Source organism: Rhizobium oryzicola, from assembly GCF_030504645.1.
GTDB classification, from domain to species: domain Bacteria; phylum Pseudomonadota; class Alphaproteobacteria; order Rhizobiales; family Rhizobiaceae; genus Neorhizobium; species Neorhizobium oryzicola.
Genome location: NZ_JAUKWQ010000015.1, coordinates 56954 through 113322, shown reverse-complemented (window position 1 = coordinate 113322; position 56369 = coordinate 56954). Strand labels below are relative to the sequence as shown.

Below are 56369 nucleotides of genomic sequence, written 5' to 3'. Positions count from 1 at the left end.
AGATGAATTCGCTGCCATTATCGACGCGTATGGTCGCCGGATATCCGACTTGCCGGCAGATCCGTTCGAGCGTTTGAACCACGTCCTCGCCCTTGTAGCTGAAGCGAGCATCAATCGCCGGCGAGAAGCGAGAGAAGGTATCAACAACCGTCAGAACCCTGATCTTGCGACCCGTTGCCAGTTGGTCATGAACAAAGTCCATCGCCCAGACATGGTTGGAATGGGTCGGTTCCGTGCGATCAGCCCGTAGCTTTGCCTTGACCCGGCGCTTCGGAACCTTGTTGCGGAGCTGAAGGTCCATCTCCTTGTAAAGGCGATAGATTCACTTCGGGTTCACCGACCAGCCTTCACGCTTGATAAGGATATGCACACGCCTGTAGCCGTAGCGCACCCGCGTCTGGCAGATGTCCTTGATCTTCAGCTTCAGTTCGGCCTGCTCACCGCGCCTGGACTTGTAGACATAGAGTGACCGATCGACCTTCAACACCGAGCATGCACGCCGGATCGAAACCTTCCAGTCCGCCTTGATCGTGTCGACAAGCTTGCGCTTGCGGGCAGGCCTCAGAGTTTTTTTGACATCACATCCTGTAGCATGGCCTTGTCCCGCGGCAGGTCGGCAACAATCCGCTTCAGCTTGGCGTTCTCCTCCTCAAGCTGGCGGAGACGCTTCATCTCAGACGGCATCAAGCCCGCATACTTCTTGCGCCAATTGTAAAACGTGGCATCGGAAATTCCCGCCTTGCGGCAGACCTCACCGATCGGCGTTCCATCCTCTGCTTGCTTCAAAACAAACGCGATTTGCGCTTCCGAAAACTTGGATGCCTTCATCGAATTCTCCTCTTCTTCCCAAAAGGGATCATAAGTGGAAAATTCCAGTGCCGAATGGCTCAATTTATTGGGGGCACGTCACAGATACCGCGCGCAGTCGTCAAAGCTGTGACCATGATAGTCGCCGGAGTAGTAACTGTGGCGGCCGACGACGATGTTCGGGTTCGTGATCTGGCGATCAAGAGTCACGCCCTTGAAGGGGCTTTCAAAGAAATTGCCGATGAGATGTATCTCGAATCTATGCCGCACCGGCGGCGTTGTCCTCTTTGCGTGAAGGCAAACCAACAGGCGCCGGCAAGCCCGATGAGCTAGCCAACGCGAGGGCTTCTCGCGACCAAGCGCGGAAGCGGATTCAGATGGTACAGTCTGCTGACTTCATATTGCTAACATGCAACGGATGTCCGCTTCGATCCAAGTTGCTACCTAAGGAGCTTCGCTTTTAGCCGCATCGGTTAGACCACGCAGTTGGGTTTGAGCGCTGATATTGTCCTGAGGGCTTCTCGAATGCTGAGTTCCTTCTGTGCATCGTCGACAGCGAGCCCGTCTGCGGCGATCACATCGAGCCTCGATACGCCAATGAACGCAAATATCGAGCGAAGATAAGCCTCGGCGTGTTCATATGAAACCAAGGCATTTCCCTGTCGATAATGCCCACCGCGGGCCATAGCGAGAATGACGCGCTTGTCATGTGCCAAGCCTTCGGGACCATGCGACGTGTAGCGAAATGTGCGACCTGGGACAACGATCCGGTCGATCCACGCCTTTAGCTGGCTTGAAACGGATAGGTTATAGAGTGGAACGCCAATCACGATAACATCGGCATCGATGAACTCCTCCAGGGCCAGTTCTCCAAGCGTGACATCATCAATGACATCGGGAACACGAGCGAGATGGTTACCGATGAGATGCGGCAGGGGGCTGGTGACGAGATCGCGGTAGATGATTTCCATCGACGGTTCGAGCCCTTTGAGTCGCTCAACAGCGGCCTTGCTCAGCATGCGGCTAACGGATTGCTCACCGCGAATGCTGGAGTCGATGTGAAGCAGGTTCATCAGTTATCCTTTCTGGAAAAGTATTGTGTCTTCTGACGTCAAGAACCGCTGGCGGCTTCAGCCAGAATGTCTGCAACTGCATCACGACCAGCCCGATAAAGATGAGGCCGAGACCGGCAAGGCGGGACCATAAGACGGGTTGCTGCGGCAGGCCGACGAGGCCCCATCGGTCGATGATGATCGACGCCAGCATCTGCCCGGCGATGACCGCGATGATGAAGCCGGCCGCGCCGAGTTTTGGCGCAAGCATGAGCGCGCCGGTGATGTAGACGACGCCGACAATGCCGCCGATCCATATCCAGCGCGGCGCGTGGGCGAGGTTCGAGAGGGTAGGCAACTGCACCTTCGTCAAGAGCATGACGGGCAGGATGCAGGCCAGGCTGACGCAAAGGGATACGAGCGTGCCCCAAAGCGGATGACCAAGAGACCGTCCGAGAGCCGCGTTTGCTCCTGCCTGAAAGGGCACGACCGCACCGGTCACGACGGCAGCGAAGATAAGGAATATGGTATTGGTTTGCATGGCGAATAATTTCCGGTGCCCACCACGTGCACTATTTGGTGTGCTGATGGAAATTCCGATGTAGTATCTTCGCTATGCACGATGTGAATAATCTCCGAGGCGTCGACCTCAACCTTCTTGTGGTCCTTGATTGTTGATGATCACTCCGATTTAGATCACTTTTCCATTTCGGGGTGATCCGCCTGCGCTACGAGAAAATGTTGGCGATCAACACTTTAGTTTCAGTTGCGTGGTTCACCGCGGAATGAAAAAATGGGTCAAATCCAGCTGAAATTCAACAACGGAGGGACACAACGTCATCGAGGACTACAGCCATACCGGGCTGACGCTGCGACAGCATCCGGTCGCCTTTCTGCGAAAGGATCTCTCGGAGCGAAATATCATCACCTGTGCCGAGGCAATGAATGCTCGGGATAGCCAGTGGGTTTACACTGCCGGCCTCGTGCTAGTCCGACAGAATCCGGGATCAGCCAAGGGTGTCATGTTCATCACCATCGAGGACGAGACTGGACCGGCCAACGTCGTTGTCTGGCCGTCGCTATTCGAGAAGCGCAGGCGGCATCGTGCTGGGATCATCGATGATGGCGATCAACGGCCGCATCCAGCGGGAAGGGGAGGTCGTCCATCTCGTCGCCCAGCAACTCTTCGATCTCTCAGGCGATCTGGTTGGACTTGCCGATCGGGATACGGAGTTCAGGCTGCCAACCGGGCGAGGCGATGAGTTCGCGCATGGAGGTGGCGGGCCGGATTCGCGCGACATGTTCGTGCCCGACCTTCATATCGATACGCTGAAGGTGAAGAGCCGGAATTTTCACTAAAATGCTAGAGCCTAGTATGTTGGAAGAGCCGCTTAGGCCCTCGAGCTGAATTAATCTTCAAGCGTGGAAATTTGGGGTATGTCGGTGACAATTCCTTTCGGCGTTGCCTTCGGAAAAGGGTGAGTTGGAACTGGAAGCGAAGCGAGGCGCGCTTCTGTCTCCGGCGAGACGTGACAGCGCAGACCTGAGACTGGCCCGATGCCATACCGGGCAAAGTAAGGCCTAATAAGGTCGTACCCACGCTGGTCGCCTGACTGAAAGTGACGGAAAATCCAGTAGGCGATCAAATCCGCCATCTGAATCAGGCGCGACGCCTTGGAATCCAGAAACAGCGGGACTTCGGCAAAGTTGCGAAGTTGGCCGTTGGCATGCCCCACGTGCTTAAACACATGAGAGAGGGTTTGGATTTTCTCCTCATAGTTGCTCTTGTCGAGGATGACCAAGCCGCGCTGGGGGTTCTTTTTCTTATAAAGCGTCTTCAGATAGTCATCAAAACACGAAGCCACCTCTTCGAAGCTCCGAGCCAGAATATCGTTCGGAGAGAAGAGCTTCTTTTCGATGACGCAGGCGTAGACCTTCAACTGCAATTGCTTGTCTGCCAGGAGCGACAAGATATCGACGACGGCTTGAACTCTGTCGATGGGAGGCACACCTTTCCAAGTACCGTTGCCCGAGCGCATTGGGTTTCCATGGAACTCGATTTCTCGAGGATTGGTTGAGCTAAAGCGCGCCGCTATAGGATCTATCTGGGCTTCCAGCCAATGCGTTTGGCGCTCGAATATGCTGAACCCGGCAAGAACGAAAAAGTCCGAGCTTGGATCATGCGAATGACCAGACTCGTCGAGATATAGTAGATGCAACGAATCCCCCTGAAACGAAAAAGCGGACCGCATGCGGTCCGCTCCAATTCGGTAAGCCGAGTGAAACAATCGTTCAACGCACCGACGGATCAGCGCTCTCGACTATGAGCAATATATATCGGTTGCGTGTCGGCTTTTCAAGGGGCGGCTCCTTAGGGCTCGCAATCCCTAATGTCCGGCGTCCGCAGCTTCACGTCGTATATGATGTGACCCGCCTCCGGCGGTGTTGGGCATCAACTCTGACCTGATGACCGGAGCCAAAACAAGATAACATCAGGTGTCGAGGATCGCGACAATATCCGCATCAGCACGATCACTATTCATCTCAGCCGGATCTATCGAGGCGTGCCAATCCCGCTCTTGATGGATGGCTTCCTGGTCCAGCCCCGGATCTCCGTCGATCAACCCACTGACGGGGTCGGCTAGCAAGCTGCGGCCGCTTTGGCTCACGCCTTTGCGGTGATCGCGACCGGTTCCGGACACTGACGGGAGCCATCGAGCGGGAATGGCCCGCTCCAAAGATGGAGCCCTCAGATGATCACCGATCTTTCCCTTGCGCAGAACCACGCCTTCCAGCTCGCCCGCACCCTGATGGTTCCGGTCACGCTGTTCAGGTCCGGCGACGAGTTCGGCGTTCTGCCGAGCGACGAACTCGATGACGAAGACGATCTGGAGATCGTGCATGAATTCCATCCCTGGCCGGCTCATTGAGCCGGCATTTCCCCCGAGGTGCCGCTTGCGAGCGGCAGGCGGCAAGGGAAGCTTCGCCGCTACTGGCAGGTCGTCCGGAGCGGAATGCAAATCTGCAGATTGCCAGCCGCGCCCTTGCCCCCTTTGCTCTTCGCGGCCGCCGGAACCGGTCCCGCTAATTGCGGGAGAGATGAATCTGGAGAGAAGGGCGGCGCCAAGAGCGCCGGGAAAATAATGGAGAAACAGAAACTGGAAGACCTTCGGGACCGCGTCCCGTGCGCAGCTTTGCTGCAACGGGCCGGCTTTGCCATCGACGTCAAGGAAAGCACCCGCAACGCCTTGAAATACCGGCGCGGTGCAGAAATCGTCATCGTCATCCATGAGGGGCGGGGATGGTTCGATCCGCTGTCCGACGCGAAAGGCGATGTCTTCGGTCTTGCGGAGCATCTGGATGGCGTCACCTTCGTCGAGGCCCTCGACCGGGTGGCCGAGCTGATCGGCGTCATCGCCGGGAACCCTGTTTGGTCTGCTCCGGCCGGAAGTTCCGCTCACGACACTCCCGTCACGGAACGCTGGGCAAAACGACGTCACCCGTGGCGCGGATCCATGACCTGGCGCTACCTGCATACCGAGCGCTGCCTACCGGCAACGATCATCCGGGAAGCCATCCAAAGCAATTGTCTCCGGGAAGGCCCTCACGGCAGCATGTGGGCCGCGCATGTCAATGACGATAGTGTTGTTACTGGCTGGGAGGAGCGCGGTCGCGATTGGCGCGGCTTTTCGACAGGTGGTTCTAAAATTCTGTTTCGCCTTGGTTCCTCCGAAGCCCTGCGTCTTTGCGTCACCGAGGCGGCGATTGACGCTATGAGCCTTGCGGCATTTGAGGGCCTTCGCGAGGGCAGCGTCTATCTCAGTACCGGCGGTGGATGGTCGCCGGCGACGGACGCGGCGGTCCGCAGGTTGGCCGCACGTCCTGGTGCGGTTCTGGCCGCGGCGACCGACGCCAATAGCCAGGGCGAGATCTTTGCCGGCCGGCTTCGTGACATTGCCGAGGAGGTTGGCTGTGACTGGCTGCGGCTGAAGCCGCCGGCCGAGGACTGGAATGCCGCGCTGAAGGTGCGGGAAGAAGAAAAGAAGGAAAGGAGAACGAGGGCAGGAAGAGGAGGCCTGCCGCATGCCCGCCGGCCGCGTCAAGGGTGAAGCTTCGCCCGCTTGAGAGCGGCCCTTGACCCGTCCGGACGGAGAGGCGGCGTGAGGGGAGGGGTCAGGAAGGGCTGAAGAGACGATGGCGACCAAGAGGATCTGCTGCGCTTCGCCCCGACAAGGCAGAAGGAGCCAATCATGACCCTGTCCTCAATCCGCAAAGTCTACCAGGGCGTCGCCGATCGCCACCAGATGTTCCGCATGTTCGATCGGCATGCACGGCGTCCAAACCGCTTCGACGGTAACGCAAGCGCGCTCTATGCAGGCGAGTGGTTCGAAATCACCGAGCGTGAGCATGATTACATGTTCGAGATCCTGCCGCCGCTGTGGATCCGGGGCTCGATGTTCGCGATGCGCGAATTCCTGACCGGATCCGTCACATCGGTGTTCTTCGCGCTGCGGATCGACGGGAACATCCGTTGCTTCCATGGCTATTGCGATCTCTCCGATCGCGGGGCGGTGGAAGCCATGCGGCTGGCGATTATCGAGAGGGAGACGCGCCCTGTGAGGGCGATGACGCGAAACGAGCGGCCTGAGCACATCTGGAGCGCCACGGCGGACGCCTATCGCGGCCACTCCGATGAAACTGCCGCGCAGTATCTGCCGCGTCAACGTGTCATCGCTCTCTACACAGGGGCTGGATCTGCCAGGTTAAAGCTTCTCGACGACCTGACCGGCGACGAGATCGCCACCAAACTGCCCGTCCAACTGCGCCATCTTCCCGCCGCGGCGGTCGCAGCGTGAGGAGGCGCTTTCCATGCTTTCGTTTCCGATTGAATTCGTGCGGGCGGTGATTGCTCGCGGGCGCGCTGACGCCGAAGCCAATGGCGGCTTTCGCAATCCGCATTACGGTCTCCATCCCGGTCGTGACGAGCAGCCTGGCGTCTGGTTGGTCGGTGATCACGGTGTCTATCTGTGCTCGAACGGCAAACTGCCGGACGGCGAAAGGCCTCTCGTCGCTTACGCGCTCGAATGCGATCCCCGCATCAACGACGACTGGTTCGAGGTCAAGCTCATGACCTTCGGTGGCGACGATGGCGTCGAATTCATCGACGCCGCGCAGCTGGAGGCCATGATCGCCGCAACCCCCAACGCCCGGCATCTTGGCATCAGCTTCCAGCCAGACTCGATGGAGCTCTTCATTATCGAGTGGTCGTAACCTCCCGGCTCGCAGCGGGATCTTCAACATCAATCAGCGTCCGTTCGCCGCCCGGCGGAACGATGACGCGCGCTTTCACAAGGAGATTTTATCGTGAGCAACGATCCCTTCACGCTCGACATGTTTGGCAACACCGCACTCTCGTCTGGCCTTAGGCTCGGCGTCACCGCCTTCGGCAGCTTCTCGCCTGAAGCCGCAAACGACGACGATTCGGATCCCATGCCGCCGGCGCCAGCGCCTGCTCTGCCAATTACAGCTGCACCTGCCCGGCGCGCCGGCCTTCGGGCGAATTTCTATCTCGACGGCGACCGCGACTTGCCTTCGTCCTGGAAGGATCGCGCCCGCGCCAATGTCGCGGCCATCCTCGTTGCCGACGGTATTGCCAAGCAGGACCGGCCAGCGACACCAAAGGAGCAGGCGCAGCTGATCCGCTTTACCGGCTTTGGCGCCGGCGAGCTCGCCAACGGCATGTTCCGCCGTCCGGGCGAAGTCGATTTCCACCGAGGCTGGAACGATATTGCCTCGTCGCTCGAAACCGCGGTCTCCGAAGCCGACTATGCATCACTGGCTCGCTGCACCCAATATGCGCATTTCACGCCGGAATTCATCATCAGGGCAATTTGGGCTGGGGTCCAAAAACTGGGCTGGCGCGGCGGCCGGGTGCTGGAACCTGGCATCGGCACGGGGCTCTTCCCTGCCCTGATGCCAGAGCCCTATCGCGACGCCGCCTATGTGACAGGGATCGAGCTCGATCCGGTCACCGCTCGCATCGCCCACCTGCTTCAGCCGAAGGCGCGGATCATCAATGGCGACTTTGCCCGTACGGATCTGGCTCCGATATACGATCTCGCCATCGGCAATCCGCCCTTCTCTGATCGCACCGTCCGCTCGGACCGCGTTTACCGATCGCTTGGCCTTCGTTTGCACGACTATTTCATCGCCCGGTCGATTGACCTGCTTAAGCCCGGCGCGCTCGCCGCCTTCGTCACATCGCATGGCACCATGGACAAAGCCGATACCACGGCACGGGAGCATATTGCGAAATCCTCCGACCTGATCGCGGCAATCCGGCTGCCCCAAGGCAGCTTTCGCCGTGACGCCGGCACGGATGTCGTCGTCGACATCCTCTTCTTCCGCAAGCGGAAGCCCGGAGAGCCGGAGGGAAATCAGCTGTGGCTCGATGTCGATGAGATCAGAACGGCCGCCAACGACGAGGGCGCCATCAGGGTCAATCGCTGGTTTGGCCGGCATCCGGATTTCGTGCTCGGCACACACGCCCTGACCTCCGGCCCGTTCGGTGAGACCTACACATGCCGTCCCCGCGATGACGAGGATCTCGAAGCCGCTCTCGCAGCTGCAATCGATCTAATGCCCGCCGACGTCTACGACGGCGAGCCTACGCCCATCGATATGGATCTGGAAGACGAACTCGCTGAGATCGTCGATCTGCAGCCGAAGGACGGGCCTGTTCGCGAGGGCAGTTTCTTCGTCGACCGCGCCAAAGGTCTGATGCAGATGCTCTACGGATCGGCCGTGCCGGTCGTGGTCCGCAAGGGCCGCAAAGGAGATGGTATGTCGGAAAAGCATGTCCGGATCATTTCGAAGCTCATCCCGATCCGTGATGCCATACGTGAGGTGCTGAAGGCGCAGGAAACTGATCGGCCCTGGCGCGATCTGCAGGTGCGACTGCGCATCGCCTGGTCGAGCTTCGTGCGCGATTTCGGGCCGGTCAACCACACGACCGTTTCGATCCAGGAGGATGCGGAAACCGGCGAGGTGAAAGAGATCCATCGCCAGCCGAACCTTGCACCCTTCCGCGACGATCCGGATTGCTGGCTGGTGGCGTCGATCGAGGATTACGATCTGGAGACCGACACGGCGAAGCCCGGTCCGATTTTTTCCGAACGTGTGATTGCGCCGCCCGCGGCGCCGACGATCACATCGCCCGCAGATGCGCTCGCCGTCGTGCTGAATGAGCGTGGCCACGTCGATATCGACCATATCGCGGAGCTGCTCCACAGCGATCCCACCACCGTGCTCGACGAGCTCGGCGACGAGGTTTTCCGCGACCCAGCCGACGGATCCTGGCAGACGGCTGATGCCTATCTCTCCGGGGCGGTCCGCACCAAGCTCGCCGCTGCGCAGGCCGCGGCAGAGCTTGATCCGGCCTATGAGCGCAACGTGCGGGCGCTTCAGGATGTTCAGCCGGCCGATCTTCGCCCATCAGACATCACCGCTCGTCTCGGTGCCCCCTGGATCCCGGCTGCCGATGTCGTGGCGTTCGTCAAGGAGACGATGCAGGCCGACATCCGCATCCACCATATGCCGGAACTCGGATCGTGGACGGTCGAGGCCCGACAGCTTGGATATTCGGCAGCCGGCACATCCGAATGGGGAACGAGCCGTCGGCATGCCGGTGAGCTACTTGCCGATGCTTTGAACAGCCGGGTGCCGCAGATCTTCGACACCTTCAAGGATGCAGATGGCGAGCGTCGGGTGCTCAATGTCATCGATACCGAGGCCGCGCGCGACAAGCTGCAGAAGATCAAGCGGGCGTTTCAGGACTGGGTCTGGACCGATCCGGATCGCACCGATCGGCTGGCGCGCGATTACAACGATCGCTTCAACAATATCGCGCCGCGCAAATTCGACGGCTCCCATCTCAAACTTCCCGGCGCCTCAGGCGCCTTTGTTCTTTATGGGCATCAGAAACGCGGCATCTGGCGGATCATCGCCGACGGCTCGACCTATCTCGCCCACGCCGTCGGCGCCGGCAAGACGATGACGATGGCAGCAAGCATCATGGAACAGCGCCGGCTTGGTCTGATCGCCAAGGCGATGCTCGTTGTTCCCGGTCATTGCCTGGCGCAGGCCGCGCGCGAGTTCCTGGCGCTCTATCCCAATGCGCGTATTCTCGTCGCCGACGAGACCAATTTTACCAAGGACAAGCGCGCACGGTTCCTGTCGCGGGCCGCGACGGCGACCTGGGATGCGATCGTCATCACCCATTCGGCGTTTCGCTTCATCGCCGTCCCCTCTACCTTCGAGAGCCAAATGATCCAGGATGAACTTCAGCTCTACGAGGATTTGCTGGTTAAGGTCGATAGCGAGGACCGCGTCTCGCGCAAACGCCTCGAGCGGCTGAAGGAAGGATTGCAGGAGCGGCTGGAGGGTCTCGCCACCCGCAAGGACGATCTTCTGACGATTTCCGAAATGGGTGTCGACCAGATTGTCGTCGACGAGGCGCAGGAATTCCGAAAACTGTCCTTCGCCACCAATATGTCGACGTTGAAGGGTATCGATCCCCACGGTTCGCAGCGCGCCTGGGACCTCTACGTGAAGTCCCGGTATATCGATACGAAGAACCCCGGCAGGTCGCTGGTTCTCGCCTCTGGCACGCCGATCACCAATACGCTCGGCGAAATGTTCTCGATCCAGCGCCTGCTCGGTCACGAGGCACTTGCCGAGCGAGGACTGCACGAATTCGATGCCTGGGCCTCTTGCTTTGGCGATACGACGACCGAACTCGAAATCCAGCCATCCGGCAAATACAAGCCTGTCAGCCGCTTCGCATCCTTCGTCAATGTGCCCGAACTGATCGCCATGTTCCGGTCGTTCGCCGATGTCGTGATGCCCGACGATCTCCGGCAATATGTGAAGGTGCCCAACATCTCGACCGGGCGTCGGCAGATCCTGACGGCCAAGCCGACTGCTCTGTTCAAGACCTATCAGCAGATGCTCGATACCAGGATCAAGGCGATCGAACAGAGGGAGGGACCGGCCAAGCCCGGCGACGACATTCTACTCTCTGTCATCACCGATGGGCGCCATGCGGCGATCGATCTTCGCTTCGTCATGCCGGGGGCTGAGAATGAGGAAGACAACAAGCTCAATCTTCTGATCCGCAATGCCTACAGGATCTGGCAGGAAACCGGTGAAGCAATCTACCGTCGACGCGACGGCAAAGACTTCGATCTGCCGGGTGCGGCGCAGATGATCTTTTCCGATCTCGGCACGATCAATGTCGAGAAAACGCGCGACTTCTCGGCCTATCGCTTCATCCGCGACGAGTTGATCCGGCTTGGCGTGCCGGCATCGCAGATCGCCTTCATGCAGGATTACAAGAAGACCGAAGCCAAGCAGCGGCTGTTTGGCGATGTCCGTGCCGGCAAGGTGCGCTTCCTGATCGGTTCGTCGGAGACAATGGGCACCGGGGTCAATGCGCAACTTCGCCTGAAGGCCCTCCATCATCTCGACGTGCCATGGCTGCCGTCGCAGATCGAACAGCGCGAGGGTCGGATCGTGCGCCAAGGCAACCAGCATGACGAGGTCGATATCTTCGCCTATGCCACCGAAGGCTCGCTCGACGCGTCGATGTGGCAGAACAACGAGCGCAAGGCTCGGTTCATTGCCGCAGCCCTCTCCGGTGACACGTCGATCCGGCGATTGGAGGATGTCGGTGAAGGCGCTGCCAACCAGTTTGCGATGGCCAAGGCCATTGCGTCGGGCGACGAGCGGCTGATGCAGAAGGCTGGCCTTGAAGCCGACATTGCTCGGCTCGAACGCTTGCGGGCCGCCCACGAAGATGACCAGTATGCCGTCCGACGGCAGATGCGTGATGCGGAGCGCGAGATAGAGGTCTCAACCCGGCGTATCGGTGAGATCGGCAAGGACATTGCACAGCTTAAGCCGACAAGCGGAGATACCTTTACGATGGCGGTGCTCGGACGAGAATATACCGAGCGCAAGGAGGCGGGCCGCGCGTTGATGAAGGAGATCCTCACGCTTCTGCAATCGCAGAAGCAAGGCGAGTTGCATCTGGCCACGATCGGCGGCTTCGATCTCGTCTTCGAGGGAGAGCGCTTCGGTAAGGGCGATGCCTATCGGTACGAAACACTGCTCCAGCGCACCGGCGCCGATTACGAGATCGATCTGGCGATCACAGTTACGCCGCTCGGCGCCATCTCGAGGCTGGAACACGCACTCGGCGGCTTCGATGAGGAACAACACCAATATCGCCGGCGGCTTCAAGAGGCCGAGCGGCGATTGGTCTCCTACCGTTCCCGCGACGGAGGGGCTTTCGCCTTCGCAGACGACCTCAAGGAAAAGCGGCTGAAGCTGCGGGCAATCGAGGCCCAGCTGGCGGAGGATCTGGCCGACGAGACCAACGCAGCGGCTGCATAGCTGTGTTGCACAATAAATGTTTTCCAGCTGGTCAAAATTCGTGCATAAAGCCTTCAGCTGATGCACATGACGGTCACCTCCCAGTTCCGTCGCAGCAGCTGTTCCCCTCTGGAGGTTGTAGATCTCCACACTTCATGGGCCGCGGTTTTCCGCAGGCCCATTTTTTATTCTTCGTTCGTCTCGTACGATGATTCCGAAGGGTTTATGCCGGAGACGCTATTGCGCGGGTCCCGCCTCTCGGCAGATCGAAGCGCAATTATAGCAAGGTACCGTTCGCGCATGGTCCTCATATCGATTTCTCCCCCGATCCATTCCTCGAGCAAGGTTAGGAAGGCGGGGTTAGTGTCGATCGGCACGCCACGCGCTGTTGCCCGATCGATCGCCCGTTGCGCGATGGCTCTCCGGGTCTCGGGTGTTGTGCTCATCCTGTTTCGCCTGGCATTCCTGATGGGCGTCGAAGTCTATCAGTTGATGATCCAAATCGCGACTTGAAATTGCCCTTCGTCAATAATATCAGACCATCACTTCCCGATGAGACGATGTCCTGCTCGCTGCAATCGCCGCGGCGCTTGATATTGTCCCGGGATACAGAAGAAGGCGCTCCCCTTACGGGTCGAGCGCCTTTTTGTGTCCGATGCGAGCGCAATGCGGTACCTGCACCTTGATCGTGCCACCTTTGCGAATGAGATCTGCACTAAAAACTTCGTGGGAACACATGCCATTTTTTCTGGTGACGCAGACATCTCTGGTCGAAGCCCGAGACGAGCAGGAGGCCGCTCAAATCGGCGTCGACCGCCTCCGCTCCGGAGGACAGGTCAGCGTCGCGGTCAAATCGGATGAGACGACAATCACGCACGTCATTGTCGCCGCAGTGGTCGAACAGCCTCTGCCGGTCTCGCCATCCGAGGCCGCCGATCCACCTCCTGCTGCTGTTGCTACCGCCGAAGCCGGTCCTGCTGCACCGGAAAGCAGGACGCTGATCTTGAAGCGTATGCTCGCCGATGGTCTCGCCCTTCTGGGGCGCCGAACCTAGTCCCATCCTCAAGTTATGGCTGCCGCCAGCAGTCTCGTCTTCGAGCGTCAGCTCGAATTGAGAAGTAAGGGTTGAGAAAAGAGAAAAGCAGGAGGCAAGAACCGGTCGCAGATCGGTCCTCGTGCCGCCGCTATCGCTCAACCGCCGCCTGCGTCATCCCGGCTGCGTGTCCTTTGCAGGGCTGTTAGCCCCGCTCGTCCTGCGCAGCAGGGATGCTCGGCCGCGGTTGCAGCAGTCCGGCCGCTCAGCGGTCCGGGAGGCGTCTTCGAAGAAATGAAGACAGGAAGGGCTGGCAAGGTGCTGGTCCGGAACCCCCAGACAAGGACACATCCCATGCAGATCATGAAGGTTGACCCGCGCGCCCTCAAGGAAAACCCCGACCGGATGCGCCAGACAAAGTCGTCGCCGCAGGCCGATGCGTTGATGCTGGCGACAATCAAGGCCGTCGGCATCGTCCAGCCGCCGGTGGTCGCACCGGAAACGAATGGCGGAAATGGCTATATCATCGACGCCGGGCATCGCCGGGTTCGATTGGCCATCGCCGCTGGACTGGAAGAAATCGAAATCCTCGTCGTCGATGCGGCGAACGACAACGGCGCCATGCGATCCATGGTCGAAAACTCTGTTCGCGAAGCGCTCAACCCAGTGGATCAATGGCGCGGCATCGAACGGCTAGTCGCTCTCGGCTGGACCGAGGAAGCGATAGCTGTAGCCCTTGCTCTTCCCGTCCGTCAGATCCGCAAACTGCGCCTGCTCGCCAATGTCCTCCCGGCGATGCTCGAACAGATGGCGCTCGGCGACATGCCGTCAGAGCAGCAATTGCGGATCATCGCCGCCGCCGGCCAAGTCGACCAGAAGGAGGTCTGGAAGGCGCATAAGCCGAAGAAGGGCGACACGGCTCCGTGGTGGCAAATCGCAAACGCGCTCACCAAGAAGCGGATGTATGCAAGGGACGCAAGTTTCGGCGACGATCTGGCGCAGGCCTACGGGATCGAGTGGGTTGAAGACCTCTTCGCGCCGGCCGATCAGGACGGTCGCTACACGACGAATGTCGAGGGCTTCCTCGGCGCCCAGCACGAATGGATGATGAGCAACTTGCCGAAACGTGGGGCTATCGTCGAGGTCAATAGCTGGGGCCAGGCGGAACTGCCGAAGAAGGCCTCCCAGGTCTATGGCAAGCCGTCGAAGTCCGATCACACGGCGCTCTACCTCGATCGCGATGGCAAGGTGCAGACCGTGCATTATCGCATGCCCGAGGCGGCCAAGCCGAAGGGCGCTGCTGACGACGGATCCTCCGCTAGCAGCAATAGCGATGCGGTGGCCCCTCCGAAAATTCGGCCCGACGTGACCCAGAAGGGCCACGACATGATCGGCGATTTCCGCACCGACGCCCTACACGATGCGCTCGGCCGCGCGCCGATCGAGGATGACATGCTGTTGGCGCTGATGGTGCTGGCTTTCGCCGGACAGAACGTCCGGGTCGATTCCGGTGCAGACGGGACCTTCTACGCCGGCAAGCGCTTCTCGCGCCACGCCGTTACCCTGTTCGACGAGCATGGCAAGCTCGCCTTCGATCAGGACACACTTCGGGTCGCCGTTCGCTCAGTGCTGATCGACGTTCTGTCCTGCCGCCGGGGCATGTCGAATAGCGGCATGGTGGCCCGTATTGCAGGCGAGGCAATCGGCGCCGACGAATACCTGCCGAACATGGGTTCGGAAGATTTCCTCTTGTGCCTGTCGCGCCAGGAGTTGGAAGCGTCGTGCGCCGAGGCATCCGTGCAGCCACGGTCGAAGGTCCGAGAAACCCGTGCGGCGCTGGTCGAGCATTTCGCAACTAAGCATTTCGTCCATCCGGCCGGCCGCTTTGCGCCACCCGCCGACGAACTGCTCGACTGGATCCGCGCAGGTTCTGCCACTGCCACTGATACCATCGGCTCCGGTGGGCACGAGGATGACGACGGTCATGATGAAAACATCGGTGAGGAGCAGGAAGGCTACGCCGGCGACGAACGGGATCACGACGATCCGCAAGACGTCGATGGCGACTCCGAGGACGAGCATGATCAGGATTTCGACCGGAGGGCGGCCGCATGACCGCCGCCCTACAGTCGAACATGGCAGCACCCACCCCCGATCTTTCGGGGGTGGAGTTTGCCATCAGCGCGGACGGGTTGCCCGTCGCCCGCATCGATGACCTGGTCCTCGCTATGGTCACGGCGCCGAGCGGCTTTGCTTATCTCGCGAGTGCTGTCTCTGTCCGCCGGCCGCTCGCGGAGCTGACACGCAGCGACTTCATTGGACATGATGGCCGGGTGGCGGATGAGGCCGAGTTCCGGGCGCGTGTCGCTGAGACCGCCGGTCATAAACACGATCTGGCGAAGCTAAATCGCATACAGATCCGCATGTCGGCGAGCACACCCTGGGGCGCATCGCAGATGGCGGTCATCTATGCGGATGGTGTCATCGCCCATAGCACGGCGGGACACGGTGGGTTTCATCTCTCTGCCGATCGCAACGGCAAAGTCCATCCGCTGCTGCGGAAGGACACCCCATGGTACGAGGAGGATAGCGAATGGGCGATTGTGGCGCTCAGCTTCCCAGATCTGTTCACCGGCTATGAGCGGTCTATGGCCGAAAGGACAATCCGCAACACTTGGCCGGATGCCTGGGAGGCGACCCACGGTTGCGAGCTGGCCGAGGGCGAAAGCTGGACAACGGATCAACGGGCGTTCGATCAACTTCATGCGAAGGACTATATCGTCACGTCGGCAATCTTCTCCGATCAGAACCCCGGCATGACAGAGGTCGTGGCGGTCGCCGGGGGCCGCCGAAAGTTGGACAACGATGAGCGTCGCTTCCTGGTGCCGAGCGAAGAGTATGCACAGCGTGGCCGGTTCGGCTTCGTCATCGATCCCGCCCGTCATGCCGAATATCATGGGCCGTCTTCCTTCATCGGTTGGCGAGGCTGAGGAAGTGGGACATGATCGGCGTCCTCCTTTCAAAGCCGCTGGCGAAGGCAATCCGCGCCCGGCGCGAAACCCAGCGGCATCTCGACTGTCTGACACGGCAGATTGCCGCGCGCGCCGGACGGCAGGCGATCATGGCAAAGGTCCGGAGCCGGGCACGACGTCGGTCCGGTCACCGCCTCTATCATCAGGAGCTTGCCGATCGCCTGACTTTCGAACGGTGGCGCGAACTTGACGCGCTCATGTGGAGGCTGCGTGTTCAGGAGCAGATCATCGACGAATACAAGCGTAGCGATGATGCGCCTGGTTTGCCCATCGCGGGATAGGCGGACCACAGGAATGGGTTGCGGGGTGGCTTTGCACCACGATGCTGCTCAGAGCCTGCAAGGGTAGCGGGCTTGGCCATATCTCCCTCCGATCGCTTGTACCTGATATCGGACCCGTGCCGGACCGCCCTTCTTTCCGCTGCGGTCTGAACCGGCGGCCGGTCGTTTCAAGGCCGCTGTCGCGCCGCGTGGCGGCCGATCCAACCTCACTGCGCGAGGGCAGGCTCGCGGTCTGCTCAGGTCAAAACCTGCTGGCCCGCAAACCTGCCCTGCTTGCTCAGCCGGATCGGACCTGTGAAGCCGCCCGTCCTTTGCCGGTTCTTGTTCGTCCGCATCGAAGGGCAGACCGGCACGGGCCGGAACCGCTTCGGTTGAAACGGAAGGAACAGACATGGCCAAGCCCACCACCCCTAATCGCTCCAACGCCAGATCGGCGCAATCGCGCCGCGGCACCACACTCGAAATGGTCCGCCACTCCTGCCCCGATGCCGTCCAGGCGCTCAAAATCGCCGAAAGCTTCGGCACCACCGTCGTCGACAGCGATGGCATCCGCAGCCTGCATGAGCGGCTGATCGTCGAGACCGCCGACAGCCTCTCCGAAGGGTTGGGCGAAAGAGCTATGCAGATCCACCTGCAGCGCATCGTCGGGGCCTTCGTCGGATCGGCGCACGGCGCCGGGCAGTTCTACTCCCGCGCGGTCACCGAGGCGCGTGACGCGACAGCCAAGGCATCTAACGATGCCCGAGACGAGGATCTCGATGGTCCGGTCGGTTATGACAGCGCCGCCCAGCGTAAGCGGGAATTCGCGGCTGACATGGGTATCCAGTCCCATGCGCTCCGGATGGCAGCCGAGGGCGCGGTGGCCGCTTACGAGCAGGTCGTCGGTGAGAGCTGGAAGCCCTTCGACCGGCCGGTCGAAAACCCAGGTGCATCGCTCGACCGTAAAGCGGCCGAAGTTCAGATGGCTGCATTCGGATGACACACTCGGCGGGGTCGCACCCGCCTTCTCTTTCTAATCCTAGGCCGGCGCCTGCAGCGCCGGCTCTTTTTATGTCGAAAAGGAAAGCTGGCGACGCCCGATCGCGGCCGTCCCGCTCGGCGGTCCTGCAGGAGCCGGGTGCCCATGCAACGGCTTCGCCGTCCTCCGCGCTGTTGCGGCCTTCGGTGCGCGGGCACGCCATGTGCCCCTGACTTCGGACCTCCGTGACGGGTCGCGATAGGCGCGGTCCTTGAAAGGGAGAAAGAGAAGTCATGGCAAAGAAATCAGAGCTGGACCGTGCGGACATCTACACGCGGATCTGCCAGTCGATCCCAGCCTCTTCGACTGTTGCGACAAGGGCCTGAACAGCGTGCCGGTAGCCAGCGATCGTATTTTGAGAGTAGTTTGCACCGTGCAAACGCTCAAAAAAATCCTCAACAAGTGACAACGGCAGCTTTTGAGCTGAAGTATTTCGGATTTCGATCTTCATGTCGTGCTCCTTTGAAGGCACCCCTACATGGCACGTGATGGCCAAGGGGGCGGGAGCACCTTAGCAAATGGCTCTTACAATTGACGGTGATCAACGCTTGTCGCGAATCGCGCAACTGACTACAAATTAAGAAAGGCTAGACCCAAGCCTCCCCCCTCCTTTCGGGGAAGCATTTCAAATGCAGGGTGACCATATTTCATCGAACCATCTGTTCGAGCATCGCATTAGGAGGGGTTGCGGTTTGACTCGCAATGGAGGTCTTTGATGAAGCTTTCTGCGCCAATATTCCAGCTCAAGCGTCGGGCCAAGCTAATGGCTCGTAATGACAGTGTCCCTCTAAACGAGGCACTCGACCTGATCGCACGCGAAGAGGGATTTGCACAATGGAGCCTGCTTTCCGCAAGCATGGCTGCCGGCACATTGTCTAAAACAGTCCTGTCGCGGCTCACCAACGGCGATCTGCTTTTGATCGGAGGCCGACCGGGCCAGGGTAAGACCAAGCTGGGTCTTCAGCTTCTAATTGAAGCCGCTCGTGATGGCCGTAAAGCCTTACTGTTTACGTTAGAATTCACCGAGCAACAGGCGAGGAAACACCTTGGCTCTCTGGAGCCTTCGGGGGGCAACAGCGCAGAGGCCGTGCAGATTTTCACATCTGATCAGATCAGCGCCGAATACATTATCCAACAAACGTCTGGATTAGAACCCGGCGCAATTGCAGTTATCGACTTCTTGCAGCTGCTTGATCAGCAGCGCAGCAAGCCGGTCCTATCCGAACAACTTCAAAGTCTGGGGGACTTCGCAAAACGCACTGGCATTATCTTCGGTTTCATCTCCCAAATCGACAGGTCATTTGAACCGGACAGTAAACGCCTTCCTGATATCGCAGACGTTCGCTTGCCGAATTTTGTCGATCTAGGCCTCTTTTCCAAGGCGTGCTTCCTACACAATGGGGAGGCTCAACTTCAAGACGTTGCATGAGCGCTGGCCGCGACCATAGTGGTCGCGGCATTTCCTGCAAGGCTGAGGTTGAAGCAGGACCTATTATGCCGACTGCGATGCGCCGAGTGCCTATGTGTTCTCGGCACATCAGCCTCATGCGCGGCATAATCCAGATATCGGCATAAGACCCACTGGACGGCGGCAGAACATCGCGTAGGACGTGACCTCTCTCGTTACGCTAAGGACCGAACGGAGCGGGCGCGGGAAGAACTCATCGCCGAACTTGGCAGTTGCTTCCTCTGCGCGGATCTTGGCATCGCACCGGAGCTCGAGCCGCGGCCGGATCACGCTTCTTATCTGCAGTCGTGGCTCTCGGTGTTGGCCAACGACAAGCGAGCGATCTTTCAGGCGTCCGCCCATGCGCAACGCGCCGTGAGCTTCCTGCATTCGCTACAGCCGGCAACGGATGTGCAGGCTGCGGCCTGAGGTTCAAGCGCGGTCGTCACCACCGGTGGCGGCCGCGTGGTCCATATCACGCTGATCGCTAAGACCTTGCGCAATGTCAGCATCCAGACTTCCTCAGACCGACGGTTTTGCAGTGTCGAGTTTGGATTTGCGGGACGGTTTGCGTTCGACGATGAACGGCTTGGTCTGCTGATGCATTGATCCTCCAGGCAAAGATTCGCGAGGGCAACGATATCGCACCGGGCGCAGTCAGCAAGCGGGCCAATGTTAGCTGGAACTCTTGTCCCCTGATGAAGCAGACGATGAGACCGGTCCCGGTATGCGTGGCGCGGGATGGCCTTCGTACCCAAGGGGAGTGCGCCGGAACGCCATTGTCATATCCCTTCCCGCCAGAGTTTCCGGCAACCCATCTGCGGCTCGATGAGGCATGTCTGACCGGAGACCGGCTGCGCCTCGATCGTCTTACCGCAACGGCCACAACCACTTTTCTTACCCCTGCCGGCTGCGCCGCCATTCCTCTCCCACTAACAAAAGTGGCAGTTGCCGCCCTCCACTGTGTTCCGGCCTTATCAGGTGCGGTCCGATCGTCCCCGGTCTTTGCGACAGCCATCGAGACCGCGATGGGCGCGGCCCGAACACGAAAAGAGGAATACGACAATGGCAACCATCGGCACCTTCACCTCCACCGAAAACGGCTTCACCGGCTCCATTCGCACTCTCGCCCTCAACGTCAAGGCCCGCATCGCCCGGGTCGAGAATCCCTCCGACAAGGGCCCGCAGTTCCGCGTCTACGCCGGTAGCGTCGAGCTGGGCGCGGCCTGGCAGAAGACCTCCGAGCAGGGCCGCGACTACCTCTCGGTCAAACTCGATGATCCGAGCTTCCCCGCCCCGATCTACGCAACGCTCGCCGAGGTCGAGGGCGAGGACGGTCTCCAGCTCATCTGGTCCCGTCCGAACCGGGACTGACCGACATCACGAGGCTCCGCCATCGGCGGAGCTTTTCCTTTGACCGAAATGTCAAAGCCGGACCCGGCATCGAGCCGGGTCCGGCTTTTTTGGGTAGCCACGGAGAGGAGGAAGACCTGCTCAGTATCCGGTGATGATGCCGACGGGACTGCCGTCGTCAAGGATGAGCGGTACCCCCAATTTCGAATTGGCAGCGAAGCCACCAACACGAAATCGGCTCCCCCACTCCCCGGCGCTGCCGGTCGCTTCAGCGATCCCTGACATCGTCATTCCCTATCCGGCGCCGCTGATCGTCTTTCACATAGGAGATCAGACGATGACCCACGAAATTGAACGCCAGATCGAAGAACTTCGTGCCGAACTGCGTAACGCTGTCGATCCTTGCGAGCGCCGCCAGATCGAGACGGAACTCGATCTCGCACAGGCGGAACTGACGCTGGCGATTGCCGAGAAGGATGGCAGCGCCGATGCGGAGCCACCGTTCTGAGGGGGAGGCCTCAAGTCGCGTCGTGTGCGTCGCGCGGTACCTGAAGATCTCCTGCCGATCCGATTTCATTGACATCAGGGATGGTGTGTCCCGGGCGTCTGGCTGCAACCTGATGACGCCAGAATTTTCCTTGGCTATCGCTCCTCGCGCATCAAAATTCGGTCGCTATCAGGTCCTTCGCTCCGCTTCGACCCTGCGGGTGCAGCCCTCCTTCCTTGTCCGCTCTTCATCCCCGCAATGAATCGCAACCAATAGGAGATCCATGATGCACCAGCTCGCAAAATTCCTCAGCGCCACCGGCCGCCGTCTTCGCACCCTTGGCAAGGTGGTCAGTCACCTCTTCCGCAAGGGCAAGCTCGGTCTGAAGATCGCGATCAAGATTCCCTTCTTCGCGAACGTTGAGCTCAACATCGAGACAGAATGGGATCGGCACAAGTGAGCGCCGGGGGATCGGCCTTCACCGGCCGAGCCGTCCTAGCACCACGGTTCGCGACGACCTGTCCAGCTGCGAGCCAATCCTTCCGAGACCAGAACATCTCCGAGGCTGTGGCCATGGCGCACGAGAACCCGGAGGGCGCGGCCATAACGATCCTTGTCACGACCCGGCCACGCCTGCAATTCGAATGGACCCTGGTTGACGAGTTCGATCAGCCGCTGGGTCGCGCGGTTACCGAGAGCAAGTTCCGAGGCGCATTTAGGCTCACTGATCTCGGGTGCATCAATGTCTGCAATCCGGACTTTCGTGCCATCGATCCACAGCGTGTCGCCATCGATCACGCAGGCGGTTCGATGGCCGCCGGTGCATATTCCAAACTTTTCCGAAGTCATGTGCGGTGCGGCCAGCATTACTGTTGGGGCACTGACCGACATGACAGCGGCGCTTGTGAGGCCAGAGATCATCGCGACGATCGCGAGATTGCGTTGCCTTCTTTTTTTCCGGTAGAAAAGCCGGAGATCATGCGGATATGCCAAATGTCAAATGCTCCTGTTCATGATCGTCGATGTGTGGACTTGAGCCGGAGCCCGCAAGCCGGCCGTCAGTGACCGGCTGCGGAGGGGGTGACACGATATCCGCGGCTTCGTTTCTGTCGGAGAAGATTGAGGAAGGCAGCGACGGCGTCTCGCTCTCGGGCAAAATGTTGAACCTTCATCTGGCCCTGTGCTCCGATCCGGCCCCAGCGGCGTGTCAGGCATACCTCGCCAAACAGATTCGGTTCGATCGTCATGGCATAGAAGCGAGCCATGTTGCGGGCTTCGTCCGTGCGTTCGACATAGAGTTGATAGGGCTGGATGAGCATGGCAGCATAATCGCTCGGGCACCAAGGTTCGTCCAACGAGAGATATGAATCGATTGCGTCCGACCGATTCATTTTCGTGAAGTTCCGTTCAAAGCTATGGGCGGTCCACCTGCGGCCTACAGCTCTATTCGCCGAGGCGAACGGAGCCCTAGTTCTCCGCCCCATTGGGGTGACGATCTTTCCGCAAACACCAGACCAGGCGCCTGCTGTCCAAATAGGCGTCGATCAATATCCGAGGAAGCCAAGGACATCACCGCCATGAAACTCTCCGGAATCGTCGGGGAGGCCAATCACTTCTCCACTTTCTTTATCGATCAACGCGCCGTCGCAGTCGCGAACCGCCGCTTCGATCCCGTACTTCCGACATTCTTCGATTGCTTCAGCTGCCGTCACCTGAGCTTCGCATGCTTCCCAATATCTCATCGTCCGTCCTCGATTGATCTCATGACGGTCTGCTGGTGCCGGAGAAGTTCCGGTGAAACCTGTTGTCGCCGACACAGACCCTCATGTCCCCGCGGCGGAACCACACTGCCCTGCCGCATCGAAGGGGTGCATTCCCCGAGGTGAAGACGATCTGTTCGTCGGCGCGCATGCGCAAAACCTCATGCGGAAGGATCAGCGGCCGGCGGTTGAGTTGCTTCGACCGCGATCGCGAGGATCCCCTCATTCCGGACGAACGATTGGTCTGGTCGACCTCGACCGTGGTGTCGCCACAACGCTTGGAGATGTAGTCTGCGGTATCGGGATCATTTATCGCCGAGAACGAAATCCACGATGCGGATTCGAACCATTTGCTCGTCGCATCTCGCCCGCCGTAAGCCTCGCGCATCTGGCCGAGCGACTGGAAGATCATCGTCAGCGTGATACCGTATTTGCGACCTGCGTCTCGTGCGGTCTCGAGGATGCGCAGATAGCCGAGACGTGCCACCTCGTCGAGCAGGAAGAGGGTGCTACCTTTCACATCACCGTTGCGGTTATAGATGGCGTTCAGCAGCGAGCCGATGACGACCCGCGCCAGCCCCGGATGGGCTTCCAGCACTTTCAGATCGAGCGCGATGAAGATATCAGTCTCGCCGTTTGCGAGATCGTCCGTCGAGAAACTGTCGCCGGAGACGAGAGCAGCATAGTTGGGATAGGACAGCCAGTGGGTTTCCTTCACCGCATTTGCATAGACGCCGGAAAACGTCTCTGGCGTCATGTTGACGAAGACGGCGACGTTCTCCTTCACGAAGTCGGACGCTGATCCTTCATAGATCTTCGTCAGTCGAGCACGAAGCTGCGGCTCGGGTTCGGAGAGATTGCCGCGGACCCGGCGCAAAGTCTGGTCCTTTTCGTCGGTGTGTCCTGACAGGCAAACGTCGGCGATAAGCGCCGTCAGGAGTTGCATGGCCGAGGCCCTGAAGAAGTCGTCACGGGCGGACGCGGTGCGCGCATTGTCGGTCATGATCCACGTGGCGACAGCAACAATATCCTCTTCCTTGGTGTTGCCATGACGGCCAATCCAGTCGAGCGCATTGAAGCCAACGCCGGACGCTGTGGGATCGAGCACGATCACCTTCCGGCCAGCCTGGCGCCGGTGCTCGCTGACCATCGGTGCCACCTCGCTAGACGGGTCCAGCACAACGAGACCACCGCCCCATTTGAGCGCGGTCGGGATCGTCACCGAAGTCGTCTTGAAACCACCAGAACCGGCGAAGACGATGCCATGGGACGAGCCGAAAGAGCCGTCGAAGCAAAGCAGCGGCGACTTGCCGCCGGCGCCCCAGCTTTGTTTGTCATCAGCCCGAAACGGCATGGCGGCAACACTGTCGCGATCAACACGGTATTGCTCGCCGATGACGATGCCGCCGTCCTCCGGAAACAGCTTTGCAGCCCCCTGCATCCTCATCCAGTCGGCCTCGCCATGGACAGCGCGCCTACCGCCGATTCGCTTTGGCGATGTGGTCGCGAACGCGGCATTCCCCTTGATCGCAACCCGCAAGGCGAAGGCGCCTCCGATGAAGGCGACACCAGCGCCGATCATCGTTGCCGGGTCGGCATAGACGAGCACCGATTGTCCGGCTGGCACATTGCCGGCAAGACCCACCAGACGGATCGCTTCGCGTGTCATGGCGGTCATGATGACCGCTGCGTTTCCAGCCAGCACGCTCAGACCGGCAACCTTGATATTGGTTGAGCCATTGGCGGCGAACAAAGCGACGACGCCGATCGCGGGGGCGACAATGTAGGGCAGGGCGAGCCCCGCACGGCCCAGCGTGAGCTTCGCCTGCGCCGATGTTCCGAGCGCCGCCAGCTGATGTTCCATGCCTGACGTCAGGGCCATCGCCGTGAACATGATCGCGGCGGGCAGGATTGCCAGGAGCAGCCTAGTCGGCGTCATTGCCAAAGGCCTCCACGCCGATTGTCGTTAGTCGGGCCTTCTCCGTCTCGTCACCCTTGATCCTCCTGCTGGCATCGATCAGCAGGCCGAGCAGCAAAGAACGCTTCTCGTAGCGGAGGCCCGCCTTGACGATCAGGCCGCCGAGTTCAATCTTTTCGCGCGTGTCCTTTTTGCGCGCATCCGATGTCATCGCTTTGGCCATCCGCTCAAACCTCACCAGGCCCGCCCGCATCCGTGCCAGGCGACTGCGTCGCGGACGGCTCGCTGACGCTTCTGCCCTCACCGACATTCTTTCTTCCGGTCGCAGCAGCTTTGCCTCCGCGAAACCGCTTGGCGATCTCCTCGAAGGCGGCCTGAAGTTCTGCCTCGTCGATCTCGATCTCGCCGAGACCGGCCTTCAGCGCGATGCGGCCGATGCGTTCGGCCTCTCGAGTCTCGGCCTGCCTCAACTGGTCCTGCAATCTGGCGATTTCTTCCCTGATCTTCGATGATGGCTTCTTCATTCCGGTTGCTCCTTTGAAGTCTGGGCGTTGCACTTGCGACGCCCAGACTCTTCCGGATGTGCCTGAATTGAAATCTGCAGATCTGCAGATCGCCAACGGCGATGCTTTTGTGAATGATCCCGCCGTTCCGAAGGAGCGGCTTCCAAGGGCGCAATTATACGTCGCGATGCGACGCGTTGCTTTTAGCCGTCTCTACCGACGAACTTGGTTCTGTCAGGGAGCGCTTTTCGCCGTGGCCATCGCCCATTTCTCAGCCAGCATCGTCAGCCGGGGTTCCGGCCGTAGCGTCGTGCTGTCTGCGGCCTACCGACACTGCGCGAAGATGGAATACGAGCGTGAGGCCCGCACGATCGACTACACCCGCAAGCAAGGCCTGCTGCACGAGGAGTTTGTACTCCCTGCCGATGCCCCGAGATGGGTTCGCTCACTAACAGCCGATCGTTCTGCCGCCAGAGCGTCCGAAGCCTTCTGGAACAATGTGGAAGCTTTCGAGAAGCGTGCCGATGCGCAGCTTGCCCGCGACCTGACGATTGCACTCCCGCTGGAACTGTCGGCGGAGCAGAACATCGCCCTGGTCCGGGATTTTGTCGAGAAACACATCCTCGCCAAGGGCATGGTTGCCGACTGGGTTTATCACGACAATCCCGACAATCCGCATATCCACCTGATGACCACATTGCGGCCCCTGACCGAGGACGGGTTCGGGTCTAAGAAGGTTGCGGTCATTGGCGAGGGCGGCCAGCCGGTCCGCACGGAATCCGGCAAGATCCTCTATGAACTCTGGGCCGGATCGACCGAGGACTTCAATGTCCTGCGCGACGGATGGTTCGAGAGACAGAACCATCATATGGCGCTTGCCGGGATCGATCTCCGCATCGATGGTCGTTCCTACGAGAAGCAGGGGATCGATCTCGAGCCCACCATCCATCTCGGCGTCGGGGCCAAGGCGATTGAGCGGAAGGCGGAGCAACAGGGCGTCCGGCCGGAGCTCGAACGGATCGAGCTGAACGAGCAGCGACGCTCGGAAAACGCCAGCCGCATTCTCAAGAATCCCGCTATCGTGCTCGACCTGATCACGCGAGAAAAAAGCGTCTTCGACGAGCGCGACGTGGCCAAAGTCGTGCATCGCTATATCGACGATCCCGCCGTCTTCCAGCAACTGATGTTGAAAATCATCCTGAACCCGGACGTGCTGCGGCTGCAGCGCGACACGATCGATTTTGCCACTGGCGAGAAACTGCCGGCGCGGTATTCGACGCGAGCGATGATCCGGCTGGAAGCCACCATGGCGCGGCAGGCCATGTGGCTGTCGAATAAGGAGACGCATGCCGTCTCCGAGGCGGTACTGGGTGCGACGTTCCGGCGGCATGATCGGCTGTCCGACGAGCAAAAAGCTGCGATCGAGCGCATTGCAGCGCCTGCCCGCATCGCTGCGGTCGTCGGACGCGCGGGTGCGGGCAAAACCACGATGATGAAGGCCGCTCGAGAGGCCTGGGAACTGGCCGGATATCGTGTCGTTGGCGGCGCACTCGCAGGCAAGGCAGCTGAGGGTCTGGAGAAGGAAGCCGGCATTGCGAGCCGGACGCTTGCGTCATGGGAGCTGCGCTGGAGCCGCGGCCGTGACGTCCTGGACGACAAGACGATCTTCGTTATGGACGAGGCCGGCATGGTCGCCTCGAAACAGATGGCTGGGTTCGTTGATGCCGTCGTGAGGGCGGGCGCGAAGATCGTGCTGGTCGGCGATCCCGAGCAGCTTCAGCCGATCGAGGCGGGCGCTGCCTTCCGCGCCATCGTCGATCGCATTGGCTATGCCGAGCTCGAAACCATCTATCGCCAGCGCGAGGATTGGATGCGGAAGGCATCGCTCGATCTTGCGCGCGGCAATGTCGAGAAGGCGCTGGCATCCTACAATGCCAATGCAAGAATTGTTGGCGAACGTCTGAAGGTCGAAGCGGTTGAGCGCCTGATCGCCGACTGGAACCATGACTACGATCAGTCGAAGACGGCCTTGATCCTCGCGCATCTGCGCCGTGACGTACGTATGCTCAACGTCATGGCCCGCGAAAAACTGGTCGAGCGAGGCATTGTGGAAGATGGCCATGTCTTCAAGACGGCTGACGGTATTCGCCAGTTCGACGCAGGCGACCAGATCGTCTTCCTGAAGAACGAGACGTCGCTCGGCGTCAAGAACGGCATGATCGGCCACGTGGTTGAGGCCGCGCCAAACCGCATCGTCGCCGTGACCGGCGAGGGCGAGCACCGCCGGCATGTCGTGGTCGAACAACACTTCTACAGCAATCTCGATCACGGCTATGCAACAACCATCCACAAGTCCCAGGGTGCCACCGTCGACCGGGTGAAAGTGCTGGCATCGCTGTCGCTGGATCGGCATCTCACCTATGTGGCGATGACCCGTCATCGCGAGGATCTGCAACTCTATTACGGGACGCGATCCTTCGCCTTCAGTGGTGGGCTTTCCAAGGTTCTTTCCCGGAAGAATGCCAAGGAAACCACCCTCGATTACGAGCGCGGCAAATTATATCGCGAGGCGCTGCGCTTCGCTGAAAACCGTGGCCTGCACATCGTCCAGGTGGCGCGAACATTGCTGCGCGACCGGCTCGACTGGACGCTTCGGCAGAAGGCGAAGCTTGCCAATCTTGCAGAGCGCCTTGGCGCTTTTGCAGAGCGTCTCGTCTTCAATCAATCCCTAAAATCGCAAACGATGAAGGAGGCCGCGCCCATGGTTGCAGGCATCAAGACATTCTCCAGTTCCGTCGCCGACACTGTCGGGGACAAGCTCGGCGCCGAGCCCGCCCTGAGGCAGCAATGGGAGGAAGTCTCGGCGCGCTTCCAGTATGTTTTCGCCGATCCGGAGACCGCATTCCGGGCCATGAATTTCGATGCGGTCCTCGCCGACAGGCAAGCTGCAAAGCAGCTCCTGCAGAAGCTCGAAGCCAAGCCGACGTCTATCGGGCCTCTGAAGGGTAAGACCGGTATCCTCGCCAACAAGGCAGAACGAGAGGACCGCCGTATCGCCGAAGTTAATGTTCCGGCCCTGAAGCGGGACCTCGATCAATATCTTCGCATGCGGGAAACTGCTGCGCAGCGGCTGAAGACGGACGAGCAGGTTATGCGCCAGCGCTTTTCGATCGATATTCCGGCCCTGTCACCGGCTGCCCGCGTGGTGCTGGAGCGGGTCCGCGATGCCATCGACCGCAACGATCTGCCGGCGGCGATGGCTTATGCGCTCAGCAATCGTGAGACCAAGCTCGAAATCGACGGGTTCAACCAGGCTGTCACCGAGCGGTTCGGTGAGCGGGTGTTGTTAAACAACGCCGCGCGTGAGCCCTCCGGAAAGCTTTACGAAAAGCTTGCCGAGGGGATGAAACCCGAGCAGAAGGAACAGCTGAAGCAAGCCTGGCCGGTCATGCGCACTGCCCAGCAGCTCGCCGCCCACGAGCGCACCGTCCAGTCGCTGAAACTGGCCGAGGAGCAACGTCTCAAGCAGCGCCAGACGCCGGTGCTGAAGCAGTGAGACGGCGAGCAGTTCCTCTGTTTTTGACGGGCGCCAGCGTCCTCATATCAGGACTGGTGTTGATAGCGTTCTTGGGCGGATACCGCCTGAACCTGACGCCGAGCGAACCACTCGGGATCTGGCGCATCGAAGAACTCAAGCGTCCAGTCGCGGTCGGCGATCTGGTTTTTGTCTGCCCGCCGGAAACATCGGCAATCGTGGAAGCCCGCGTGCTTGGATATTTGCGGCGTGGGCTCTGCGCTGGCGGGTTTGCACCGTTGATCAAGAGGGTCGCGGCGCTGCCCGGCCAGCATGTCGACATCACCGACCACGTTGCCATCGATGGCCGGTCTTTACCGGCATCCACTGTGCGCGATCGGGACGGTGAGGGCAGACCGATCACTCCTGATCCCGGCGGCATCGTGCCGCCCCATCACCTGTTTCTCCACTCTTCCTTTGCGAGCTCCTATGATAGTCGATATTTCGGCCCGGTTCCTGATTCCGGACTTCTCGGTCTGGCGCGGCCGGTCTTCACCTTCAATCAGTGACCGAGGTGGCGACCATATGTCTGTTCGCTGGAAATCACCTCTTCTAATCCTCGCGTCCATTGCCTGCGGGTGGGTTGGCTGGAGCGGGGAGGTGCTTCTTCTCCCGCTCGCCATCTTTCTTCCCTTGCTATGGTCAAACGCGTCCTCGCGATCGATCGCGTCCCTTGTGGCGGCCGGCTATTTCCTGGCGGCCTCCCGCGGGTTGCCACAGGGCGTGGCCAACTTCTATAGTGCCGATCTCTTGCAGGGGCTCGTGCTTTGGGTCTCGGCTTCCGCATCCTTCATCATCGTCCATGCAGTTTTTTGGACGAAGCCTCGTTGCGAAAACGCGGCCAGGAGAAAGATGGCTGATGCGACGAGGGCGTACCGCTATCTTGCCGTGGTCGTGCTTATGGCGCTGCCGCCCTTCGGTATCACTGGTTGGGCGCATCCACTGACAGCTGCCGGGGTGTTGTTTCCAGGCTGGAAATGGTGGGGACTGTTCGCGCTGACGGCCGGCCTGCTCGTCATGACGACGAGATTCTGGCCGGCCGCTGCCATTACGCTCGGGGCGTTCTGGCTCTGGTCCGCCGCAACATGGACACCGCTGAATCTAGCGGAAGGATGGCGAAGCGTCGACCTCCACCAGGGGCGAAACCTTGGTCGGGACGGGTCACTCGCGTACCAGCGTGACCTGATCGCAACGGTGCGCCAGACGATTGCGTCGCATCCGGACACACATGTCATCGTGCTGCCTGAAAGCGCGCTCGGCTTCTGGACGCCGACGGTTGAAAACTTGTGGCGGGAAGGGTTCCGTGGGCCGGACGTGACCGTGGTCGCCGGCGCGGCCAGGATTGGGGTGAAGGGCTATGACAATGTCATGGTGGCAATTTCGCCCGGCGCAGCAAAGCCCCTCTATCGCCAACGCATGCCGGTCCCGGTTTCGATGTGGCAACCATGGTCGCGATGGGCCGGGCAGAGCGGTGGAGCACGGGCCGACTTCTTCGGCGATCCGGTGGCGGAGGTTGCCGGGGTAAGGATCGCACCGCTGATCTGCTACGAGCAGCTCATTCTCTGGCCGGTCCTGCAATCGATGCTCCACGCGCCGCAAGTGATCGTTGCGGTTGGCAATGGCTGGTGGACAAAAGACACCTCGATCGTCGCCGTCCAAAAAGCAAACGTGACTGCGTGGGCCAAACTTTTCGGTCTGTCTGTCGTCACGGCATTCAACACCTGAAGGAGAACCGGAATGGTCGATCTCGCCCTCATCCAGCAATGTGCCGATCCCAATCTGAGGCTGGCGATCGTCGAGCAGTTTATCGAGCGGGCGGGTTCTCAGGATCCCCTTGCGGTCTCGGTGCGCTCTGGAAACCGCATTGTATTGGTGCCGAAACCGACGACGCCTGATGACACACTGGCGGTGATCCGCGACAATCTCGGTCGAAACACCGTTCGCGTTGGAATCACCCAGTATCCAGCAGGCGTCGGCATAGTCGAGGCCGGTCAGTTGAAGGAGGATCTGGTCAAACCTTGTGAGAATATCCGTATGGGGACGGCGTTGTTCGGCAAAGTCTACCGTATCGTCATGAAATGGTATGGTAATCCGACCGCGAAAGACGTCCTGCCACAGGTCATGGATGATGCGGTCATTGCCTGGCAGACGGGGTATTTTGAAGGGGTAGCCGTATTCCGGGCCGAGGATCCAGGTGACGTGAAGGTCGCGCGACCCGAAGCGGCTAATCCTGAGACGTCCGAACAAGACATCTCCCCGGAAAAAGATAATGGTGCGACCGAGCCCGGGAACAATGCGCTCGTGTCCGATCCGCACAAAGCAGGCATCAGGATCGATCTTTCGGGTGTAGGCATAAGGCCTTGAAGCCAGTCTCTTTTGAGCTCCGCAAAGCGATTGTTTTTCCAGCGGACTAGCGGAAACAGTCTGGACCTTTTATAAGGGTCGCGACGTAGTACGTGCTGCGTTGCGGCTTAGAATCCGCAGATGAACGGTTGGCATCGGCCGAAACGGTGCCAAGAACCCTCTGACCTTGTGTCCGGGGGCCTGCGGCGTATGTCCAGGCTCCGGCTAAAGGTCGCAGGGCCGATTCATCTCGGATTCTAACCCCCGGTCAGGGTTCAAAGGGTTCATTGTCGGCGGGGGCGAACCGCGGACGAAAATTCTGGACAGGTCCGCGATGGAAACGAAAGACGTTGCAGTGTCGGATACAAGTGTACTGCGCCCGGTGATCGGGCTTACCCGTGGCTTGGCGACGGCAGAGGTTGAGACGTTGGCGGTTAATGCCATAAGGCTCCACCGGCAGCTCGTCGAAAAAGCCGATCAACTCTACCAGGCCCTGCCGACAGATCACCAGACCGGCAAGGCGACGGGCGGTGGGCAGCATCTTGAGTATATCGAAGCAATGATTGAGATGCATGCTCAAATGAGCGCGGTGAACACCTTGGTAGGTCTCCTAGGATTTATCCCCAAAACGTCGGTTAATTGAAGTTTGCGGTCAGATCAGTCCGGCCCGGATGGCAAGTGCCACCAGGTGCGGCATCGTATGGATCTGGAAGCGCTTTCTCGTTTCTTCAAGTTTGCTTTTCACTGAATTGTATTTGACGCCTTCAAGATCGGCAGCTTCTTCCATCGTCTTACCGACCGAAATCCAGTTTAAGTACGCCGCCTCCTTCGGGTCTAGCCATCCCGGATGCTGTGCAGTCGGAGTGAGGGGCAACAGGCTCATGCGTGTGTGAAGCTGCCCAACAGCGGCGGCCGCCGCGACGGGATCGATATCGCGCTTGAGTTCAATGGAGGCCTTTTCGGAGGCCAGCGTAAACATGGAAGTCGAACCGTTTGCAGCTCTAATGGGAATAGTGATCCCAGAACGGATCCCAAAATCCGCTGCTCGGTCGAAGAACGCGCGACCTTCTTTTGAAAGGTGCCGTCTTTCCGCCTCCCCACTCCATGTGAAAATCCGCTTAAGTGATTTTGCACGATTTACAATTGGGTCAATCGCATCGAACTTCCGCTCGAAATAGATCGAGCGCCATTCGGCTGGGTAATTTGAGGAGGCGATAGTATGACCCGGTCGGATGTGAAGATAGGCGTAGCCGGAGAAGCCCGCTTGATCTGCGAGGTGGGTCAGAGCGGCCTTTAGAACGTCTTCGTTGCCTCGAAGCGCCGCAAGGTCAATCAACTTATCCAGCCAATGCTGCATACATCACTCCGTAAATGTCAGGCGGAACAGGACACCAAGGCGCTCCTCATGGAATTTCATTTCAGAATTGATCAAAGGTTGCTTATTCAGGTTTGTTGAACTTGCAGATGTTGAGTAGGCGCGTCCCACTACCGCAGTTTATTTCGTTCGGTCGCGTGCATCATAGGTGGCGTAGAGAAATACAAACTGAGATACGCGCCTCAGCCGCTCGAACAGACTGAACCTGGTGAAGTAGATGAATGTCATATCCAATCCTCAACTAGCTCCCTAGAAATAAGCGGAGAATGACCATGCGAGAAAACCGCTATAACCGTCAGCCGCCACCTCGCTCCTTACCGACCCTTGTAAAACATGAGCACGTTCCCGGTTAGAATGGAAAGAAGGCCTACCACTGACAGGAGAGTAAATTGGTATCCCTCGGCAAAGATTGAAATCACGATGGCAAGCACCGGAAACAAAACCGTCATATATGCCGCCTTTTCCGGACCCAGCTTGTGAGCGACTGTCAAATATGTCGTGAGTGCCACCACGGATCCGATAACGGCCAGATATAAAAGAGAGCCGACATACTGCACCGATAGGTCAAACGAGAATGATATATGCCGGATATAGGCGAACAAGCACACTATGATTGCCCCGTACAGCATCGCGTAAGCGTTCACTGACGCCGTCGGAAAGCCCTTGTTTCGAATGTGTGTGGAGACAATGGTACCAAGCGAAAAAGAAAGTGTGCCCGTCATCGACAGCGCCAAGCCGATCAGCGCCTTGCTCTCGAATTCGGTGCCGTTAAAGGCGGGAAAAAAAAGAAAGAAGACGCCAAGCGTCCCGACAAATACCGCCAGCAAGGTCTGGCCGGAAGGACGGCGCCCATAGACCAAGAAGGCGATGGCGCTATTGAAAATCGCCGCTGTAGAAAAGACAACGGCGACCAAACCGCTCGGAATGTAATCCGTGGCCAGATAGAAGCAAACAAAGTTGAATGAAAACAGACAGCAGCCTTGAGCTATCACGTACGGTTGCTGCCTTAGTGGTATCCAGCTAAGCCGTTTTGTCACCGAAAGAGACAAGAAGAATATCGCCGACGCCAATGCAAAACGATATGCAATCGACGCCTCTACCGCGATGACACCAAGTTGGAATTTGATGGCGATCCACGTGGTTCCCCATATGATGACAGTCAATGCGTAGTAAAAAGGTATCATGTCATTTTGTTTCTTCGCTTTGACCCTGGAAGCCCCTGCGCTCGAAGACAGCGCGACCGCGAATATTGCGACGGATGATGGTTCCGTCGCAATTTCCACCAAGGACATCGGAAGGAGACTGCTGGATTTTGATAGCGCGGCGCCCTATGTTGATGTCAGATTTCGCTAAAGATCGAGGTGCAGGAACTGGCTGAAGCCGTTGGCCTGATAACTCCCGAATGCTTCGCCGTTCTTGAAGCCCTTCCCTCTGTAAAGAGAAAGAGCCGGTTCGAATTTGTCTCCGCTTCCGGTCTCAAGGCTGAGGCGCTGCATTCCGCGTGCGCGAGCGGTGGAGATGACCTGCTCCAGAATTGCAGTGGCAGCACCTTTCCGGATGAAATCTGGATGCGTGCGCATCGACTTCACTTCACCACTACCATCCGGAAGCATTTTGAGAGCCCCAATGCTTGCGATCTTGTCGGTCGACCAGGCGCTCCAAAGTGTCACTTCAGGCACGCGAAGACCCGATAGGTCCAGTGCAAAGACGTTTCCTTCAGGGGAATCGGCATGCATTCCTGACAAATGCAGGGCAAGAAGTTGAAGAGTTTGAGGGTCTGTCATGTCGTCTTCTCGAACAGTAAACATATTGTATCTCCTTTACGGGGTTGGGGTCTGAAAGAACGGCGAGAGTTTTGTCATCATGCGAGATCGTCAGTCTGGAATTATCAAGGGGCCGCAGTCGCTGTCGGAGATGAAGGTCGCCAGCAGTTCTGCGGGCTCGGTCTTGCTGGCATTCTCGGCAAAGACGTGCAAAGTTCCGGGTGGCTCAAACCAGGTTTCCCCTGCTTGATAGGTGCCGACCGGAACGCCTTCGAGCTGGGACCGCAGGGTTCCCTTCAGGACAAATGCTGAGACAGATCCGGGATGCCGGTGACGCGGCGTGTAAGCATCAGGCGGATAATCGACAACAGCCACGGTAATCGATTTCCCTGGAACATTGGGCAATGGCTCGCAAGAGATTGGCTTTACGGTCGTTTGGGGCCGACCCACCGCCGCTTGGTCCGAACCTCCTGCCATATGATGCATTGTGTGCTCAGTAACCGCGAAATCTTGTGGCTGAATAGCAATAGCGACCATTGCTGCTAAAGCAGCAATGGTTCCCAAGGTCATTGCGACCCGCAAGTAAACGGGGCTCTTTTCGCTTCCCGCGATAGGCGGAGTGTTTGATAGTCTTTTCAACACAGTGCTTCTCATTTGACTACAAACCGCTTCGTCCCTGTGAGGCTGGACGAGGTCGATATCAGATGCCAAACACAGCGGGGAATTGACGCGCCTGAACCTGTGTTCCGAGGCGAACTGCCCCATCATTTGGCCGCTTCGGAAACTCAACATTGTAATCACTTCGCGATCGGACACCGAAAACACCGTCTGCGTAATCCAATATAGGAGATTTCGATTCTCGTATAGTGGAATTAGTGCCAAAGATGGCCTTGTCGCAAGCGCCTCATTGGAAAGATCGAAAAATCGACGGCTTCACTAAGGCTGATTGGCTTGAACCTCTGGGGGAGTCAGGCAGTTCTCAACTTAGGCTTTTGCGAACTGGCTGCGCGAATTTTTCCCAGACAATCATATCCTGAAGTCTGGCGTCCATCCGAGTTCGCGGTGAGCTTTGGTGGAGTTAACCTTCGAGCCAGGCTCGGCGATATTGTAGATACCTCCCGATCCTACTTCGACTGCGAGGAATGCCGCTCGGGCTGCGGCATCCACATGAACTGCTAGGGACGCGTCAGGTTGATCTGCGCCGGTCGCGGGGCCATAGAGGTGTCCATATCGCAGGACGATACCCGTTATGGTCGTCGGGTCCCCTAATACGGCGGCTTCCAATGCGGCAACACCTGAAACGCTTATAATCCGAGGCTCGGGCGCCTTGAGATCAAGAGGAACGAATTCGTCACATAGTTCATCGTGCGGAGCGTAAGCCCAAGCAATGCTTTGAGCGACGATACGCTCTGCGCCGGCGGCGATGGCCGCACGCACCAGATTGGCGGTGCCATCGCGGCGGATGCGAGCATTACGAGCGGCAAATTCGGCGGCGCGCGAGGGATCGACGGCGGGTGGAAGATCGGTCAACTGGTGGATGACCACGTCGGGCTTCGCGGCTACGACTGCACGCTTCAGTCCCTCCGCATCGAAGACGTCAACGACCACGGAGCGGACGCCAATTGCATCGAGGTCGCGCGCCTTGTCGGCAGAACGCGTTGTTCCAAACACGGTATATCCTGTCTCCAGTAATTGCGGAACAAGTCGCCTGCCGATCGCCCCTGTGGCGCCTGCAAGAAATATTGTTTTAGGCATGAAAAACTTCCTCATTCATTGTTGTCCAAGCAATTTGCGCCTGTTACCATCCACTGAAAAGGACCGAGATTGAGTAAAAAGACTGTACCATATATCGATAGCCAACCGCTCACGTTCACAATCGACCGAAATTCGGAAAAAACGCTTGCGGACCAACTGACCCAGTCGATCGAGACCGCCATTATGGACGGTCGGCTATCGGCGGGTGCACGACTGCCATCGTGGCGCGACCTGGCAAGCCAGCTCGGGATCGCTCGTGGAACGATCAAAGTCGCCTACGATCGGCTGATCGATAAGCAACTACTAGTCAGTCACGGCCCGGCTGGGACACGGGTCAGCGATCACCTTCCATCCCGGGCTCCAGTTGCTCGCCTGATGAACCCCCATGACCCATTCTTATCGCTCGGGATGAGCGCGCCTGGTGCCCCTCCGCGTGTTTTTCAGCTGGGAGTGCCAGCAGAGGATGCTTTTCCCGCGACGACTTGGTCGCGGCTGCTGGTACAGGCCAGCCGAAAAGCCGGTCGCCTTCCGCTCAGCTATCCGGACCCACGCGGTGAACTTGGTCTGCGCCGCGAAATCGCGGCCTATCTTGCCGTGGCCCGTTCCATCGTATGTCACGAGGAGCAAATCTTTATCACGACAGGGTTCACTGCAGCGCTCGGTCTGATCATCGATGCGGTTGCACTTGGCACGAGTAAGGCCTGGGTTGAGGATCCTGGCTATCCATTGACGCGGGCGGCCCTTGCGCTGAAAGGAATAACCGAAGTGCCTATTCCGGTTGACGGCGAAGGCTTGGACGTGGGATTCGGAATGGCGACTGCGCCAGACGCAACGCTCGCGGTCGTAACCCCAGGGCAGCAGGCACCTTTGGGAATGACTATGTCACTCGCACGCCGTCGTGCGCTCCTCGACTGGTCGGCTGCCTCAGATGCTTTCATCATTGAGGACGATTATTTAGGGGAGTTGCAGCTAAAAGGACGCGCCGCGCCCGCACTGGCCTCGCTCGATGCCGACGAGCGTGTCATTCACGTAGGGACCTTCAGTAAAACGATCAGCCCAGCGCTGAGGCTGGGTTTTCTCGTGGCACCTCCCCGGCTATTGGACCGAATTCTCCGCCGCGCAATGTTTCTGTCGCCTGCTCCAGCAGCGGTGGTGCAGATCGCAGTCGCCTCCTTCCTCGCCGAAGGACATTTCCTTCGCCACTTGCGAAAGGTGCGCCGACTATATGCGGAGCGTAGCGCCATTCTAAGCCGAATTGCCGGGACCATGACCGAAGATCTGAACGGGGGCGGACTAGCACTCGTTATCGGTCTTCCGGAGGCTGTCGACGACGCTGCCATTGTCCGCCGCGCACGCGCTGTTGGGCTGGCCCCCTCACCCCTATCGAGTTGGTATGCGGATAAGCCCCGTTCCCGGCCCGGCCTTCTACTGGGGGTCACAAACATCACGCAGCAGACAGCTCAAACCTCTTGGGAGACATTGCAACGGGTAGTTGGCGAAGTTACGCAAATCAGTCTCGGGTCGCGGCTCTGAGGAGAGTTACCGCAGCCTCGCCCGCGCTTTCCATATAGGACGGGTCCCGATGGAGCAGCACGACCGCAAATGCTCCGTCGAGGAGCAGAATTATTTGTTTGGCGATCTTGCGGGCTTCCTGAGGTGCATGGAGTTCACCAACGATAAGACATAGCCAGTCCTCAACTTTCGTCTTATGTCTACGACCGGCAATGATGGCAGGATGTCCCGGTGTCTGTACAAGCTCAACGGAAGTACGCAGAAAACCACAGCCTTTCCAACCCGTCTGCCCCGCCGCTTTCGCAAGTTTTCGAAAGATAGCTTGGATCTTTGCTGGAAGATCGCCTTCAGCGTCGGCAAACCAACGCTGGAATGCCTCCAGGTTGGGTTGATCACGCATTTCCAGATAGGCAGCGATCAAATCGTCCTTGCTGCGGAAGTGGTAATAAAGGCCACGCTTGGTAACTTGTGCTTTTTCTGCAATCGCATCCACGCTCACCGCGTGAATGCCTTCCCTGTAAAATAGCTCGGCAGCAGCGCTTATGATACGATCTTTGGTCGTTTCGTTTCGTTGGGGCATGACGTTTAGTATACTCACTAGTGAATATACACAAGGTATCGGGCGACTTATATCTCTTCCAGAAGCTGAATAGCCCGGGTCGTCCATATGTCACATATTCAATCCGTCGAAATCATCTGCATAGACGGGACGAGGCTTGCGGGCGACCTGTGGCTGTCGCACTCAGCGGCACTTGGTAGGGTCATCATTAATCCGGCCACCGGAGTAGCTGCGCGCTACTATCACCGGTACGCAGCATTTCTGGCCGGACACGGCTTTGATGTCCTCACATACGATTATCGAGGTATAGGCCGATCACGCCCGTCGAAACTGCGGGGATGCGGCTATCGCTGGCGAGACTGGGGCGAACTCGATTTCGATGCCGCCTTGCGGTTTATGGAAGGAAAAGAGGGCAACAATCCGATTCTGGTGGTCGGCCATAGCATTGGCGGTTTTCTGATAGGGCTGGCAAAAAGCGCCCCACTTGTCGAGCGGGCCCTCACGGTTGGAGCCCAATATGCATGGTGGGGCGATTATGCTAGCAAGCGGCGGCGCGCACTGTTCTGGAAATGGCACGTAATGATGCCGATCATAACAGCGGGCTTTGGATATTTTCCTGGTAAACGACTTGGCTGGCTTGAAGATCTTCCAGCTGGCGTCGCCTATGAATGGAGCTTTCGAGGCCCTCGCTTCGAAACAAGTCATCCGCGTCGAGACCGGCAGGAGGTGATGCAGCGCTTCGCATCGGTAAAGGCGGAGATTCTCGCACTCACCGTTTCTGACGATGAGCTTGGCACGCCGGATGCGGTCCGGCGCACACTCGCTTACTTTTCAGGATCTCGAAAAACGACAGTCATGCTTGAACCCGCAGATTATGGTCGCGCTTCGATTGGTCACTTCGGCCTGTTTCACGACAGCCACGCAAGCGGTTTTTGGCTCGACACCTTGCTATGGCTTCGGGACGGGAGAAACCCATGGCCGGACCGCGTTTTTGCCAACGGATCGGAGAAGTCATCTTTTACCAAGGAATTGAGGTAATGTCTCACCGGGCTGTCGCATGGTAGCCAGTTTGTACGAAGGTCGTAGAGGTTGCCGATCGCCGGAGGAGATGAACCAATTTTCACGTCTTCTCGACGCTGGCTATGCGGAATAGTTCGTGCGAATTGTTTCGATTTCATGTAGTTTCGGTGCTCACCGAGGGGTGCCCTGGCAAGGGGCTGAGATACTGCTGGTAAAGTAGCGCAGTGACCCTTTGAACCTGATCCGGATAATGCCGGCGAAGGGACAGGTCTGATTTGTTCTGCTCTATCCTTCGTCGGCCTCAACTAAGAGGCCACCCACAATGTCATTATTTTCACCTGTGGCTCAAAGAGAGTCGCAACCCTATCAGAGGCCGATAGCTGCAACGATCGCGGTGGTATTACGCGAAGGCTACGTCCTGCTGGTCAGGCGAGCAAACATGCCTGACGCTGGGAAATGGGGTTTCCCAGGAGGAAAAATCGAGAATGGTGAAACGATCAATGATGCTGTCGTGCGAGAACTTCTCGAGGAAACTCGCGTGATCGCAAAGCCGCTTCGTGTTCTCACGGCAGTCGATGCTTTTGATCACGATGAACAAGGCAGGCTCCGCAGCCACTATATTCTCATCGCGGTGCTGTGCGAATGGCACACCGGAACACCCGTCGCCGGAGACGATGCACTCGAAGCCCAGTGGTTTTCTCTTGAAGAGCTGGAAGAGGCGGATTTGGCGCTGAGTATGGACGTGGCTTCCGTCGCTAGACTGGGCGTGGCGATTGCTTCGCGGGAGTGCAAAGAATGATTGCAAATGTGCTTACTATAGCGGGAACCGATCCCTCAGGCGGTGCGGGAATACAGGCCGACATCAAGACATTCTCAGCACTTGGCGTATACGCGACGTCCGTAATTACCGCGGTGGTCGCGCAGAACACTCAAGGCGTACGGTCGTTTGTCGCGCTTGAGCCGCAATTCGTGGCTGAGCAAATCGATGCAGTTTTCGACGACGTGCGGATTGATGCTGTCAAAATTGGAATGGTGGCCAATGCGGCTATTGCTGAAGCAATCGCCGCAAGACTGCGTCACCATCGGCCGCACAATATCGTTCTTGACCCCGTTATGGTCGCGAAAAGCGGCCACCACCTTCTTGATCCAGAGGCTGTCGCGTCCGTCCGCGATTTGTTGATACCGCTGGCGACAGTGATCACGCCAAACCTCCCAGAGGCTGCTGTTCTACTCGGCATTGAGACATCATGGTCAATCGCTGAGATGAAGGAACGCGCGAGTGACCTCGCGCGACTTGGATCGGAGTGGGTGCTGATAAAAGGAGGGCACTTGGCAGGTACGGATCAAAGCGTCGATTTTCTTCACGATGGTAAAAACACGATCGAACTATCAGCACCGCGCATCTCGACCGACAATGATCACGGTACGGGGTGCACTCTCTCGGCTGCGATCGCAGCGTCCCTGCCCTCGAATGATGTCCCGGAAAGTGTTCGACGAGCGAAAGGTTACATGCACGAGGCGTTATTAGCGAGTGGCAAACTGGATGTAGGGCATGGGCATGGACCGCTTCATCACTTCTACAACCTTTGGCAGGGCACCTGACGGCGTTGTTGCAAACGCAGACAAACGGATATTATTTGCGTTGCTAGCTACGCCTCCCATCGTCGCTGAACGAGAGCGTGTCAATCGGGGAACGGCTAGAAACGACGCTTTCAACCTCAGCCTGATTGGACGAGCTTAAACGGGAGTTTCGCAATCGACAGCGTTGGTCGAACTCCGTAAAAATCGGACATAAAGGTGGTTCCGCAGCCGAGTGCAAACCTGAAGACCTCCGGTAGTAATTTGGTTAAGAAGCCTCCCGTCCTTCTCGTCGGTAATGACCAGGCGTGACACCCATCACTCGCCGAAACATGGCGATGAAAGCGCTAATGTTGTCATAACCGAGGTCCATCGCAATTGTCGTTACATCTTTACCGATAGCCAGCATTTCAATGGCGCGAAGCACGCGCGCACGTTGGCGCCAAGCCACTATTCCCAACCCGGTCTGCTCTCTGAAGTGCCGTGCCAATGTTCTCGGTGTCATGCCGACGCATTCTGCCCACTCATCTACCGGACGACTATCGGCAAGATCCGCAAGCATAGCGTTCACCATTCGGCAAAGGCGTTCATCACTTGGCCGAGACAAGCCAAGAGGCTCTTCGTCAAGCCCTGCGATCTCATCAATGATTACCCGAGCTAACCGAAACTCAATGGGTGTGGTTGGGACCCTTTTCCATGCAGCTGCTCGGTGAACGAGCTCGCGCAACAGGGGCGTGACACGTAGCGTGAGCGGTTGAAGAGGCAAATTATTGCAGGTATGGGCGGCCACGTAAACGCTCCATCCCCGAAACGGCCCGTGCGACCGAATGCCATGGGGAAGGTGCGGTGGAACCCAGATGGCGTGTGTGGCTGGCACAATCCACCAGCCGCTAGGCGTAACGATGGATAACAGGCCGGCAAGGCTTCCGATCAGTTGGCCTTGCGAATGCGCATGAATTGCCGTTTCGCGTGCCGCGGCTTCTTCCCATTTGACCGCAAGGATTGATCCAGGTTGCGAAACCTCAGAGATCAAAGGCAGAGTCAATGCTGACATCGTTATGGCGATTCCACGGTATTTTTTGCGCAATATGAGGTAGTTTTACCAAGGATGAAAACGTCATGATAGAGGCCGATTGGAAGAGGATCGGTCCATACTCCAAAGCCGAAACACAGGCGGCGGGGAGGTCTTTCGCTATTTTTTCTGACTATCACCATTATGACAGCAGCAGGGTTGATAACGTGCCGAAGATATTTGATGTAAAACACCACAATTCCGTCGCCTGGGATTTTCAGTCACAGCAGGACGGCCCTTGGTCGAGACCGGTTAGTCGCGAATGTATCGCTGCAGCGCGCAAGGGTGACTGGAGGGTTCATTTAACCCCCTCGCCTCTGCCTCATGACTGGCTGGGCGATATCACCAACAAAGATATTCTTTGTCTGGCGTCGGCTGGCGGGCAACAAGCGCCTGTGTTGGCAGCAGCAGGAGCGAACGTAACAGTTTTTGATCTCTCGGGGGAGCAGCTTCACAAGGATGAGATGGTTGCACGTCGCGACGGCCTGCCGCTGGTCGTTGCACAGGGGGATATGTGCGACCTGTCTCGTTTTGTCGACGCGTCCTTCCACCTCGTCTTACACCCAATATCAAACCAATATGTATGTGACATCCAGCCGGTGTGGAATGAATGTTACCGTGTTCTTCGAAAAGGTGGGGCCTTATTGAGCAGCTTTTTTAATCCTGCCGTATTTATATCCGACAGAGATCCGCATTTTACCGAACAGGGGCTCATACGTCCTCGTTTTCCAACGCCGTACTCGGATATAAGGGATTTGGACGAGGCGGAGATAGAAGCCAAGCTGGCCCGGCGCGAACCACTCATCTTTGGTCATGACATGCAGAGCCAGATTGGCGGGCAATTAGCCGCAGGCTTCATGCTCGCTGGCTTCTTAGAGGAAATGCATCCCAATCCACGGTTCGAAATCGAAAAATTTATCCCGAGCTTTATTGCTACCAGAAGCATAAAGCTTCGATAGACGCAAGTCGATCAGAACAAGGAGAAGCAGTTCACTACGTGCCTCGCGCTCATTATCCTGAGCCAGAAAACGCAGCATGGCTTGTTGGAAGGGTGTTCCCAATCTTATGGAAGCCTCGCTCACACGGCGACGGCGTCGCTCACCGATGTATGGGCGTTAGAGCTACAAGTACTCAATGGCGACACTGGCAATACTGACATCTGACAAAATTTATCAATTTCATTGAAGTGAACATGATGATTTATTGAATATTCGAAACTTTCAGTCCCGGGTAGGATGAAGTGAAAAAAGGATCCTACCATGACCGCTACAATCGAGATCGGCTTTATAGGCCTCGGCACGATGGGCACGCCGATGGCACTCAACCTCCTCAAAGCAGGAACGCCACTTGTCGTTTGGAATCGCTCGAAGCATCGGAGCGACAACTTGGCGGCAGCAGGAGCAAGGGTAGTGGATCACCCCATTGATGTGTTCGCGCGCTGCCGGACAGTCATTTTGATGCTTGCCGACGAACAGGCAATGGATGCAGTCCTCGCCCGCGGCGGTCACGATTTTGCAGCGCGAGTGTGCGGGAAAGCAATCGTTTCGATGGGGACTATGTCGCCGGACTATTCACGATGTTTGAGTGACGACATCCACGCAGTTGGAGGTGTCTATGTGGAAGCACCAGTGTCTGGCTCTCGCAAGCCGGCGGAAGCAGGACAACTCGTGGCGATGCTTGCTGGTGACGCCGATGATGTTGTCGCAGTGAGACCTTTACTGGCACCAATGTGCCGACAAGTTTTCGAGTGCGGGGCTATTCCTGCCGCGCTGCGGATGAAGCTTGCCGTGAACGTCTGCTTGATCACGCTGGTGACGGGACTTGCAGAGGCAACCCATTTTGCAAAGTCGCATAATCTCGACCTCACGCAATTTGCCGCCATCCTTGATGAGGGTCCAATGGCCAGCGATGTGTCACGCATCAAGATTTCGAAATTGGTTTGCGGCGACTTCACGCGCCAAGCTGCCATTACCGATGTCTTGAAGAACAGCCGATTGGTCATGGAGGCTGCCCGAGATGCGGCGACCTCATTGCCGCTCATGCAGGCGTCCCTCGCGCTTTATGCAGAGACTGAGGCGCTTGGATTAGGTGATGACGACATGATCGCAGTTATTCGAGCAATCGAAGAGCGGACGGCTGGCTCCCATGGCAAATCCAGTTGATGCCCGATAGAGAACTTTTCACACGCAAGGAATTCATGTGACCTACAACGCCACAGATAGAGATGGAATAGTGACTTTCGACGGGCCGGGCAACGGTGTGCCTCTGGTGATTGTTCCAGGTGTGATGGCGGATGCGCAATCATGGATACCGGTTGCTGATGCACTCGATACGGCCTGTCCGATCTTCATTGTCAACAGGCGCGGGCGCACACCCAGCCGTCCCATTGGTGAGAACTACGACGTAAGGACTGAGATAGAAGATCTGGCGTCGGTTGTGAAATCGATAGGAGAGCCAGTTCATCTATTCGGCTGGAGCTATGGCGGTCTCATTGCGCTCGAAACCGCAGCCAAGGGTTTGCCGATCCGATCGCTTACCGCTTATGAGCCAGTATCGAGGCCATTTGCACCGCAGACAATCCAACCCATCCTCTCTGCTCTCGCGCAAAGTGACACCGACCGGGCCGTTGAAATCATCAACCGTGACGTATCCGGGTTTGATCAGGATTATGTCGAGGCGCTTCGGCGAACGCCTGTATGGCCTGTTCTATGCCGGCTTGCAGAGCCTCTCGGCAGTGAAATGTCTGCAATTGATCGATTTGAGCCGAACTACGCTGCTTATGCTGAAATCAGGTGCTCAATCACACTAATTTTTGGCGAACAGAATATGGGCCTTGCTCCTTACGGGACCGCATTTGAACGGTTCGCAACCGCCATCCCAAATGGGACGGTAGACCACCTCGCTGGACTTGGCCATCTTGCCCATATCAACGGTCCCGAAGTGCTTGCGCGAGCCATTGTTCAAGCAATCCGACGCGCGGAAAACTCAGATGGGGTTTAACTTCGCAAAAATTCATGCAAATGGCGATGACTTCGTCATCGTCGATCTGCGGTGCCAAGCGGTGGACATTGATCGGGCAGTCGTTGCGGGGATGGGAGATTGGAACCAGGTTATCGGCATTAACCAGCTTGCCGTGGTGGAACGCCCTCCGCTGTTTCCCCATCTGACCAACGTCCATTCCGTCCGGTTGGTCAGCCGTTCGAAGATTCGGCTGCGCATTGGGAGCGCGGTGGCGACATTCCGCTTGGATCTGGCTCCTGCTCATGTGGAGCGGTCCTCAACGGTATTCGGCACGGCTTTTTGGATAAGCATGCTGAGGTCGAAAGCGATGGCGAATCTGTCTTCGTTGAGTGGGTGTAGGGTGGACAAGTTCTCCTGTCCGGCCCTGTAGCACCTGTGTTTCGCAGAGCGTGGTGTGGTGACACCAACCACATCCTACCAACACATGAGCCCGAGACGATCAGCATGCCTCGTCGGCTTTGAGATATTCCTGGTGGGGGCCAAACGTGCAGCAAATCTCAATTCGTAATGCGAAAAAAGTTATTCGAACGCGTTTTCGGCTGCCGCAAAATTTCCTAGACTTACACGTTCTGGAGCTCTATTTTTGATGCTCGGCTACCTTGAAACAGCATCAGGTTCTGCCCTTTCCGCATAGTCTGCCGCATGGAATGCGGTCACGAATGCGCCTCATCCTTAAAATCAATGCAATCTCACCGCACACGCGGAAGGAGTTTCAATGGCTAACGCCGAACATATGTTCGTCGTGACCGGTGGTCCCGGTTCCGGCAAAAGTAGTCTGATCAATGCGATGGCCAAGCGCGGCTTCCACACAATGCCCGAGGCAGGCCGAGCAATCATACAGGATCAGGTCAGGATTGACGGGCCAGGTCTGCCTTGGGCAGATCGAGCCATGTTCGCTGAACTGATGTTGGGTTGGGAGATGCGTTCTTACCACGAGGCTGCGGCAAGTCAGGTGCCTGTCATATTGGATCGAGGGATACCTGATGTTGTCGGCTATCTCACACTCTGCAACCTTCCTGTTCCTGCTCATATCGAGGCGGCGGCGAAAACCTATCCCTACAACAAGCAGGTTTTCCTCGCTCCGTATTGGGACTCCATTTTTACGCAGGACACCGAGCGCAAGCAAGACCGGCAGGAAGCCGAAGCGACCGGCCTGATCATGGCTGAAACCTATACTCGACTTGGCTATCAGATTGTCCAGCTTCCTCTTGTGGGGATTGAGCAGCGCGCCGACTTTATGGCGGACAGATTGCGGGCAATGCTGCGCAACTCGTGTACCTCGTAACAGAAGCACCCAGATTGAACTTTCATCGAGATCTTGCTCGCTAAACTTACTCGGAAAAGTCGGTAACTCACGATCGATTTTCGCGACGAACAATTACTGGTTTGGGCTGTCTGCAGGCGATATCCTACGAAAACTACAAAGGCGGGAAAGAGCTTGACGTTGCCCTGCCCATTAGCGAAGCATCTTAATTTAGTCCAAAGCGATCCCTGTAAAAGCCCGGTGTAACTCCCAGCCGCTTTTGAAAAGCGCGGTGTAAGGAGTGGAAACTGCCAAAGCCAGAACGCTCAGCAATGCGAGCCAAAGGCCAATCAGATGTCTCAAGCAACATCTTTGCTCGGTTAATCCTGGCATCTTCTACAAATTGTGCTGGCGTCGTACCTGTCTCCCTTCGGAACGAGCGTGAAAAGGTCCGTTCCGACATCCCTATCCTTGACGCAAGTGCAGGACCTGAAAGGTCACCCGTTGGATCGGCCAGAATTTCATTCATTAAACTACGCAGGCGTGGCTCTGCTACGAGCGGTGTGGCAAGTCCGTGGTTGAACTGAGCTTGCCCGCCCGCCCTGCGCATAAACAGAACCAACTGCCGAGATACAGACAGGGCTGTTTGCGCCCCGCAATCATCCTCAACCAGTGCCAGACACAAGTCGATTCCCGCTGTAATGCCGGCGGACGTGTAAACCGGTGGCTCAGCAACGAAGATAGCATCTGGCTCAACCTCAATTTCAGGCCGCAGTTCCCTAAGCAAATCCACTGAATTCCAGTGCGTCGTCGCGCGTTTTCCATCAAGGAAGCCGCCCGCTGCAAGCACGAAAGCCCCAGTGCATACACTGGCGAGGCGACGTGTCCTAGAGGCGCGGGATGTAAGCCAGTTAATCAGGTTGGTCTCAAAGATGGCCTTGCGTATCCCGTCTTCGCTGCCTCCCGCGATGATAAGTGTGTCGATTTCCCCGGGCAAGGCTTCGAGGGCAACGGCATCACCCAAACGTATGCCTCCGGCTGAACTACAGCTCAAAGACCCGCCTTTTGGGGAGGCGAGGATGAGCTCGTAAGGCGGAACGTGCTGAGGTCTATACATATTCGCTGCGGCAAATACCTCCATCGGGCCGACCACATCCAAGGCCTGCACCCCGTCATAGCCGATAAAGGCAATCCGCCTGGTTATTTCTCTTTGTGTCCGCATTGGCCGAATATGCGATAAGTTTTACATTTCCGCCAGACGTATTTCGGCGATAGGTTGCCTCCAACTTCATCTGTTTTGGATTCCTCTTATGCGCGATCTTTTCCGGAAAGCCTGCCTTCTACCGTTCATGATCCTCTTTACGCATGTGACTGCTGCGTTAGCCGAGCCAATTCAACTTCCTCCAGTTAAAGCCGGGCGCGCTCGCCCCATTGTGGCCATCGTCGCAGACAATGCGGGTACGGAGACGACAGATCTAATGGTGCCTTACGGTATTTTGAAAACTGCTGAGGTTGCCGATGTTATCATCGTTTCCTCTAACGCGGGCAAAGTCAGTCTGATGCCCGCTCTCACTGTTGAGCCCGATTTAACGATGGATGTCTTCGACAGGATTCACCCTGAAGGCGCTGATCTTGTTATTGTGCCTGCGATGCATGACAACAAAAACGAAACCATTGTAGGTTGGGTCCGTGCGCAGGCGAATAAAGGGGCTTTCGTCGGTGCTATCTGCGAGGGTGCATGGATCGCGGCGCGCGCAGGTCTGTTGGACGGACGACACGCAACCACGCACTGGTACGCATTCGACAAGATCTCGACCAAGTTTCCAAAGACGCAATGGGTTCGAGACAGGCGGTATGTTGTCGATGCAAACGTAATGACGACTACCGGCGTAAGCGCTTCGATCCCGGCGACCCTGGCACTAGTGGAGGCAATCGGGGGACGCGCAAAGGCGAAAGCAACAGCAGCCCAATTCGGCTTTGCGAATTGGAATGCAACCCATGATTCCGAACGATTTCATTTGAAGGCTGGGAATGTCGGCTTGGTTATTGCGAATTATCTGTCCTTTTGGGAGCATGAAACGCTTGCTATTCCAGTCACTGATGGCTTTGACGAAATCGCCCTTGCCCTCAGTGCCGACGCCTGGTCGAGAACATACCGTTCACAAGCGATCACTGTCTCTGCAAAGAGCAATGTCGCGTCCAAGCACGGCCTCACACTGGTGCCAGATAAACTATTGAAAACATACAATAGTCGCTCTTATTTGGATCAGGCAGGAATTTCGGCGCTGTCTCTCGACCTAACACTTCAAAAAATTGCTGCGCGCTACGGTCAGAAAACCGCTGACCTTGTAAGTTTGCAAATTGAATATGCAGGTGGTGAATAGCACTTACCTGTCATATCTGGGACCAATTAAACTGGGCCAAAATCAAGACATTTGGGGATGCCCTGAACTCAGCGTGAGTTGGAAGAAGGCCAGATCTCCCTGCTACGCCTGAAATTTGGCAGCATCCTCCTTACTATGCTTTCCCCTATCCCGGCATGGCGCAAATGGACAGTCAGTCTTCGGTGCTCCCTCACCTTATCTGAAGCCATATTGCTGACGTGCAACCAAAGCTTGTTGTCTTGCAACAACTCGATTCAAGGTCTGTATTTATGATGCCTGGGCAAGAATCGCACAGGAGAAAAGTTATGAAGCTCTACTACGCGCCCGGCGTATGCTCGATGGCCGCCCATATTGTTGCAAACGAAGCGGATATTCTGCTGGAATTGATAAAAGTTGATATTCGCAGCGAGCCACACCGCGTCGCGGACGGACGTAACCTCAAGCAGTTGAACGAAAAGTGCGTAGTGCCGGTATTGGAACTGGATGATGGCCGCATACTAACGGAAGGTGTCGCCATCCTTCACTTCCTTGCAGATCAAAAGCCGGACGCGATGCTGAAGCCGGAGCGGGATGGTTTCGACCACTATCGTCTGCACGAATGGTTGACGTTTATCAGCTCCGAACTCCACAAGACCTTCAGTCCTTGGCTTTTTCATCCGGAATATGGTGTGGATGCGGCAAATGTCGCAAAAGAGAGACTCCTGGAACGGTTCGACTTCCTCGACCGTCATCTTGCTTCAGCAAAATTTCTCGTCGGTGACCGTTTCAGCATCGCCGATGCTTATTGCTTCACAATCATAAACTGGTCGGAAGGGCGGGGGATCGATCTTGGAAGGTGGCCAAATCTTATGCATTACATGTCAATCGTAATGAGTCGTCCTGCAGTTAGAATAACGATGCAGGCCGAAGGCCTGAGCAAATAGTGTAACACAATCTTTAACCGCAGCCTGGAGAGGGAGATACTCTCCGGGGGCCTCATCAGTTGTCTAAATTGCTTCACGTTGCATGTCCCTAGCCACTTTAGCCACCTGCCTCCCAGATGCTCGAGAATGGTATCCACTGCTTGGGCCTCACCTGCAGCTGTCGCAACTCCAAGCGCAAGAAACGGGTGTCGCAAGTTTTCCAATGCTGTCAAGGCTGGGGCGTGCCAACCAACGGAGCGAATATCATGCATCGGATGACTGAGCCTGCTATTTTGTATTTCGGAACTCCTGTGGCCCTGATTGGGACCGTAAATGAAAGCGGAACATAACATCGCGCCCATGTCTTCCATCTTCTGGCTCGCATGGCGGGGTATTCTCGGACTCGCGGGAAACTCGAAAACAACCGAGAACCTTCGACTGGCACGGTCTTGCACTATCAATTTGCCATCGGTTGTCCAAGCCGACGCTGTTGATCGGCTTGCGCTTACGACAGGAACGGAACCCGTGCCTGAGCGCAAAACGTCGCGCGGTTATCGGCATGTAGCCGACAAATTCAACATCGCAGGGCTCACACCGAGGAAGGCGGAAACCATCGCTGCGCCACGTGTGTTGGAGTGCCCCATCCAGCTTGAGGCGGTGGTGGAAGCTGTTCATGAAATCGCCGAGGGAGACGAACGCTTGAAAGGTGGTGCCATGACTTTTGAAGTGAGGGTCCAGCGGGTTCATGCCGAGGAGGATATCCTCGTGGCGGGAAACCCTAATAGGATTGACCCCGATAAATGGCGTCCTCTCATCATGAGCTTTCAGAAATTCTATGGCCTCGGCGCCCAGGTGCATCCTTCAACGCTGGCTGAGGTCCCCGAAGCCAAGTATCGCAGCCCGGATGTTGATCGCGCGCGCCAACTGATAACTGCCGCAAAAGTCAATTGGCCGGAGCGTCCTTCGGTCGAAACCCAATCCACAAAGTAGGCGTGATCGCAAAGTGACGCACTATTCCGGCGGACGATGATGGTCCCCCGCCTCGGACTGGAACTGTTCACATTATGGTGGCATGTCAGTAAAGCGCAAATGTACGGAAAGGATTGCCCAGTCTTTCCTCCAGAGGCGAGCGACTTGGCTCTGATGATTTTCATGGCAACCCCGGTACCAAATGGATTCCATCCCTTTCCGGTTTGAATATTATCTGGGGCGCCTTGTTTCACCACAGACATCTCGAATGCACTGGCGTAGCCAGCGATGTGCGGGATCTGCATCGAACCTTGGATGCCACAACAATGAAATTGTGATTTCCTGGGTTTCAAAAGGTAGATCAAAACTATACATTCCGGCGCGCAGTTCGCCCGTATATCGCTCGGGCACGCAGGCGATCATGTCGCTATTACGTGCGAGAGCGAGCGCCTCGGAAAAGCTCGTGACGACCGTTCCTACATCTCGAGCCAATCCTACAGCCGCCATGGCAGTGTCCAGCGGTCCCGTATGGCTTTCGCGCCGAGCGATCAGAATATGACGACCCGCACAAAATTCTGATGGAGTTGGTTGACTTCCGGAAAACCGATGCCCCATTCGCACAACACCGACAAAGCGGTCGCGGAACAAAGCCTGTGCCTTCACTTCCGCGCCTACGCCGTCGCCAACGACACCTGTTTCCAAGTCGATCTCACCGTTTCGCAGCGGCGCGCTTTCCTTGCTAGGCTTCGGCATGAAGCGAATGCGAACGCCAGGGGCGTCTTGTGCAATCCTGGCAAGAACGGCCGCCCCGAACGTTTCAACGAAGCCCTCCCGGTTCCTGAAGGTGAATGTCCGGACAAGATTATGGAGGTCCAGCATCTCTGCTGGGCGTAGGACGGCTTCAACATCCTGCACGAGCGTGTTGACACGGTCTCTCAGTTCGAGCGCTCGCGGTGTGGGTACAAGACCACGACCTGCCCGCACCAACAGCGGGTCGCCGGTTGTCTCACGAAGTCGCGCCAAAGCTCGGCTCATGGCTGATGGACTGAGTTGCAAACGCCTGGCAGCACGCGCCACGTTGCATTCGGCCAGCAAAACATCAAGCGTAATGAGAAGGTTGAAATCGGGTCGCTGCATATCTCTTTGATACCATATCATGGCGCCGTACGCACGGTTCCAGTGCAAACGCTGCGCCTTCCGCCTTCTTACAGGGTGTTTATCTTCCAGTGCAATCAACCCGAACTAAGAAGATCAACTATGAGCGCTCCGCTAAACTCACAAGCCGTCAATCGAAATGGCTCTCGCGCAAACCGTCCGCGCCTTGCAGGGGCGCTGGCTGGTCTTTCCTTATCCATGCTCCTTTCATCGCTTGGAACGAGTATCGCCAACGTCGCGCTACCGATACTCTCTGACACGTTTGCGGCACCATTCCATGAAGTCCAATGGATTGTTCTCGCCTATCTCTTGGCCATCACCACGCTGATCGTAAGCGCTGGACGATTGGGAGACATTGCTGGACGCAAACGATTGCTGTTGTCGGGGGTCGCGATTTTTACCGGAGCATCGATGCTCTGCGGCCTGGCACCGTCACTTTGGTTTTTGATCGCTGCCCGGACATTACAGGGCATCGGCGCGGCAGCCATGATGGCCCTTACGATTGCCGTCGTTAGTGCTACCGTGCCAAAAGAAAGATCTGGCCGGGCGATGGGATTGTTAGGAACCATGTCGGCAATCGGCACGGCGCTCGGTCCCTCTCTAGGCGGCCTTCTCATAAGCAGGCTCGGCTGGAGCTTTATCTTTATGCTCAATATACCGGTCGGTGTAGCTGCTTTCGTTCTCGTCTTGTATTCTCTACCCCCGGATCCGCTGGTTGAACGCCAGGCTCGAGTGCGCCTGGATGCCATCGGCACCTTCCTGCTGGCGGGGACACTTACTGCCTACTGCCTTGCTATGACGTTAGGTGACAGTCATTGGGGGAGATTAAATGCGGTTCTGCTGGCTGCGACTTGCCTCGGCGCCGGCGTCTTTACGATCGTCGAAGCCAGGACTGGCTCGCCACTGATCAGACCCTCAGCCCTTCGCGACATAAGCTTGACAGCCAGTCTCGTAGCAAATGCGTTCGTTTCTACCGTGATGATGGCAACCCTGGTCGTCGGGCCTTTTTATCTTGCGCGAGCGCTGCATCTCGACGAGACGCAGGTTGGCTTGATAATGGCGATGGGGCCGGTAATATCTATCGTCTTCGGCATCGTTGCTGGTCGGCTGGTCGATCGTTTCGGCGCTGCGTCAATCGCTATGATCGGTCTTGCTGCGATGGCGGCAGGTGCAGTGGCATTGACAATACTTCCACCTAGTTTTGGAGTTCTTGGCTATATCGTGGCCATCGCTATTCTTACACCGGGTTATCAACTGTTCCAGACCTCAAACAATACCTCTGTGATGGCGGATGTTCCGTCAGACAGTCGAGGTGTGATATCCGGGATGCTGACTCTGTCCCGTAATCTCGGTCTGATCTCCGGTGTATCGGTGATGGGTGCCATATTCGCTGCCACAACTGGCGGCAGCAGTATGGCGGTCGTTACGCCCGCGACAACCACTTTTGGAATGCAGGTGACATTTTCTTTCGCCGCAGCCCTGATCGTTAGTGCTATCGGGCTTGTCTTCATGGCGAGGATAAACAAGCAGAAACACTCGGTGTCGCAGGTCAGGTTGTGACGGGTCGTTGCCTTAGTCAATAACTAAACCCATCGATGGAAAACATGGCATCCTTTCCAGTCATCACTTAAGCCGATGCAACAAACTTCTTCGATGCAACGGGTTCCTTTATAAAAGTTGATCTTAAGCTTGTTAAAACTCTGCGGTATCACCGGGTCGCGTAGGTGCCTAGCTCACCTTGGTCGCGTCGGTGGGAACAGTGGAACGATCTCCCTCAAGAAGCGCACGACGGGCAATCAAGCCGGCGCCAACATGATCGAAAAATGCCCGTACGCGTCCCGTAGTGCGCAGGTCTTTATGCGTGATCAACCAGAGTTCTCGTGTGAGTTCCGCGAGCGGTTCCTGAACACGTTCGATATCGGGTTCGGGATCGCCAAGATAGCAAGGCAGCAAGGCGAGCCCCAAACCCGCTTTCACAGCCATGAGTTGGCTGATGAGGCTACTCGTTCGGTAGGCGAAGGCCCGCGGTGAGACATTGTCGGTCAACCACATCGACGCAGCCGCGACGGAACCGCCGTCCCAACCTATCACGACGTGGCTTGATAGAGACTCGACATTCGCAGGCTTTCCCCGTTCCGAGAGGTAGCCACTGCTGCCGTAGAAGGTCCAAGGCGTCGATGCGATCTTGCGCCCGAACAGCTCGCCCTCATGCGGGCGCGTGGCGCGAATAGCGATGTCCGCCTCTCGACGCAGCAGATCGAGCTGCCTGTTATCAACGAGCAGTTCCAGTTCGATGCCGTCATGCTTGCGGCGGAAATCGGCCAATATTTCATTGAGGATGCGATAGGCAAGCGTTTCTGACGACGTGATCCTGAGTTTGCCGACGAGCCTCTCGTCCTGTCCAATGATGGACCGGTCCAAAGTCATTATTTCTGCTTCGAGCCGCTCGGCGGCCATGATCATCTGCGCACCAGCATCCGTCGGGACGTAGCGGTTCGTCGTCCGGTCAAATAGCTTGACGCCACGACGCTCTTCCAGCGCATTTAGCCACCGGAAGACGGTAGAGTGGTCATTGCCCAGGTCTTTTGCAGCGCCCACAAGCGAACCCGCTCTTCCGATCGCCAGTACGATTTTGAATTCGTTCCAGTCTTTCACACCTTGCCACCTCGCAGGAATTCAGGGCTTTCGGATTTATTTGATTGCAAAACGGCAAGTTGGATTTCGAATTACCGGACGGCCATTAAAGGCTGCGGATCATAAACTGAGCTGCAAAAAGCGTCTTGTAGCAATTTTGCAATCCGCCCTTGCCGAAATGAAAATCGAAAATGAGCTGCGATAGGCTCCATTGCCTTTCGGCAACGCTCGCTTGCCAAACCACAAGGAGCGTCACGGGTTCAATCTCCCTATCATGCCGCTGTCAACGATTTAAGCAGTGCCCCATTCAACGGGCGGTGACCCAGGTAATGGTGGAGTGCGGCAAGCATGACGTGGTTTTTGCTGATAATTTCGGGAATTCTTGATGTCGGTTGGGCCGTCAGCGTGAAGATGGCTTCTGGCTATAGCCGTCCGGGTTGGTCCGTCCTTTCCTTAGCATTGCTTGCAGCCTTCATCTTCTGCCTTGGTAAGTCGCTGCAGACCCTGCCGCTGGGTACGGCCTATGCCGTCTGGACAGGTATCGGCGCAGTCGGGTCGGTGCTCGTCGGTATCGTTGTCTTTCGTGAACCGGCTACAGCGGTCCGGTTATTCTGGCTTGCATTTACCCTCACAGGGATCCTCGGCCTCAAGCTTTCAGGCAGTTGACCAACGCACTGCCACTTACGTTTATCTATAAAGGAATGAAACATGCCTAAGCTCAACGCGGATCCTAATTTCGCTTTTTCCAAGCAGGAGGAGTTGAAAGCCTTTCGCGATATGCTCCTGATCCGCCGTTTCGAAGAGCGATGCGGTCAGATGTACGGCGAGGGTTTGATCGCAGGGTTTTGTCACCTTTACATTGGGCAGGAGGCCGTGGTGGTGGGCATGCAAATGACGATAGGTGAAGGTGATCAGGTCATCACAGCCTATCGCGACCATGGCCACGCATTGATGGCGGGCATGGACCCCAAAGTCGTGATGGCGGAACTGACGGGCCGCATGTCAGGCGCTTCGAAGGGTAAAGGCGGCTCCATGCACATCTTCGACCGTGAAAAAGGTTTCTACGGTGGTCACGGCATCGTGGGCGCCCAGGTTTCGCTCGGTACTGGCGTGGCATTTGCGAACAAATATCGCGGCAATGACCGCGTGTGTCTGACCTATTTCGGAGACGGTGCGTCGAACCAGGGGCAGGTCTATGAAAGCTTCAACATGGCAAAGGTTTGGGGGTTGCCAGCAATCTACATCATCGAGAACAATCATTACGGCATGGGCACGAGCGTAGAGCGCGCCTCTGCCAATCTCAACCTTTCTGAGCGCGGCCTCTCCCTTAATATTCCGGGCGTACAGGTAGACGCCATGGATGTTCGCGCCGTTCGAGCGGCGGGCGCCAAGGCGGTCGAACACGCGCGCGCGGGTAACGGGCCGATGATCCTCGAAATGCTGACCTACCGGTATCGCGGCCATTCAATGTCGGATCCGGCCAAGTACCGGTCTCGCGAGGAGGTCGACAAGGTCAAGAACGACAACGACCCGATCAATCGTTCACGCACCCGCATCCTTGAAGAGGGGCATGCCAACGATGACGATATGAGGCTGATCGAGAAGGAGATTAAGGAAATCGTCGCCGAGTCGGTCGATTTCGCAAAGACCAGTCCGCTGCCCGACGCAGCCGAGCTCTATACCGATGTCTACTTGTGAAACACGGACAAACCCGTTCGGCGCAACCTCGCCTAAGATCAAGAAAAAAGGGAGTTACCCATTTGAGCATGCAACTGTACACCTTCTGGCGGTCCAATGCCGCATTTAGAGTTCGTGTCGCGCTTGCCCTGAAAAAGCTTGCCGTTGAGGAAATCGAGGTCGATATCCTGTCCGGTAAGCAGTTCGATCCTGACTATGCTGACGTGAATGCGGGACATGCCGTGCCGGCTTTCGTGCACGACGGGAATGTCATGTTTCAGTCGCTGGCCATCATAGAGTATCTCGATGACATTCAGACAGAGCCTCGGCTTATTCCCGCGGATGCAAAGGAGCGTGCGTATGCTCGAGCCCTTGCACTTGTAGCGGCGGCTGATGCTCATCCGCTTGTCGTGCCGCGCGTGCGGAAATATCTGACAACACAGTTGGGCGCGAACGATGCGACGGTAAAGTCCTGGTGCAGCCACTGGGCCTCCGAAGGGATTGCGACCTACGAGCGTCTTCTGACCCGTCGCCCTCCGACGCCATTTGCACTTGGTGAAACGCCATCGATTGCCGACATATGCATCGCCGGTCAGATCGTGACGGCGGACCTCTACAAACAGGATCTTAGCGCGTTTCCACGTGTCGAAGCCCTGGGAAAAAGATGTTTTGACCTCCCGGAATTCGCTGCCGCTCACCCCTTCCAGC

Annotated in this window: 57 protein-coding genes, 4 pseudogenes and 1 riboswitch (2 of these 62 running past the window's edge); of the genes and pseudogenes, 38 read left to right on the top strand and 23 right to left on the bottom strand. The window is 57.6% G+C overall.

The genetic code is table 11. The features are described from left to right. The 4 genes and pseudogenes from Q2T52_RS25655 to Q2T52_RS25640 form a co-directional block, all read right to left on the bottom strand. A pseudogene (locus Q2T52_RS25655) lies at positions 1-828 on the bottom strand (IS3 family transposase); its annotated part reaches 191 nt to the left of the window's first position; the annotation flags it as partial. A gap of 81 nt (positions 829-909) precedes the next feature. Beyond that, positions 910-1050: pseudogene (locus Q2T52_RS25650) on the bottom strand (type B chloramphenicol O-acetyltransferase); the annotation flags it as partial. A 230-nt stretch (positions 1051-1280) separates the two neighbouring features. Beyond that, complete coding sequence (locus Q2T52_RS25645) at positions 1281-1880, bottom strand: FMN-dependent NADH-azoreductase (RefSeq protein WP_302079766.1); 600 nt, start codon at positions 1878-1880, stop codon at positions 1281-1283. Beyond that, positions 1843-2400: a DMT family transporter gene (locus Q2T52_RS25640; protein ID WP_302079765.1), complete on the bottom strand. Its 558-nt coding sequence runs from the start codon at positions 2398-2400 to the stop codon at positions 1843-1845. Before Q2T52_RS25640 ends, Q2T52_RS25645 begins: the two co-directional genes overlap by 38 nt. 280 nt (positions 2401-2680) lie before the next feature. On the opposite strand from Q2T52_RS25640, the pseudogene Q2T52_RS25635 reads away from it, so the two are divergent. Beyond that, a pseudogene (locus Q2T52_RS25635) lies at positions 2681-3218 on the top strand (OB-fold nucleic acid binding domain-containing protein); the annotation flags it as partial. A gap of 50 nt (positions 3219-3268) precedes the next feature. On the opposite strand, the gene Q2T52_RS25630 reads toward Q2T52_RS25635, so the two are convergent. Next, positions 3269-4111: a DUF3800 domain-containing protein gene (locus Q2T52_RS25630; RefSeq protein WP_302079764.1), complete on the bottom strand. Its 843-nt coding sequence runs from the start codon at positions 4109-4111 to the stop codon at positions 3269-3271. A gap of 501 nt (positions 4112-4612) precedes the next feature. Here Q2T52_RS25630 and Q2T52_RS25625 point away from each other — a divergent pair. The 11 genes from Q2T52_RS25625 to Q2T52_RS25575 all read left to right on the top strand — a co-directional run bounded on the left by Q2T52_RS25625 (position 4613) and on the right by Q2T52_RS25575 (position 17618). After that, positions 4613-4789: a hypothetical protein gene (locus Q2T52_RS25625; RefSeq protein ID WP_302079763.1), complete on the top strand. Its 177-nt coding sequence runs from the start codon at positions 4613-4615 to the stop codon at positions 4787-4789. Between the two features lie 213 nt (positions 4790-5002). Continuing rightward, a complete protein-coding gene (locus Q2T52_RS25620) occupies positions 5003-5968 on the top strand; it encodes a DUF3991 and toprim domain-containing protein (protein ID WP_302079762.1) in 966 nt (321 codons plus the stop codon). A 141-nt stretch (positions 5969-6109) separates the two neighbouring features. Continuing rightward, positions 6110-6715: a DUF1419 domain-containing protein gene (locus Q2T52_RS25615; RefSeq protein ID WP_302079761.1), complete on the top strand. Its 606-nt coding sequence runs from the start codon at positions 6110-6112 to the stop codon at positions 6713-6715. Between the two features lie 13 nt (positions 6716-6728). Continuing rightward, positions 6729-7130, top strand: a complete 402-nt coding sequence (locus Q2T52_RS25610) for a DUF3085 domain-containing protein (protein WP_302079760.1) — start codon at positions 6729-6731, stop codon at positions 7128-7130. A gap of 93 nt (positions 7131-7223) precedes the next feature. Beyond that, positions 7224-12314: a helicase-like domain-containing protein gene (locus Q2T52_RS25605; RefSeq protein ID WP_302079759.1), complete on the top strand. Its 5091-nt coding sequence runs from the start codon at positions 7224-7226 to the stop codon at positions 12312-12314. Positions 12315-12656: 342 nt separating this feature from the next. Further along, on the top strand, positions 12657-12806 hold the full coding sequence (locus Q2T52_RS25600; RefSeq protein WP_302079758.1) for a hypothetical protein: 150 nt from the start codon (positions 12657-12659) through the stop codon (positions 12804-12806). A 223-nt stretch (positions 12807-13029) separates the two neighbouring features. Then, positions 13030-13347 (top strand): hypothetical protein, encoded by a 318-nt coding sequence (locus Q2T52_RS25595; protein WP_302079757.1) that lies wholly within the window; start codon positions 13030-13032, stop codon positions 13345-13347. Between the two features lie 333 nt (positions 13348-13680). Then, positions 13681-15441, top strand: coding sequence for a ParB N-terminal domain-containing protein (locus Q2T52_RS25590; RefSeq protein WP_302079756.1), 1761 nt, complete (start codon positions 13681-13683; stop codon positions 15439-15441). Then, positions 15438-16316, top strand: coding sequence for a DUF7007 domain-containing protein (locus tag Q2T52_RS25585; RefSeq protein WP_302079755.1), 879 nt, complete (start codon positions 15438-15440; stop codon positions 16314-16316). The genes Q2T52_RS25590 and Q2T52_RS25585 overlap by 4 nt, the downstream gene beginning before the upstream one ends. Positions 16317-16327: 11 nt before the next feature. Further along, complete coding sequence (locus Q2T52_RS25580) at positions 16328-16639, top strand: hypothetical protein (RefSeq protein WP_302079754.1); 312 nt, start codon at positions 16328-16330, stop codon at positions 16637-16639. A gap of 391 nt (positions 16640-17030) precedes the next feature. Continuing rightward, entirely contained in the window at positions 17031-17618 is a 588-nt protein-coding gene (locus Q2T52_RS25575) for a hypothetical protein (RefSeq protein WP_302079753.1), read from the top strand. A 307-nt stretch (positions 17619-17925) separates the two neighbouring features. Here Q2T52_RS25575 and Q2T52_RS25570 read toward each other — a convergent pair whose 3' ends face one another. Then, entirely contained in the window at positions 17926-18108 is a 183-nt protein-coding gene (locus Q2T52_RS25570) for a hypothetical protein (protein ID WP_302079752.1), read from the bottom strand. Between the two features lie 264 nt (positions 18109-18372). On the opposite strand from Q2T52_RS25570, the gene Q2T52_RS25565 reads away from it, so the two are divergent. The 5 genes and pseudogenes from Q2T52_RS25565 (at position 18373) to Q2T52_RS25545 (ending at position 21404) form a co-directional block, all read left to right on the top strand. After that, positions 18373-19086 carry a DNA helicase gene (locus Q2T52_RS25565; RefSeq protein ID WP_302079751.1) on the top strand — a complete coding sequence of 238 codons (714 nt, stop codon included), beginning with the start codon at positions 18373-18375 and terminating at the stop codon, positions 19084-19086. A gap of 147 nt (positions 19087-19233) precedes the next feature. Next, positions 19234-19533, top strand: a pseudogene (locus Q2T52_RS25560) (zincin-like metallopeptidase domain-containing protein); the annotation flags it as partial. Positions 19534-20169: 636 nt separating this feature from the next. Continuing rightward, complete coding sequence (locus Q2T52_RS25555) at positions 20170-20478, top strand: DUF736 domain-containing protein (RefSeq protein WP_018326263.1); 309 nt, start codon at positions 20170-20172, stop codon at positions 20476-20478. A gap of 316 nt (positions 20479-20794) precedes the next feature. Further along, positions 20795-20965, top strand: a complete 171-nt coding sequence (locus Q2T52_RS25550) for a hypothetical protein (protein ID WP_302079750.1) — start codon at positions 20795-20797, stop codon at positions 20963-20965. 265 nt (positions 20966-21230) lie between these two features. Beyond that, on the top strand, positions 21231-21404 hold the full coding sequence (locus tag Q2T52_RS25545; protein ID WP_302079749.1) for a hypothetical protein: 174 nt from the start codon (positions 21231-21233) through the stop codon (positions 21402-21404). A gap of 35 nt (positions 21405-21439) precedes the next feature. On the opposite strand, the gene Q2T52_RS25540 is transcribed toward Q2T52_RS25545, so the two are convergent. The 6 genes from Q2T52_RS25540 to traC form a co-directional block, all read right to left on the bottom strand. Beyond that, positions 21440-21811 (bottom strand): thermonuclease family protein, encoded by a 372-nt coding sequence (locus tag Q2T52_RS25540; protein WP_436799587.1) that lies wholly within the window; start codon positions 21809-21811, stop codon positions 21440-21442. Between the two features lie 191 nt (positions 21812-22002). Further along, on the bottom strand, positions 22003-22335 hold the full coding sequence (locus tag Q2T52_RS25535; protein ID WP_302079748.1) for a WGR domain-containing protein: 333 nt from the start codon (positions 22333-22335) through the stop codon (positions 22003-22005). 153 nt (positions 22336-22488) lie between these two features. Further along, complete coding sequence (locus Q2T52_RS25530; protein ID WP_302079747.1) at positions 22489-22686, bottom strand: protein-tyrosine phosphatase family protein; 198 nt, start codon at positions 22684-22686, stop codon at positions 22489-22491. Between the two features lie 19 nt (positions 22687-22705). Further along, entirely contained in the window at positions 22706-24643 is a 1938-nt protein-coding gene (gene traG / locus Q2T52_RS25525; RefSeq protein WP_302079746.1) for a Ti-type conjugative transfer system protein TraG, read from the bottom strand. After that, entirely contained in the window at positions 24630-24845 is a 216-nt protein-coding gene (gene traD, locus Q2T52_RS25520) for a type IV conjugative transfer system coupling protein TraD (protein ID WP_302079745.1), read from the bottom strand. The genes traG and traD overlap by 14 nt, the downstream gene beginning before the upstream one ends. 4 nt (positions 24846-24849) lie before the next feature. Continuing rightward, on the bottom strand, positions 24850-25146 hold the full coding sequence (gene traC, locus Q2T52_RS25515; protein WP_302079744.1) for a conjugal transfer protein TraC: 297 nt from the start codon (positions 25144-25146) through the stop codon (positions 24850-24852). 232 nt (positions 25147-25378) lie between these two features. Between traC and traA the strand changes: the two genes are divergently transcribed. The 5 genes from traA (at position 25379) to Q2T52_RS25490 (ending at position 31685) form a co-directional block, all read left to right on the top strand. After that, entirely contained in the window at positions 25379-28681 is a 3303-nt protein-coding gene (gene traA, locus Q2T52_RS25510; RefSeq protein ID WP_302079779.1) for a Ti-type conjugative transfer relaxase TraA, read from the top strand. Next, positions 28678-29208: a conjugative transfer signal peptidase TraF gene (gene traF, locus Q2T52_RS25505; RefSeq protein ID WP_302079743.1), complete on the top strand. Its 531-nt coding sequence runs from the start codon at positions 28678-28680 to the stop codon at positions 29206-29208. Before traA ends, traF begins: the two co-directional genes overlap by 4 nt. A gap of 16 nt (positions 29209-29224) precedes the next feature. Next, positions 29225-30424 (top strand): conjugal transfer protein TraB, encoded by a 1200-nt coding sequence (locus tag Q2T52_RS25500; protein WP_302079742.1) that lies wholly within the window; start codon positions 29225-29227, stop codon positions 30422-30424. A 12-nt stretch (positions 30425-30436) separates the two neighbouring features. Then, the gene (locus tag Q2T52_RS25495) at positions 30437-31063 is read left to right on the top strand and encodes a TraH family protein (RefSeq protein WP_302079741.1); all 627 of its coding nucleotides are present in this window, start codon (positions 30437-30439) and stop codon (positions 31061-31063) included. Positions 31064-31376: 313 nt separating this feature from the next. Then, entirely contained in the window at positions 31377-31685 is a 309-nt protein-coding gene (locus Q2T52_RS25490; protein WP_302079740.1) for a transcriptional repressor TraM, read from the top strand. A gap of 9 nt (positions 31686-31694) precedes the next feature. Here Q2T52_RS25490 and traR read toward each other — a convergent pair whose 3' ends face one another. The 5 genes from traR to Q2T52_RS25465 all read right to left on the bottom strand — a co-directional run bounded on the left by traR (position 31695) and on the right by Q2T52_RS25465 (position 35935). After that, complete coding sequence (gene traR / locus Q2T52_RS25485; protein ID WP_302079739.1) at positions 31695-32399, bottom strand: autoinducer-binding transcriptional regulator TraR; 705 nt, start codon at positions 32397-32399, stop codon at positions 31695-31697. A gap of 332 nt (positions 32400-32731) precedes the next feature. Then, positions 32732-33709 carry a DMT family transporter gene (locus Q2T52_RS25480; protein ID WP_302079738.1) on the bottom strand — a complete coding sequence of 326 codons (978 nt, stop codon included), beginning with the start codon at positions 33707-33709 and terminating at the stop codon, positions 32732-32734. 57 nt (positions 33710-33766) lie between these two features. After that, complete coding sequence (locus tag Q2T52_RS25475) at positions 33767-34225, bottom strand: GNAT family N-acetyltransferase (protein WP_302079737.1); 459 nt, start codon at positions 34223-34225, stop codon at positions 33767-33769. A 66-nt stretch (positions 34226-34291) separates the two neighbouring features. Further along, positions 34292-34996 carry a cupin domain-containing protein gene (locus Q2T52_RS25470; RefSeq protein ID WP_302079736.1) on the bottom strand — a complete coding sequence of 235 codons (705 nt, stop codon included), beginning with the start codon at positions 34994-34996 and terminating at the stop codon, positions 34292-34294. 210 nt (positions 34997-35206) lie between these two features. Beyond that, positions 35207-35935: an NAD-dependent epimerase/dehydratase family protein gene (locus Q2T52_RS25465; protein WP_302079778.1), complete on the bottom strand. Its 729-nt coding sequence runs from the start codon at positions 35933-35935 to the stop codon at positions 35207-35209. 69 nt (positions 35936-36004) lie between these two features. On the opposite strand from Q2T52_RS25465, the gene pdxR reads away from it, so the two are divergent. Beyond that, a complete protein-coding gene (pdxR, locus tag Q2T52_RS25460; RefSeq protein WP_302079735.1) occupies positions 36005-37468 on the top strand; it encodes a MocR-like pyridoxine biosynthesis transcription factor PdxR in 1464 nt (487 codons plus the stop codon). On the opposite strand, the gene Q2T52_RS25455 is transcribed toward pdxR, so the two are convergent. After that, complete coding sequence (locus Q2T52_RS25455) at positions 37446-38027, bottom strand: TetR/AcrR family transcriptional regulator (protein ID WP_302079734.1); 582 nt, start codon at positions 38025-38027, stop codon at positions 37446-37448. The genes pdxR and Q2T52_RS25455 overlap by 23 nt on opposite strands. Positions 38028-38114: 87 nt before the next feature. Here Q2T52_RS25455 and Q2T52_RS25450 point away from each other — a divergent pair, with 87 nt between their 5' ends. From Q2T52_RS25450 to thiD, 3 genes are all read left to right on the top strand, one after another. Further along, the gene (locus tag Q2T52_RS25450; protein WP_302079733.1) at positions 38115-39044 is read left to right on the top strand and encodes an alpha/beta hydrolase family protein; all 930 of its coding nucleotides are present in this window, start codon (positions 38115-38117) and stop codon (positions 39042-39044) included. Positions 39045-39193: 149 nt separating this feature from the next. Then, positions 39194-39309, top strand: a riboswitch (TPP riboswitch). Positions 39310-39348: 39 nt separating this feature from the next. Beyond that, entirely contained in the window at positions 39349-39825 is a 477-nt protein-coding gene (locus Q2T52_RS25445; RefSeq protein WP_302079732.1) for an NUDIX hydrolase, read from the top strand. Then, entirely contained in the window at positions 39822-40628 is an 807-nt protein-coding gene (thiD, locus tag Q2T52_RS25440; RefSeq protein ID WP_302079731.1) for a bifunctional hydroxymethylpyrimidine kinase/phosphomethylpyrimidine kinase, read from the top strand. Before Q2T52_RS25445 ends, thiD begins: the two co-directional genes overlap by 4 nt. 244 nt (positions 40629-40872) lie before the next feature. On the opposite strand, the gene Q2T52_RS25435 is transcribed toward thiD, so the two are convergent. Then, positions 40873-41394 carry a helix-turn-helix domain-containing protein gene (locus Q2T52_RS25435; protein ID WP_302079730.1) on the bottom strand — a complete coding sequence of 174 codons (522 nt, stop codon included), beginning with the start codon at positions 41392-41394 and terminating at the stop codon, positions 40873-40875. A 329-nt stretch (positions 41395-41723) separates the two neighbouring features. Between Q2T52_RS25435 and Q2T52_RS25430 the strand changes: the two genes are divergently transcribed. The 5 genes from Q2T52_RS25430 to Q2T52_RS25410 all read left to right on the top strand — a co-directional run bounded on the left by Q2T52_RS25430 (position 41724) and on the right by Q2T52_RS25410 (position 45982). Continuing rightward, positions 41724-42635 carry a class I SAM-dependent methyltransferase gene (locus Q2T52_RS25430; protein WP_302079729.1) on the top strand — a complete coding sequence of 304 codons (912 nt, stop codon included), beginning with the start codon at positions 41724-41726 and terminating at the stop codon, positions 42633-42635. Between the two features lie 300 nt (positions 42636-42935). Next, on the top strand, positions 42936-43838 hold the full coding sequence (locus Q2T52_RS25425; protein ID WP_302079728.1) for an NAD(P)-dependent oxidoreductase: 903 nt from the start codon (positions 42936-42938) through the stop codon (positions 43836-43838). A gap of 37 nt (positions 43839-43875) precedes the next feature. Then, positions 43876-44676: an alpha/beta fold hydrolase gene (locus Q2T52_RS25420; protein ID WP_302079727.1), complete on the top strand. Its 801-nt coding sequence runs from the start codon at positions 43876-43878 to the stop codon at positions 44674-44676. Beyond that, positions 44666-45067, top strand: coding sequence for a hypothetical protein (locus Q2T52_RS25415; protein ID WP_302079726.1), 402 nt, complete (start codon positions 44666-44668; stop codon positions 45065-45067). Before Q2T52_RS25420 ends, Q2T52_RS25415 begins: the two co-directional genes overlap by 11 nt. A gap of 345 nt (positions 45068-45412) precedes the next feature. Further along, on the top strand, positions 45413-45982 hold the full coding sequence (locus Q2T52_RS25410) for an AAA family ATPase (RefSeq protein WP_302079725.1): 570 nt from the start codon (positions 45413-45415) through the stop codon (positions 45980-45982). 184 nt (positions 45983-46166) lie between these two features. On the opposite strand, the gene Q2T52_RS25405 is transcribed toward Q2T52_RS25410, so the two are convergent. Further along, a complete protein-coding gene (locus Q2T52_RS25405) occupies positions 46167-47162 on the bottom strand; it encodes a GlxA family transcriptional regulator (protein WP_302079724.1) in 996 nt (331 codons plus the stop codon). An 88-nt stretch (positions 47163-47250) separates the two neighbouring features. On the opposite strand from Q2T52_RS25405, the gene Q2T52_RS25400 reads away from it, so the two are divergent. From Q2T52_RS25400 to Q2T52_RS25390, 3 genes are all read left to right on the top strand, one after another. After that, positions 47251-48324 (top strand): DJ-1/PfpI family protein, encoded by a 1074-nt coding sequence (locus tag Q2T52_RS25400; protein ID WP_302079723.1) that lies wholly within the window; start codon positions 47251-47253, stop codon positions 48322-48324. 305 nt (positions 48325-48629) lie between these two features. Continuing rightward, positions 48630-49247, top strand: coding sequence for a glutathione binding-like protein (locus tag Q2T52_RS25395; RefSeq protein ID WP_302079722.1), 618 nt, complete (start codon positions 48630-48632; stop codon positions 49245-49247). 312 nt (positions 49248-49559) lie between these two features. Beyond that, on the top strand, positions 49560-50216 hold the full coding sequence (locus tag Q2T52_RS25390; protein WP_367187370.1) for a flavin reductase family protein: 657 nt from the start codon (positions 49560-49562) through the stop codon (positions 50214-50216). 210 nt (positions 50217-50426) lie between these two features. Here Q2T52_RS25390 and Q2T52_RS25385 read toward each other — a convergent pair whose 3' ends face one another. Next, complete coding sequence (locus Q2T52_RS25385; RefSeq protein ID WP_302079721.1) at positions 50427-51332, bottom strand: LysR family transcriptional regulator; 906 nt, start codon at positions 51330-51332, stop codon at positions 50427-50429. Positions 51333-51452: 120 nt separating this feature from the next. Here Q2T52_RS25385 and Q2T52_RS25380 point away from each other — a divergent pair, with 120 nt between their 5' ends. Continuing rightward, complete coding sequence (locus Q2T52_RS25380; RefSeq protein WP_302079720.1) at positions 51453-52910, top strand: MFS transporter; 1458 nt, start codon at positions 51453-51455, stop codon at positions 52908-52910. 168 nt (positions 52911-53078) lie between these two features. On the opposite strand, the gene Q2T52_RS25375 is transcribed toward Q2T52_RS25380, so the two are convergent. Continuing rightward, the gene (locus Q2T52_RS25375; protein WP_302079719.1) at positions 53079-54005 is read right to left on the bottom strand and encodes a LysR family transcriptional regulator; all 927 of its coding nucleotides are present in this window, start codon (positions 54003-54005) and stop codon (positions 53079-53081) included. An 85-nt stretch (positions 54006-54090) separates the two neighbouring features. Continuing rightward, on the bottom strand, positions 54091-54240 hold the full coding sequence (locus Q2T52_RS25370) for a hypothetical protein (RefSeq protein ID WP_302079718.1): 150 nt from the start codon (positions 54238-54240) through the stop codon (positions 54091-54093). A 92-nt stretch (positions 54241-54332) separates the two neighbouring features. Here Q2T52_RS25370 and Q2T52_RS25365 point away from each other — a divergent pair, with 92 nt between their 5' ends. The 3 genes from Q2T52_RS25365 to maiA all read left to right on the top strand — a co-directional run. After that, positions 54333-54650, top strand: coding sequence for a DMT family transporter (locus tag Q2T52_RS25365; protein WP_302079717.1), 318 nt, complete (start codon positions 54333-54335; stop codon positions 54648-54650). 42 nt (positions 54651-54692) lie between these two features. After that, on the top strand, positions 54693-55682 hold the full coding sequence (gene pdhA, locus Q2T52_RS25360; RefSeq protein WP_367187369.1) for a pyruvate dehydrogenase (acetyl-transferring) E1 component subunit alpha: 990 nt from the start codon (positions 54693-54695) through the stop codon (positions 55680-55682). A gap of 68 nt (positions 55683-55750) precedes the next feature. Continuing rightward, on the top strand, positions 55751-56369 hold the 5' portion of the coding sequence (gene maiA / locus Q2T52_RS25355; RefSeq protein WP_302079777.1) for a maleylacetoacetate isomerase. 23 nt of this gene lie beyond the right edge of the window; only the first 619 of its 642 coding nucleotides appear in the window; its start codon is at positions 55751-55753; the stop codon falls past the right edge of the window.

Coding starts and splice junctions, on each gene's coding strand:
- Q2T52_RS25645 (WP_302079766.1), bottom strand. CDS start 1,880: ATGAACCTGCTTCACATCGACTCCAGCATTCGCGGTGAGCAATCCGTT.
- Q2T52_RS25640 (WP_302079765.1), bottom strand. CDS start 2,400: ATGCAAACCAATACCATATTCCTTATCTTCGCTGCCGTCGTGACCGGT.
- Q2T52_RS25630 (WP_302079764.1), bottom strand. CDS start 4,111: ATGCGGTCCGCTTTTTCGTTTCAGGGGGATTCGTTGCATCTACTATAT.
- Q2T52_RS25625 (WP_302079763.1), top strand. CDS start 4,613: ATGATCACCGATCTTTCCCTTGCGCAGAACCACGCCTTCCAGCTCGCC.
- Q2T52_RS25620 (WP_302079762.1), top strand. CDS start 5,003: ATGGAGAAACAGAAACTGGAAGACCTTCGGGACCGCGTCCCGTGCGCA.
- Q2T52_RS25615 (WP_302079761.1), top strand. CDS start 6,110: ATGACCCTGTCCTCAATCCGCAAAGTCTACCAGGGCGTCGCCGATCGC.
- Q2T52_RS25610 (WP_302079760.1), top strand. CDS start 6,729: ATGCTTTCGTTTCCGATTGAATTCGTGCGGGCGGTGATTGCTCGCGGG.
- Q2T52_RS25595 (WP_302079757.1), top strand. CDS start 13,030: ATGCCATTTTTTCTGGTGACGCAGACATCTCTGGTCGAAGCCCGAGAC.
- Q2T52_RS25590 (WP_302079756.1), top strand. CDS start 13,681: ATGCAGATCATGAAGGTTGACCCGCGCGCCCTCAAGGAAAACCCCGAC.
- Q2T52_RS25585 (WP_302079755.1), top strand. CDS start 15,438: ATGACCGCCGCCCTACAGTCGAACATGGCAGCACCCACCCCCGATCTT.
- Q2T52_RS25580 (WP_302079754.1), top strand. CDS start 16,328: ATGATCGGCGTCCTCCTTTCAAAGCCGCTGGCGAAGGCAATCCGCGCC.
- Q2T52_RS25575 (WP_302079753.1), top strand. CDS start 17,031: ATGGCCAAGCCCACCACCCCTAATCGCTCCAACGCCAGATCGGCGCAA.
- Q2T52_RS25570 (WP_302079752.1), bottom strand. CDS start 18,108: ATGAAGATCGAAATCCGAAATACTTCAGCTCAAAAGCTGCCGTTGTCA.
- Q2T52_RS25565 (WP_302079751.1), top strand. CDS start 18,373: ATGAAGCTTTCTGCGCCAATATTCCAGCTCAAGCGTCGGGCCAAGCTA.
- Q2T52_RS25555 (WP_018326263.1), top strand. CDS start 20,170: ATGGCAACCATCGGCACCTTCACCTCCACCGAAAACGGCTTCACCGGC.
- Q2T52_RS25550 (WP_302079750.1), top strand. CDS start 20,795: ATGACCCACGAAATTGAACGCCAGATCGAAGAACTTCGTGCCGAACTG.
- Q2T52_RS25545 (WP_302079749.1), top strand. CDS start 21,231: ATGCACCAGCTCGCAAAATTCCTCAGCGCCACCGGCCGCCGTCTTCGC.
- Q2T52_RS25540 (WP_436799587.1), bottom strand. CDS start 21,811: ATGCTGGCCGCACCGCACATGACTTCGGAAAAGTTTGGAATATGCACC.
- Q2T52_RS25535 (WP_302079748.1), bottom strand. CDS start 22,335: ATGAATCGGTCGGACGCAATCGATTCATATCTCTCGTTGGACGAACCT.
- Q2T52_RS25530 (WP_302079747.1), bottom strand. CDS start 22,686: ATGAGATATTGGGAAGCATGCGAAGCTCAGGTGACGGCAGCTGAAGCA.
- traG (WP_302079746.1), bottom strand. CDS start 24,643: ATGACGCCGACTAGGCTGCTCCTGGCAATCCTGCCCGCCGCGATCATG.
- traD (WP_302079745.1), bottom strand. CDS start 24,845: ATGGCCAAAGCGATGACATCGGATGCGCGCAAAAAGGACACGCGCGAA.
- traC (WP_302079744.1), bottom strand. CDS start 25,146: ATGAAGAAGCCATCATCGAAGATCAGGGAAGAAATCGCCAGATTGCAG.
- Q2T52_RS25500 (WP_302079742.1), top strand. CDS start 29,225: ATGTCTGTTCGCTGGAAATCACCTCTTCTAATCCTCGCGTCCATTGCC.
- Q2T52_RS25495 (WP_302079741.1), top strand. CDS start 30,437: ATGGTCGATCTCGCCCTCATCCAGCAATGTGCCGATCCCAATCTGAGG.
- Q2T52_RS25490 (WP_302079740.1), top strand. CDS start 31,377: ATGGAAACGAAAGACGTTGCAGTGTCGGATACAAGTGTACTGCGCCCG.
- traR (WP_302079739.1), bottom strand. CDS start 32,399: ATGCAGCATTGGCTGGATAAGTTGATTGACCTTGCGGCGCTTCGAGGC.
- Q2T52_RS25480 (WP_302079738.1), bottom strand. CDS start 33,709: ATGTCCTTGGTGGAAATTGCGACGGAACCATCATCCGTCGCAATATTC.
- Q2T52_RS25475 (WP_302079737.1), bottom strand. CDS start 34,225: ATGTTTACTGTTCGAGAAGACGACATGACAGACCCTCAAACTCTTCAA.
- Q2T52_RS25465 (WP_302079778.1), bottom strand. CDS start 35,935: ATGCCTAAAACAATATTTCTTGCAGGCGCCACAGGGGCGATCGGCAGG.
- Q2T52_RS25455 (WP_302079734.1), bottom strand. CDS start 38,027: ATGCCCCAACGAAACGAAACGACCAAAGATCGTATCATAAGCGCTGCT.
- Q2T52_RS25450 (WP_302079733.1), top strand. CDS start 38,115: ATGTCACATATTCAATCCGTCGAAATCATCTGCATAGACGGGACGAGG.
- Q2T52_RS25445 (WP_302079732.1), top strand. CDS start 39,349: ATGTCATTATTTTCACCTGTGGCTCAAAGAGAGTCGCAACCCTATCAG.
- thiD (WP_302079731.1), top strand. CDS start 39,822: ATGATTGCAAATGTGCTTACTATAGCGGGAACCGATCCCTCAGGCGGT.
- Q2T52_RS25430 (WP_302079729.1), top strand. CDS start 41,724: ATGATAGAGGCCGATTGGAAGAGGATCGGTCCATACTCCAAAGCCGAA.
- Q2T52_RS25425 (WP_302079728.1), top strand. CDS start 42,936: ATGACCGCTACAATCGAGATCGGCTTTATAGGCCTCGGCACGATGGGC.
- Q2T52_RS25415 (WP_302079726.1), top strand. CDS start 44,666: ATGGGGTTTAACTTCGCAAAAATTCATGCAAATGGCGATGACTTCGTC.
- Q2T52_RS25410 (WP_302079725.1), top strand. CDS start 45,413: ATGGCTAACGCCGAACATATGTTCGTCGTGACCGGTGGTCCCGGTTCC.
- Q2T52_RS25405 (WP_302079724.1), bottom strand. CDS start 47,162: ATGCGGACACAAAGAGAAATAACCAGGCGGATTGCCTTTATCGGCTAT.
- Q2T52_RS25400 (WP_302079723.1), top strand. CDS start 47,251: ATGCGCGATCTTTTCCGGAAAGCCTGCCTTCTACCGTTCATGATCCTC.
- Q2T52_RS25395 (WP_302079722.1), top strand. CDS start 48,630: ATGAAGCTCTACTACGCGCCCGGCGTATGCTCGATGGCCGCCCATATT.
- Q2T52_RS25390 (WP_367187370.1), top strand. CDS start 49,560: ATGAAAGCGGAACATAACATCGCGCCCATGTCTTCCATCTTCTGGCTC.
- Q2T52_RS25385 (WP_302079721.1), bottom strand. CDS start 51,332: ATGCAGCGACCCGATTTCAACCTTCTCATTACGCTTGATGTTTTGCTG.
- Q2T52_RS25380 (WP_302079720.1), top strand. CDS start 51,453: ATGAGCGCTCCGCTAAACTCACAAGCCGTCAATCGAAATGGCTCTCGC.
- Q2T52_RS25365 (WP_302079717.1), top strand. CDS start 54,333: ATGACGTGGTTTTTGCTGATAATTTCGGGAATTCTTGATGTCGGTTGG.
- pdhA (WP_367187369.1), top strand. CDS start 54,693: ATGCCTAAGCTCAACGCGGATCCTAATTTCGCTTTTTCCAAGCAGGAG.